Source organism: Streptomyces sp. NPDC002265, assembly GCF_040296125.1.
Taxonomy (GTDB): Bacteria; Actinomycetota; Actinomycetes; order Streptomycetales; family Streptomycetaceae; genus Streptomyces.
In genome coordinates, this window is sequence record NZ_JBEOWS010000011.1 from 1 (window position 1) to 57671 (window position 57671).

General features: G+C 69.9%; 48 protein-coding genes and 7 pseudogenes (1 of these 55 running past the window's edge). 31 read left to right on the top strand and 24 right to left on the bottom strand.

The genetic code is table 11. The annotated features are described in order from the left end of the window. Nucleotides 1-45: 45 nt before the first annotated feature. A complete protein-coding gene (locus tag ABT085_RS03520) occupies nucleotides 46-627 on the bottom strand; it encodes an IS607 family transposase (protein WP_351601374.1) in 582 nt (193 codons plus the stop codon). A 223-nt stretch (nucleotides 628-850) separates the two neighbouring features. Here ABT085_RS03520 and ABT085_RS03525 point away from each other — a divergent pair, with 223 nt between their 5' ends. The 4 genes and pseudogenes from ABT085_RS03525 (at nucleotide 851) to ABT085_RS03540 (ending at nucleotide 5311) form a co-directional block, all read left to right on the top strand. Next, on the top strand, nucleotides 851-3346 hold the full coding sequence (locus ABT085_RS03525) for a SpoIIE family protein phosphatase (protein ID WP_351601378.1): 2496 nt from the start codon (nucleotides 851-853) through the stop codon (nucleotides 3344-3346). A gap of 315 nt (nucleotides 3347-3661) precedes the next feature. Then, a pseudogene (locus ABT085_RS03530) lies at nucleotides 3662-3823 on the top strand (transketolase-like TK C-terminal-containing protein); the annotation flags it as partial. Nucleotides 3824-4045: 222 nt separating this feature from the next. Beyond that, the gene (locus ABT085_RS03535; RefSeq protein WP_351601381.1) at nucleotides 4046-4456 is read left to right on the top strand and encodes a cupin domain-containing protein; all 411 of its coding nucleotides are present in this window, start codon (nucleotides 4046-4048) and stop codon (nucleotides 4454-4456) included. A gap of 519 nt (nucleotides 4457-4975) precedes the next feature. Next, entirely contained in the window at nucleotides 4976-5311 is a 336-nt protein-coding gene (locus tag ABT085_RS03540; protein WP_351601384.1) for a hypothetical protein, read from the top strand. 531 nt (nucleotides 5312-5842) lie between these two features. Here ABT085_RS03540 and ABT085_RS03545 read toward each other — a convergent pair. The 10 genes and pseudogenes from ABT085_RS03545 to ABT085_RS46625 form a co-directional block, all read right to left on the bottom strand. Next, nucleotides 5843-6322 carry a lamin tail domain-containing protein gene (locus tag ABT085_RS03545; RefSeq protein WP_502982616.1) on the bottom strand — a complete coding sequence of 160 codons (480 nt, stop codon included), beginning with the start codon at nucleotides 6320-6322 and terminating at the stop codon, nucleotides 5843-5845. Between the two features lie 455 nt (nucleotides 6323-6777). Further along, complete coding sequence (locus ABT085_RS03550) at nucleotides 6778-7674, bottom strand: alpha/beta fold hydrolase (RefSeq protein ID WP_351601390.1); 897 nt, start codon at nucleotides 7672-7674, stop codon at nucleotides 6778-6780. 111 nt (nucleotides 7675-7785) lie between these two features. Continuing rightward, nucleotides 7786-8757, bottom strand: a complete 972-nt coding sequence (locus tag ABT085_RS03555) for an RNA polymerase sigma factor (protein WP_351601393.1) — start codon at nucleotides 8755-8757, stop codon at nucleotides 7786-7788. 51 nt (nucleotides 8758-8808) lie between these two features. Beyond that, the gene (locus ABT085_RS03560; RefSeq protein WP_351601396.1) at nucleotides 8809-9240 is read right to left on the bottom strand and encodes a hypothetical protein; all 432 of its coding nucleotides are present in this window, start codon (nucleotides 9238-9240) and stop codon (nucleotides 8809-8811) included. 784 nt (nucleotides 9241-10024) lie between these two features. Further along, nucleotides 10025-10234, bottom strand: coding sequence for a hypothetical protein (locus ABT085_RS03565; RefSeq protein ID WP_351601399.1), 210 nt, complete (start codon nucleotides 10232-10234; stop codon nucleotides 10025-10027). Between the two features lie 340 nt (nucleotides 10235-10574). Continuing rightward, a complete protein-coding gene (locus ABT085_RS03570) occupies nucleotides 10575-10757 on the bottom strand; it encodes a PGPGW domain-containing protein (RefSeq protein ID WP_351601402.1) in 183 nt (60 codons plus the stop codon). Between the two features lie 57 nt (nucleotides 10758-10814). Next, a pseudogene (locus ABT085_RS03575) lies at nucleotides 10815-11031 on the bottom strand (Na+/H+ antiporter NhaA); the annotation flags it as partial. 106 nt (nucleotides 11032-11137) lie between these two features. Further along, a pseudogene (locus tag ABT085_RS46620) lies at nucleotides 11138-11367 on the bottom strand (winged helix-turn-helix domain-containing protein); the annotation flags it as partial. A 22-nt stretch (nucleotides 11368-11389) separates the two neighbouring features. After that, the gene (locus ABT085_RS03580) at nucleotides 11390-12619 is read right to left on the bottom strand and encodes an IS110 family RNA-guided transposase (RefSeq protein WP_351601514.1); all 1230 of its coding nucleotides are present in this window, start codon (nucleotides 12617-12619) and stop codon (nucleotides 11390-11392) included. A 490-nt stretch (nucleotides 12620-13109) separates the two neighbouring features. Next, nucleotides 13110-13465: pseudogene (locus tag ABT085_RS46625) on the bottom strand (helix-turn-helix domain-containing protein); the annotation flags it as partial. A gap of 312 nt (nucleotides 13466-13777) precedes the next feature. Here ABT085_RS46625 and ABT085_RS03585 point away from each other — a divergent pair. Next, nucleotides 13778-14164 (top strand): hypothetical protein, encoded by a 387-nt coding sequence (locus ABT085_RS03585; RefSeq protein ID WP_351601405.1) that lies wholly within the window; start codon nucleotides 13778-13780, stop codon nucleotides 14162-14164. A gap of 1265 nt (nucleotides 14165-15429) precedes the next feature. Here the strand turns inward: ABT085_RS03585 and ABT085_RS03590 are convergent. After that, on the bottom strand, nucleotides 15430-16344 hold the full coding sequence (locus ABT085_RS03590; RefSeq protein ID WP_351601408.1) for a helix-turn-helix domain-containing protein: 915 nt from the start codon (nucleotides 16342-16344) through the stop codon (nucleotides 15430-15432). A 160-nt stretch (nucleotides 16345-16504) separates the two neighbouring features. Between ABT085_RS03590 and ABT085_RS03595 the strand changes: the two genes are divergently transcribed. Further along, on the top strand, nucleotides 16505-17434 hold the full coding sequence (locus ABT085_RS03595) for an alpha/beta hydrolase (protein ID WP_351601411.1): 930 nt from the start codon (nucleotides 16505-16507) through the stop codon (nucleotides 17432-17434). Nucleotides 17435-17635: 201 nt separating this feature from the next. Then, nucleotides 17636-17806 (top strand): hypothetical protein, encoded by a 171-nt coding sequence (locus tag ABT085_RS03600; RefSeq protein ID WP_351601414.1) that lies wholly within the window; start codon nucleotides 17636-17638, stop codon nucleotides 17804-17806. Between the two features lie 146 nt (nucleotides 17807-17952). Here the strand turns inward: ABT085_RS03600 and ABT085_RS03605 are convergent, their stop codons facing one another. Then, nucleotides 17953-18750: a maleylpyruvate isomerase family mycothiol-dependent enzyme gene (locus tag ABT085_RS03605; RefSeq protein ID WP_351601416.1), complete on the bottom strand. Its 798-nt coding sequence runs from the start codon at nucleotides 18748-18750 to the stop codon at nucleotides 17953-17955. A gap of 313 nt (nucleotides 18751-19063) precedes the next feature. On the opposite strand from ABT085_RS03605, the gene ABT085_RS03610 reads away from it, so the two are divergent. The 13 genes from ABT085_RS03610 to ABT085_RS03670 all read left to right on the top strand — a co-directional run bounded on the left by ABT085_RS03610 (nucleotide 19064) and on the right by ABT085_RS03670 (nucleotide 33925). Beyond that, on the top strand, nucleotides 19064-21175 hold the full coding sequence (locus ABT085_RS03610) for a DUF8189 domain-containing protein (RefSeq protein ID WP_351601419.1): 2112 nt from the start codon (nucleotides 19064-19066) through the stop codon (nucleotides 21173-21175). A 315-nt stretch (nucleotides 21176-21490) separates the two neighbouring features. Continuing rightward, entirely contained in the window at nucleotides 21491-22783 is a 1293-nt protein-coding gene (locus ABT085_RS03615) for an ABC transporter substrate-binding protein (protein ID WP_351601422.1), read from the top strand. A 2-nt stretch (nucleotides 22784-22785) separates the two neighbouring features. Next, entirely contained in the window at nucleotides 22786-23682 is an 897-nt protein-coding gene (locus ABT085_RS03620; protein ID WP_351601425.1) for a carbohydrate ABC transporter permease, read from the top strand. Beyond that, entirely contained in the window at nucleotides 23682-24596 is a 915-nt protein-coding gene (locus ABT085_RS03625) for a carbohydrate ABC transporter permease (protein WP_351601428.1), read from the top strand. Before ABT085_RS03620 ends, ABT085_RS03625 begins: the two co-directional genes overlap by 1 nt. After that, on the top strand, nucleotides 24593-26704 hold the full coding sequence (locus ABT085_RS03630; RefSeq protein WP_351601431.1) for an alpha-galactosidase: 2112 nt from the start codon (nucleotides 24593-24595) through the stop codon (nucleotides 26702-26704). The genes ABT085_RS03625 and ABT085_RS03630 overlap by 4 nt, the downstream gene beginning before the upstream one ends. A 56-nt stretch (nucleotides 26705-26760) precedes the next feature. Next, nucleotides 26761-27519, top strand: coding sequence for an SDR family NAD(P)-dependent oxidoreductase (locus ABT085_RS03635; protein WP_351601434.1), 759 nt, complete (start codon nucleotides 26761-26763; stop codon nucleotides 27517-27519). 51 nt (nucleotides 27520-27570) lie between these two features. Then, nucleotides 27571-28332, top strand: a complete 762-nt coding sequence (locus ABT085_RS03640; protein WP_351601437.1) for a FadR/GntR family transcriptional regulator — start codon at nucleotides 27571-27573, stop codon at nucleotides 28330-28332. Further along, entirely contained in the window at nucleotides 28329-29474 is a 1146-nt protein-coding gene (dgoD, locus tag ABT085_RS03645; protein ID WP_351601440.1) for a galactonate dehydratase, read from the top strand. The genes ABT085_RS03640 and dgoD overlap by 4 nt, the downstream gene beginning before the upstream one ends. After that, nucleotides 29468-30265 carry a hypothetical protein gene (locus ABT085_RS03650; protein WP_351601443.1) on the top strand — a complete coding sequence of 266 codons (798 nt, stop codon included), beginning with the start codon at nucleotides 29468-29470 and terminating at the stop codon, nucleotides 30263-30265. The genes dgoD and ABT085_RS03650 overlap by 7 nt, the downstream gene beginning before the upstream one ends. A 170-nt stretch (nucleotides 30266-30435) precedes the next feature. Further along, nucleotides 30436-31071, top strand: a complete 636-nt coding sequence (locus ABT085_RS03655; protein ID WP_351601445.1) for a bifunctional 4-hydroxy-2-oxoglutarate aldolase/2-dehydro-3-deoxy-phosphogluconate aldolase — start codon at nucleotides 30436-30438, stop codon at nucleotides 31069-31071. Then, nucleotides 31068-31973, top strand: a complete 906-nt coding sequence (locus tag ABT085_RS03660) for an SMP-30/gluconolactonase/LRE family protein (RefSeq protein ID WP_351601448.1) — start codon at nucleotides 31068-31070, stop codon at nucleotides 31971-31973. Before ABT085_RS03655 ends, ABT085_RS03660 begins: the two co-directional genes overlap by 4 nt. Before the next feature lie 10 nt (nucleotides 31974-31983). Continuing rightward, entirely contained in the window at nucleotides 31984-32961 is a 978-nt protein-coding gene (locus ABT085_RS03665; protein WP_351601451.1) for a sugar kinase, read from the top strand. A 190-nt stretch (nucleotides 32962-33151) separates the two neighbouring features. After that, the gene (locus tag ABT085_RS03670; RefSeq protein ID WP_351601454.1) at nucleotides 33152-33925 is read left to right on the top strand and encodes a glycosyltransferase family 2 protein; all 774 of its coding nucleotides are present in this window, start codon (nucleotides 33152-33154) and stop codon (nucleotides 33923-33925) included. 175 nt (nucleotides 33926-34100) lie between these two features. Here ABT085_RS03670 and ABT085_RS03675 read toward each other — a convergent pair whose 3' ends face one another. The 6 genes and pseudogenes from ABT085_RS03675 to ABT085_RS03700 all read right to left on the bottom strand — a co-directional run bounded on the left by ABT085_RS03675 (nucleotide 34101) and on the right by ABT085_RS03700 (nucleotide 40743). Next, nucleotides 34101-36386: an FUSC family protein gene (locus tag ABT085_RS03675; protein WP_351601457.1), complete on the bottom strand. Its 2286-nt coding sequence runs from the start codon at nucleotides 36384-36386 to the stop codon at nucleotides 34101-34103. Between the two features lie 189 nt (nucleotides 36387-36575). Next, nucleotides 36576-37361 (bottom strand): SDR family oxidoreductase, encoded by a 786-nt coding sequence (locus ABT085_RS03680; protein ID WP_351601460.1) that lies wholly within the window; start codon nucleotides 37359-37361, stop codon nucleotides 36576-36578. 258 nt (nucleotides 37362-37619) lie between these two features. Further along, nucleotides 37620-38420 carry a maleylpyruvate isomerase N-terminal domain-containing protein gene (locus tag ABT085_RS03685; protein WP_351601463.1) on the bottom strand — a complete coding sequence of 267 codons (801 nt, stop codon included), beginning with the start codon at nucleotides 38418-38420 and terminating at the stop codon, nucleotides 37620-37622. A gap of 28 nt (nucleotides 38421-38448) precedes the next feature. Next, a complete protein-coding gene (locus ABT085_RS03690; protein WP_351601466.1) occupies nucleotides 38449-39354 on the bottom strand; it encodes an NAD(P)-dependent oxidoreductase in 906 nt (301 codons plus the stop codon). 19 nt (nucleotides 39355-39373) lie between these two features. Further along, a pseudogene (locus tag ABT085_RS03695) lies at nucleotides 39374-39502 on the bottom strand (aldehyde dehydrogenase family protein); the annotation flags it as partial. A gap of 35 nt (nucleotides 39503-39537) precedes the next feature. Beyond that, on the bottom strand, nucleotides 39538-40743 hold the full coding sequence (locus ABT085_RS03700; RefSeq protein WP_351601469.1) for an RNA-guided endonuclease InsQ/TnpB family protein: 1206 nt from the start codon (nucleotides 40741-40743) through the stop codon (nucleotides 39538-39540). A gap of 544 nt (nucleotides 40744-41287) precedes the next feature. Between ABT085_RS03700 and ABT085_RS46630 the strand changes: the two are divergent. The 4 genes and pseudogenes from ABT085_RS46630 to ABT085_RS46645 all read left to right on the top strand — a co-directional run. Next, nucleotides 41288-41458 (top strand): annotated as a pseudogene (locus ABT085_RS46630) (glycoside hydrolase family 27 protein); the annotation flags it as partial. A 112-nt stretch (nucleotides 41459-41570) separates the two neighbouring features. Beyond that, nucleotides 41571-41891, top strand: coding sequence for a hypothetical protein (locus tag ABT085_RS46635; protein ID WP_502982617.1), 321 nt, complete (start codon nucleotides 41571-41573; stop codon nucleotides 41889-41891). Nucleotides 41892-41953: 62 nt separating this feature from the next. Continuing rightward, on the top strand, nucleotides 41954-42385 hold the full coding sequence (locus tag ABT085_RS46640) for an NEW3 domain-containing protein (protein ID WP_502982613.1): 432 nt from the start codon (nucleotides 41954-41956) through the stop codon (nucleotides 42383-42385). Between the two features lie 25 nt (nucleotides 42386-42410). Beyond that, nucleotides 42411-42815 (top strand): annotated as a pseudogene (locus ABT085_RS46645) (NPCBM/NEW2 domain-containing protein). A 98-nt stretch (nucleotides 42816-42913) separates the two neighbouring features. On the opposite strand, the gene ABT085_RS03710 reads toward ABT085_RS46645, so the two are convergent. Then, a complete protein-coding gene (locus tag ABT085_RS03710) occupies nucleotides 42914-43762 on the bottom strand; it encodes a helix-turn-helix transcriptional regulator (RefSeq protein WP_351601471.1) in 849 nt (282 codons plus the stop codon). A 100-nt stretch (nucleotides 43763-43862) separates the two neighbouring features. Between ABT085_RS03710 and ABT085_RS03715 the strand changes: the two genes are divergently transcribed. From ABT085_RS03715 to mug, 3 genes are all read left to right on the top strand, one after another. Further along, the gene (locus tag ABT085_RS03715) at nucleotides 43863-44627 is read left to right on the top strand and encodes an SDR family oxidoreductase (protein ID WP_351601474.1); all 765 of its coding nucleotides are present in this window, start codon (nucleotides 43863-43865) and stop codon (nucleotides 44625-44627) included. 599 nt (nucleotides 44628-45226) lie between these two features. Beyond that, nucleotides 45227-47938 (top strand): multifunctional oxoglutarate decarboxylase/oxoglutarate dehydrogenase thiamine pyrophosphate-binding subunit/dihydrolipoyllysine-residue succinyltransferase subunit, encoded by a 2712-nt coding sequence (locus ABT085_RS03720; RefSeq protein WP_351601517.1) that lies wholly within the window; start codon nucleotides 45227-45229, stop codon nucleotides 47936-47938. Further along, a complete protein-coding gene (gene mug / locus ABT085_RS03725) occupies nucleotides 47935-48561 on the top strand; it encodes a G/U mismatch-specific DNA glycosylase (RefSeq protein WP_502982614.1) in 627 nt (208 codons plus the stop codon). The genes ABT085_RS03720 and mug overlap by 4 nt, the downstream gene beginning before the upstream one ends. On the opposite strand, the gene ABT085_RS03730 is transcribed toward mug, so the two are convergent. Further along, nucleotides 48546-48938, bottom strand: a complete 393-nt coding sequence (locus ABT085_RS03730; protein ID WP_351601477.1) for a MarR family winged helix-turn-helix transcriptional regulator — start codon at nucleotides 48936-48938, stop codon at nucleotides 48546-48548. The two genes, mug and ABT085_RS03730, sit on opposite strands and share 16 nt — an antisense overlap. A gap of 217 nt (nucleotides 48939-49155) precedes the next feature. On the opposite strand from ABT085_RS03730, the gene ABT085_RS03735 reads away from it, so the two are divergent. Together ABT085_RS03735 and ABT085_RS03740 are read left to right on the top strand one after the other, a co-directional pair. Then, a complete protein-coding gene (locus ABT085_RS03735; RefSeq protein ID WP_351601480.1) occupies nucleotides 49156-50643 on the top strand; it encodes an SLAC1 family transporter in 1488 nt (495 codons plus the stop codon). A gap of 205 nt (nucleotides 50644-50848) precedes the next feature. Beyond that, nucleotides 50849-51952 (top strand): TDT family transporter, encoded by a 1104-nt coding sequence (locus ABT085_RS03740; protein WP_351601483.1) that lies wholly within the window; start codon nucleotides 50849-50851, stop codon nucleotides 51950-51952. 105 nt (nucleotides 51953-52057) lie between these two features. Here the strand turns inward: ABT085_RS03740 and ABT085_RS03745 are convergent, their stop codons facing one another. From ABT085_RS03745 to ABT085_RS03755, 3 genes are all read right to left on the bottom strand, one after another. Next, complete coding sequence (locus ABT085_RS03745) at nucleotides 52058-53077, bottom strand: GlxA family transcriptional regulator (protein WP_351601486.1); 1020 nt, start codon at nucleotides 53075-53077, stop codon at nucleotides 52058-52060. Nucleotides 53078-53333: 256 nt separating this feature from the next. Beyond that, on the bottom strand, nucleotides 53334-54305 hold the full coding sequence (locus tag ABT085_RS03750) for a hypothetical protein (protein WP_351601489.1): 972 nt from the start codon (nucleotides 54303-54305) through the stop codon (nucleotides 53334-53336). A 292-nt stretch (nucleotides 54306-54597) separates the two neighbouring features. Next, nucleotides 54598-54999: a hypothetical protein gene (locus ABT085_RS03755; RefSeq protein ID WP_351601491.1), complete on the bottom strand. Its 402-nt coding sequence runs from the start codon at nucleotides 54997-54999 to the stop codon at nucleotides 54598-54600. A gap of 175 nt (nucleotides 55000-55174) precedes the next feature. Here ABT085_RS03755 and ABT085_RS03760 point away from each other — a divergent pair, with 175 nt between their 5' ends. Continuing rightward, nucleotides 55175-55852: a response regulator gene (locus tag ABT085_RS03760; RefSeq protein WP_351601494.1), complete on the top strand. Its 678-nt coding sequence runs from the start codon at nucleotides 55175-55177 to the stop codon at nucleotides 55850-55852. Beyond that, nucleotides 55849-57671: the 5' portion of a sensor histidine kinase gene (locus ABT085_RS03765; protein WP_351601497.1), read on the top strand. The gene runs 73 nt beyond the window's last position; the window shows 1823 of its 1896 coding nt (coding positions 1-1823); the start codon lies at nucleotides 55849-55851; the stop codon falls past the right edge of the window. The genes ABT085_RS03760 and ABT085_RS03765 overlap by 4 nt, the downstream gene beginning before the upstream one ends.

Genomic DNA, 57671 nt, shown 5'->3' on the forward strand with positions numbered 1-57671 from the left:
ACCGGAACGCCTGCACCACGAACCCGGGCTGCGGCCGGAACTTCTTCACCCGGCAGCCTCGCCCTCGGCGATCGCCACCGCCACCGCGCGGGCGGCCCGGGCCTTCGCCCCCCGCCGCCCGTACAAACGGGCGCACATCGACGTCAGCACCTCGGTCATGTCCCGCACCAGGTCGTCGCTGGTCTCGGTGGGGTCCAGGACGACCAGGCGCCGCCCGGACGCCGACAGTGCGGCCTCCAGGTGCTCGACGCCGAACCGGGCCAGCCGGTCACGATGCTCCACCACAATCACAGCCGCCTGCGGATCGGACAGCAGCCGGTGCAACTTGCGCCGCCGCCCGTCCAGCCCCGACCCCACTTCGGCCACGACCTCGGCGACAGCCAGGCCCAGCCCGTTCGCGCCGGCCACCACCCGGGCCGTCTGCCGCTCCAGGTCAGGCTTCTGATCGGCCGAGGACACACGGCAGTACGCCACCACCCGGCCCGACGGCTCGACAGTGGCTTCATCGACCAACCACGTCCCCGACGGCGCCTGACGGACAGGAACGGGCATCTTCCCGTCCTTCACCCACCGCCAAGCGGTCTGGTAACTCACGCCCTGCTGACGCGCCCACTCCGACAGCTTCACAAGACCAAGATATCGAGATATGCGATTAGAGGTGACTACGAACGACTAGGAAACCTGCAACAGCTTTCAACCCCCACGCCGGCTCCAGCAGGGACAGATCCTCTTCCCAATATCCGTAATTTGTCACAAATAGGGACTTATTCGGTCGTTCATGGTAAGTGCGGCACATCTTCGCGCCCACCCTCCGCGCGGCCCATCCCACATGAGCAAGGACAACAGTTCGATGAACACGAACAGCCTTGAGACCGTGACCTTCGGTAAAGCATCGAGCGGGCTCGACATGCCCGACACGGCGCTCGCGATGCTCGACGAGCAAGGAACCGTCGTCGGATGGACGCAGGCCGCCGAACACTTCATCGGGCATTCGGCCGAATGCGTCGTAGGGCGTTCGGCTGCACTGGTGCTGCCGTTGTTCGGCGAGCGGCAAAGCACATCGGACTTCGTCAAGCACTGCCGCGCCCAGAACGGCTGGTCGGGGACCACAGCCGTACGTCATCGGGACGGACGCGTGATCGAGGCGTGCTTGCGGATCACGATGCTGCGCGGCCTGGCCGGAGCGGTGCGGTGGTTCGTCTCGATGGTCGACACCGGCACTCTCTCCGGGGACACGATGAGCAGCCTGGTGAGCGGACCACTCCTGGGCCGCGCACCGATCGGGGTCGCCGTGCGCGACCTGCAACTACGGTGCGTGTTCGTCAACGACGTGATGGCCGAGCACGACGGCATCCCCTGTGACAAGCGGCTCGGACGCCGTCTGACCGAGGTCGTTCCCGGTCCCCGGTCGGAGGCGGTCGAGGCCATGACGCAGCAGGTGCTGCAGAGCGGCACCACCAAGGTGCACGAATACCGGACGTGGATGCCGGAGGGCAAAGGCCGGGGGTACCCCCTCGCCGCGTCGTTCCACTGTCTCCAAGGGGCCGGCGGTGAATCGCTGGGGGTATGTCTCGTCAGTGCCAACCTCGCCAAGAGCCGTCTGGCCCGGGAGCGCCTCGCCGTGGTGGGCGAAGCCGAAGCGCGGCTCGGCGGGACGCTGGATGTCATGCAGATCAGCCAGGAACTGGCCGACCTCGCGGTACCGCTGCTCGCCGACTTCGTCGCCGTGGACCTAGAACAGTCGACGTCGTCCGGTGACCTCTCCGCGGTCCGCGCGGCTCCGGCGGGCGAACACCACCCGACTCTGCGCCGTGCGGGGCAGGCCTCGATCCACGCTGGAGTTCCGGAATCGCCATGGATGCGTGGGGGGCCGGTCGCCGTGCCGCAGGCCTCGCCGTTCTCCGCGGTCCGCAGCACGGGCAGGTCTCACCTGGAACCGAACCTCGACCGTGCACCGGGGACATGGCTGGATCAGGTTCCGGCGATCGGGGAGAAGATCCGCTCCTACGGCGTGCACTCGCTGATGGCCGTCCCGATCCGTGCGCAGAACGCCCTCCTGGGTGTGGTGCTGTTCCTGCGCACCGAGGACCCCACGCCGTTCCACGAGGGTGACCTGTTGCTGGCCGAAGAGCTGGTCAAACGCGCCGTGCGGGCGCTGGACAACGCACGCCGGTATGCACGCGAGCAGACTGCGGCCCTGACCCTGCAGCGCAACCTGCTCCCCCGCCGCTTGCGAGGTGGCACCGCCGTCGAGACGGCCTCGCGCTACCTGCCGGCCGACGTGGAACACGGCGTCGGCGGCGACTGGTTCGACGTGATCCCGCTGTCCGCAGCGCGCGTCGCCCTGGTCGTCGGCGACGTCGTCGGACACGGCCTCCACGCCGCGGCAACGATGGGCACGCTGCGCGCCGCCGTCCGCACCCTGGCCGATCTGGAACTGCCACCAGCCGAGTTGCTGTCCCGCCTCGACAACACGATCCAGCGACTGGTCGAGGAGGAGGACGCCGAGCCCGCGGACGGCACGACGGCCGTCGTGGGGGCCACCTGCCTGTATGCCGTCTACGACCCGGCCACCCGCGTATGCACCATGGCCCGCGCCGGGCATCCCCCACCCGCAATCATCGACCCACAGGGCCGGGTGGCCTTCCCTGATCTGCCTACCGGAGCCCCGCTCGGCCTCGGTCTCGGACTCGGGGACCCCTTTGAATCGATGGAACTTGAACTTCCCGAAGGAAGCCTCATCGCCTTCTACACCGACGGTCTGGTCGAATCCCGCGACCACGACATCGACGACGGGATGAACAGCCTGGGCGCTGCCCTCGCCGAGCCGGATCGGGCCCTGGAAGACCTCTGCGACCTCGCAACGGAGTCCTTCCTGGAGCAGACGTCCTGCGACGACGCCACCCTGCTCCTGGTTCGCACCTGCTCACTCGACACCGACCGGGCCGCCACCTGGACGCTGCCCAGTGACGAGTGCGCCTCACGCACAGCACGGCAGTTGGCGGCCAGTCAGCTCCACGCATGGGGTCTGGACGCCCTCGCGGACTCGACCAAGCTGATCGTCAGCGAGCTCGTCACCAACGCCGTACGCCATGGAACCGGCACGGTCACCCTGTGCTTGAAAGAGCACAATGCTCTGACCTGCGAAGTATCCGACACCAGCATCTGCGTCCCACAGCTGCGCAGCGCCGGCATCACAGACGAGAACGGCCGCGGCCTCTTCCTGGTCGCCCAGCTCTCCCACCGCTGGGGATCACGCCCGGCATCCAAAGGCAAAGTCGTCTGGGCCGAACAAGAACTGCCCGGCAGCTCCGGCACCCGATCACGCCCGCTTCAGGCCGCCTGAAGATCAAGAAGGGAATGGCCTTCAGCGCCACACACCTACGACTGCCACATGACCACACCACATTCGCAAGCGGCCCCCCCAAGTGAACACCGCTCAGGCCCATCCGAGCCCGGCGCACCATGGATCAAGCCGGGGCCACGTCACGGCGTGTCGTGGAAGGCGAAGGCCAGCCCGTCCTGCCCCGCGGCCACGACCCGGACGTCCTTGAATCTGTCCTGGGCCGATCGAGGCCGACCGGCCCGGGCCGCGCAGTCGAACACCCGCCGGTCATGACCTGCGCCTCACGCGGCGCTCATACGCCACACATGGCGAACCGAACCCGTGATCACCTTCTACATCTTCTACGCCACGTTCGGATTCCAGCGAATGCGTAACCAGTTCCGGGCCCTGACCGATCAGATGGGACCCGGATTCAGGATCGGCGCGACCGCCGGCCGCACCACCATCACCGGCGAAGGCCTGCAGCACGGGGACGGGGCACTCGCAGCTGCCGGCCGGGGCACCACCAATCAACCTGCCGGGCGGCCGGGCCCCGGACGCGCCCCAACCAGCCCGAACAGGCTGTAGGCCGAACGCTCTCGCCTCACGGAAGACCACTTCGCCGCCCGCAACCCCGGAGATTTCCCTGCCGCCCACGCGTGTCACAAACAAGCAAGCAGTCTGGTCCTTACTGTCGACATCCCCCTTTAGGAGGCACAGATGAGCAATGCGCACACGCACCTGCCCCCGGGCGTTGAGATAATCGCAACCCTGCCGGATGCCGCATCCCGCATCGCGGTCGGCACCGAGGCCAGGACCATCCTGGTCACCCTGCAGCCCGGTGACCCCGGCGCACCGCCGCACCGGCACCCGGGGCCACTCTTCGGCTACGTGACCCAGGGCGAGATCCTCTTCGAGCTGGAGGGACAGCCGCCCCGGGTTCTCAAGGCCGGTGACGCCGTGTTCGAGCCCGGCGGTGACGTGATCCACTACCAAGGCGCCAACAACCTCCCGGACGCGCAGTCGCAGCTGGTCGTGACCATGTTCGCGCCGGCCGGTAGCCCGGTTCTGACCGTGGTCGGCGCGGAGGAGCTGGCCGAAAGGCAACACCTCCGCGCGCCCCGGCCCTGATAGCCACTGGCTTTCCTGACTCCCACCCGAGCCCAACGCTGTCTGCTCACCAACGGGCAGGCTCCTGAGGTGTCGGGTTCGCGAGACGTACCCAGGCCGACCGCCGCTGCGACCGGCCTGGGCCCCACAACGGGGGGCGCCGAGCACGCGGTGGCTAGCCGTTCGACGGCGCCGGGGTTGGGGACGATCTAGACGACGTCGACCTGACGCCAGGACTCGCAGTAGCGGAAGCCGCCGTTGCACCATTCGGTGGGACACCCTCTCCATCGGCAGTACCTGCGCCGAAGCCGCTACGTGAAGAGTTGGGTGGGTGGGGCCCACAGGTCATCTGTGTGCAGAGGTCGGGCAGGGCATTACATCGTGCGGCGGTTCCGGTCGCACCCGCGCCCCGCCCGGCCGGCGCGGCCCGCTCTCCTACCGCTACGCCCGGCCCGGCGAACCGTAGACCCCGACGACACCACCTCTGAGATTCCTCAAGTCGCTTGGTCTGCACAGAACATGGCCGTCAGGATGATCCTCATGACAGGAATCACGGGACTGACCAGGAAGAACACCTTCGTGCTGACCATAAGGGACGCGGACGTGGTCGCGGCGGCCCTGCGCCAGGCACTCGCGCAGGCCTCACCGGAGGAACGCCCCGGCCTGGAACGCGCCGCCGCACTCGTGGATTCCACTGCCTCCGCCACCGAGAGCGGGCTACGCGCCCGCTGGGTCCACTCCCGGCTGGCCGCTGCCGGCTTCATCGGGGACATCACCTCCGTCGCCGCGGTGAAGGCACTACGGCAAGCGGTGCCGACCCTCAGCCTGCTCGCGGCGGTACAACTCCAAAGAGAGGCGGTGACACACCCCGAGTGACCGGGCAGTCATCCCGACGGACTCGGGCAGGCCGTCGGACTGCTCAGAAAGCCCGGTAGCAGCGCGTCCGGTCCGACGAGGCGCTCATCAAGCTCACCTGGCCCGTCGAGGCACCCCAGGTGTTGCGTGGCCAGGCTGCGCGCTCAGCTGGTCCTCCCGGCGGATCGTACAAAGTCCAGTTGGCGGCCAGCGGCTTCGACGTCACGACCGTACTCGCGACGCTCGCCGCTGCTGCCGCCCGGAGTGCACCTGCTGCACGTCGAAGGCGACCCTGCCGAGATCCGCCGGGTCCTCGTGGCTCGGCTCCCCGACCGCCCCACCCCGCGGTCACGGCCGTCGCCCGAGCCATCACTTCGCCCGGCTGACACCTGCGCCGGGCCGCCCGATGCGTGCCGTGGCCCGCAGTCGGCGCAGTCTGCGGATCGCGCGGCGCCGTCGGGCGTGCCGGGACACGCAAGCGGTGGTGCGCTCCTCACCGGGACGGAGCGCACCACCTGAAGGGGGCGCCGGGAAAGGGGGAACCGGGCCGTATCAGCGGCGGTGGTCGCCGCGGTTGTCGTACCAGCTGCCGTCGCGGTGGTGGCCGTACCCTCCGCCGTGACGGTGGTTGTGGCCCCAGGACTCGTCGTCGACGTACCGGCCCCGGTCGTTGTACAGGGTCGCGGTGTCCTCGTCGTTGTCCCAGATGTAGTTGTGCCGGTCCTGGTAGACGTCGGTGTCGGTGTCGCGGCCGACGCCGGTGTGGACACGGACCGTGTCCCGCCCGCCGAGCCGGAAGTCGTCGAAGGTGTAGGTGTGGCCGTCCTCGTCCGACAGCGTGTAGCCGTCGAGGTCGACCGCCCGGCGGCTGGTGTTGGTGATCTCCACCCACTCCCTGTTCAGCGAGCGGTTGGAACGGTCGTCACGGCCCGGCGCGTCGGCCTGCACGTCCGAAATCTCCAGCCGTGCTCGGTCACCGCGCCCCGACTGGTGGTTTTCGGCGGCCGACGCCGGCAGCGCCGCCGCCCCCATACAGGCGGCCGCCACGGCTGTTACAGCACTGAGACGGCGGGCGGTTGCGGAAAGGGAAGCAGACACAAGGTCCTCTTTCGCGAAGGCGTACAGCACACTCGAAGGCGCCACGGCCGGAAAGCCGCAGGCCACTCGAGGTGTGTGGTGTGGGTGTGCGACCGGCCGGCCGCACACCCACACCCTGCAAGCGGACCCAAAAAGTCACGAGGGTTGTCCAGCGCGTGTTACAACTTGCCGACATTTACGTGACTGTCGGATGCATCACCCATCCATCCCAGAAGGGCGCGCGGTTGACGCTCCGAATCTCCAACTTCCTTCCCATACCGGGCAGATGGAGCTATCGCCGCGGACCGCAGCAACCCGCCCCTGCCATGGGGTCACCCGAAAGTGGGTAACAGCCGTCACCCTGGTTTGCCGAGCAGGCGCCTGCTGCATCACGGACCTCGGTACGGGTGTCAGGCACGGTCCGCGGTCACGAACGCGGCGACCGCGTCGGCGAACCGCTCGGGCTCTTCCAGATGACCGAAGTGGCCGCTGCGCTCCAGGACCACCAGTCGTGAGCCGGGGATCAGCTTGTGCAGCTCCTCGGCCCACCGCACTCCGCACACGACGTCGTACCGTCCGGCCACCACCAGTGCGGGCACGGTGAGCGCGGGCAGCGCCTCGCGGTCGTCGACCGGGTCGGCTGCGCCGTGCTCGTCCAGCCCGGAGACATAGCTCGCCCGCAGGGAATGCCCGAGCGGCGCCCACCGCTCAGGCTCTGCCCAGTAACCGGCGATGTAGGCCGGCAGCACCCCTCGGGCAGCGGCCAGCATCGCCTCGTCGTCGGCGATGGCCGGGATGGCCGCGAACGCCTCCAGCACGGCCGGCAGCTCCGGGTGACCGGCGTGCCGGGTCGCGAACTGCTGCACCGAACGCATCATTTCGGCGCCGAACTCCTCTCCGGTGATTGGCGCGCTGTCGTACAGCACGATGCCCGCGAGCCGGTCGGGGCGGTGCAGCGCGTGGTACTGGGCGACGAAGCCGCCGTGGGAATGCCCCAGCAGATGCACACGCGGTACCGCGAGGTGATCGATGACCGCGGCGAGGTGACCGCTGTACAGGGCTCGTGTGTAACCGTGAGGGTGACCGGGCAGCCGCCCGGAACCACCGGTGCCGGCAGGCTCCACGTACACCATCGTCAGCCGCTTCTCCAGCTCCGGCGCACGCAGGTACTCCCAGGCGATGCCGGGCCCGCCGGGGTGCGCCACGCACACCGGCCCGGCGCCATGGACGTGGTAACGCAGGACCACGCCCTCCGCGTCGACGGTGTGGACTCCGGGGGTCAGAGGGTGGGCGACAGATGTGACCATCACAGCTCCCGATCTCGCGAGTGGTTCGATGAACACCGGCAAGATGCGGGAGCAGGCGAGGAGTTCGATCTCGCCGGAGTGATGAGGGTCACGCCCTTCGGGATCCGCGCGTCAGACGATCCCGCGCTCGGGCAGTACGGAGTCCCTCAGCGCAATGGGGTGGAACAGCCGCAGCTGGGCGACCCGGCCGCCGCTGAGACTCATGATCCATGCCACGGCGGGCGGGCAGTGCCCGGGATCGTCGGCCGGGCTGACGAGGTCCATCTCCCACACGGCCAGCGTTCGGCCCGCGGCCACGTTCACCGGCCGCTGACGCACTCCGGCGGCCAGATCCCCGTCCATACCACGGGCCAGCAGATCTGCCCCGCCGATCCGCGCGGCTCCGCTCATCAAGGCGACCTCGGGTGACCACCGCTCGGTCAGGACCCTGCCGAAGTGGCCGGCCTCCGCGGCGGCCAGCGTGTCCCGTGCCTCGTCCCAACTCGCCGCGGTGCGCACCCGGGCATCGCTGTGCGCCGCGTCCGCGGTCGCGGCCAGAGCTCCGGCGAGTCTGGCCCGGGCCTGGTTCAGCCGGCTGCGGACCGTGCCCACGGGCACCCCCAGAACCTGGGCGATCCGCTCGTACGCGGTCACGCCCTCGGTGAAGTGCCGCAGCACCAGGGGGATCCGAAGCGTGACGGGCAGTTCCTCGACGGCCTCCCACACCCAGTCCCGCAGCGCATGGTGCTCCAGCGTCTCCTCGGGTCCGGCGTCCGGATCGGGCACGGACAGCCCGTCGAACGGCTCGCCGGGCCGGGAACGACGAAGCAGCATCCGGCAGTTGTTGCGCACGATCATCCGCAGCCACGCACCGACCGCGCCCGGATCACGCACGTCCCCGATCCGGGCCAGGGCGACGAGCACGGCGTCCTGGACGACGTCGTCCGCGTCCGGGCCGGGACCCAGGATGCTCAGCGCCACGGCCCGCATGCCCGCCCGGTGCCGCTCCAGCAGCAGCCCCAGCGCCGCCACGTCACCGGCCTGCGCCGCTCTGGTGAGCCTGATGTCCTCGGCGCTCGCGTCCGCTGCCGCCCGCCCGGCCATGGCACGACCTCCCCCTGGCAGACCTGCTCGGACAACCGTACCGGGCTGCGCTCACCGCGGCGGCCCGGGAAAGAGCACCCGGAGTGTGCGCAGCTTTCTGTCGCGGCGGACCGTGATCCGGGCCAGGGTCGCCGGCCAGGGACTGACGGCATCCGCGGGATCGATGACGTCCAGCTCCCACACGGTGATGTCCCGGCCGGCCACGACATGGGGCAGGTGCTGGCACACCCCGGCCTCCCAGTCGCGGCGCATGGCCGGGAAGGGGTGCACGCGCTCCCCGGGTGGGCCGAGGAGTTCGGTCCTCCTGGGCCACAACTCGGCTACTTCACCTGGCAGATGCCCCTGCGCGCCACCCTGCAACGTCGCCGCCGCCTGCTGCATGCCGTCCTCGGCACGGGCGGAGGCGTCGACGTGCGCCTGTGCGGCGGTCGCGAGCAGTACCTGAGCGAGCTCTCCTCTGGCCGGGTTGATCCGACTGCGCACCGTCCCCGACGGGAATCCCGCACGCGGCGGCGCTCTCCTGGTGCGACGTGATGCCGCTGAAGTCGCAGCATAGGCCGTAGCAGCCCGGCCAGTTCATCCACCGTGCCTCGGATCCAGCCCCGCATGGCGTGCCGCTCGCGGACTCGTTCAGGGTGGGTCGGTTCGTGATCACACAGACGCACACGGTCGAGGCCGTCCGGCCCGGGCAACTCCCGTCTGGCGGACAGCCGCATCCCGGCCGTGTTGCGCACGATCGCCTTCAACCGCGACGCCACGGCCGCGGGATCTCTCGCATCGCCGATCAGTGGTCAAGGACTACATCGCGCAACAGAAGCGGCCGGACTGAACGCGGCCGGCCCTGGGGGCGGCAGACAGTGCGGACCCGTGCTCACAGCGCAGGTCAGAGCAATCGTGAGAGGCGATTCACCCTCAGCCTGAAGGCCGGGGAACTCTCGCAGGATCAGAGGTAGGAGGTCGAAGTTGGCCCGACCGCCCGGTCCTACAGCCGGACTCTGCGCAGGGTCGTCGGCAGCCTCCGTGCCGACATCGACGAAGCCAGCAACAGGGCTGGCTCGGCGAGACCGCAGGCCAAAAGGTGAGCCTCGCCGCGGCGAACGAGAAGCTCACGGCGATGAGCCGTCTCACCGAACGGCATGGCGTGGCCCACCTAGGCATGCCCGGCCTCCGGTCCGCTTCGGGTCGGCAAGGCTGACTGCCCGACGCCTCTGCTTCGCAAGCCGGAGCCCACGTGGACAGATCCGCCTTGAGGGTGAGCGCTTCATCCTCAAGGCCTGCGCCGACGGGCTCTCAGGCATCGGCGCAGCCCTTCGCCGGCCTCGCCCACGGCGACGAGCAGCGCGGCGGAGGCCGCGCACGCCGCGAGAGAGGTGGATCGGTCCAGGGCCTTGCCCAGGAGCCACAGAGCAAGGGCAAGCAACACCCACCAGGCGGTGACCGACCAGACGAAGCGCCACCGGCGGCGCGTGTCGGTCACGACGCCGCCTTCGAGGCTCCAGAACTCACGCCAACCGCCGGAGCACATCCGGCAATTGCTACGACGCCAGCGACAACCGTGACTGCCCGGGTGATCGCGGGTGGAGCGTCGGCACGGCGCGGGATCGTGTCGAGCGGGGCTGCGGCCCACAGGGAGAGCAGGGCCCAGCCGCGTGGACGTGCAGGCGCCAGGCGGGCGTGCAGGCGATGCGGAATCCGGCCGGTCAGCAGGGCCGGCCCGGCCGGGAGCAGAGTAAGGGAAAGGGAAAGAACGGCGAGGCCGGCCAAGTGCCAGGTCACGGGTGCAGGGACTCCTGTCGTCGGGGCGGGGCGTGGTGGGGTCAGCCGTGGCGGCCGACGGCAGCCACGACTAGGCCGGTTGCCAGCACGGCAAGGCCAGTGACCAGAACGGGCAGGCCGGGGCCGGGCAGGACATACATGGCGGTCCCGGCTGCTGTGAGTACCGCGCCGACGGCTGCGAGCGCGGTTCCGACGCGCCGTTCGGGCATGGGGCTCCTCATCATGGCTTGGAACCATCACTCCGGCGGCCAACAGGGCAACGGCCACACCGGCCGGGACCGCAGGTCCAGACCGAGCGCGGGTATGCCGAAGTGGAAGTCGCGTTTGGAGTCGTACGTGCTGCTGAAAGGGGTGTTCGCCCACACCAGTGCCACCACCGCCGCTGCCGGCAGCACCAGCCCACCGACCGTCTCCGTGCGCAGGACCCGGGCCACCCGCACGCTCCGGCCAGGGCAGTGGGGCGAGGAAGACCGAACGCTCACGCAGGGCAGCAGGCATGGCACACCTCCGGGGCATCGACGTGTGGGCACACGGGCCCATTGACGCCGACCAGACTTCCCGGCACACCCCGCATCTCTTGACGCGTTCTTTACACACTATCAACCCCGGCCCTGCCACGACCAGGTGCGTCCTTCGGGCGGCCTGCAGCTGAAGCCCGCCTCGTCCTCGAAGCAGATGTAGTTCCTGCAGGCTGCCCGGGCTCTTTCGCCTCCGCCCAGGTCGCCTCCTCCAGCCGGTCGCGGCTCGTTCGTCGCGCTCGGCCACGCTGGGTGCGGGCATCTGCGGGGTGAAACCGAGCCGTCGCATCAGCCTCGTTGCGCCCAAGGTGCTGTAGACACCTCAGGTGTTTAGCGTGTCAAGCGGCTTCGGCTCGTTCGACGGGAAAGGCGGTCTGTTCGTCGAACAGTTCGGTGTGCTGGAGGCAGTGGTAGAGCTGGCCGATCATGCGGTTGAACAGGTGGCGCTGAGCGCCGGCGTGCCAGTCGCCACAGTCGTCGCGGCGGCGGCGGTAGTGGGCTTTGGCGCCAGGTGAGGCGTTGGGGGCGGAGAAGGCCCACAGGTAGCCAGCCGCGTTGAGCCGGTCGTTCTTGACCCAGCGGCGGGTGATGGACGACTTCTTGCCAGAGGCGCGGGTGATGGGCGAGGAGCCAGCGTATGCCTTCAGTCCGCGGGCGTCGGTGAAACGGGTGCGGTCGTCCCCGACCTCGGCGAGCACCCGGGCGCCGAGCTGGACGCCGAGGCCGGGGAAGGACAGGTAGATGTCAGCGTCCGGGTGCTGAGGGAACACCTCCTCCACCGCCTTCGCGAGCCGGTCGGCGGCGGTGCAGGCGGCCTCCAGCTGGATCAGCAGGGCCAGCATCTGCTCGCCGAGGGCGTCCTCCACAAGCGGAGGCTGGTGGGCCCACTCGGCGCGGAGGACCTCGTGCAACCGGTCGGCGTCCGCCTCGATGCCGCGCTGGCGTCCGGCGCGCTTGAGGGCGGCTTGGAGCTGTGTGCGGGTCAGACGGGCCGCGCGGGTTGGGGTTGGAGCGGCCTTGAGCAGGGCGAGGGCCTCGGGGCGGCACAGGCCGTTCTTCCATGGCTCGACCGCGGCCAGGGCGGCGGGGTAGTACTCGCGCAGCAGCGAGCGGAGCTGATTGGCGATGGTCTGACGGTTCCAGGTGGCGTCCTGCTGTGCCCGGGCCAGGACGGCGATGGCGCGGGCGAGGTCGGTGTCGTCGGGCAGGACACGGTGGGCATGCATGTCCGTGCGCAGGATGTTCGCCAGCACGAGGGCGTCGCCGGGGTCGGACTTCTTGCGCGAGACGGAGTGGCGGTCGCGGTAGCGAGCGGCAGCCATCGGGTTGATCGTGTAGACCTTCCGCCGACCGGTGCGCAGGACGGCGACCAGCAGGCCCCGGGAGGTCTCGATCGCGACCGGGATGGGGTTGTCCTCGGTGTCGCCGTGCTCGGCGAGCAGGTCCAGCAGGATCTTGTACCCGGCCGCGTCGTCGGTGATGTGCCGTTTGGCGACCAGCATTCCGGTGTCGTCGACCAGCGCCACGTCGTGTGTCTTCTCTGCCCAGTCGATGCCGCAGTAGATCAAAGTCCCTCCCGGTACTGCCTGTACGTTTGTGCTGGTCACGAGCTCGTGCGGAACCACGCAGCGACCTAATCCCAGGACTCGGCCCTCGGGGCCGGTCAGCCACCTCAGCAGCTGTTCGTGGCACCAGCGCACCCCACGGGCCTCGGTCTCTGCGGGGAGCTCCAAGATCGGCTCGGGCGTACCAAGAGGTCACCGCGCGATGGGCTCGCACCACCAACACCAACGAGAGGCAAGGCCGATGGTGTTGACGGTGGTGGTAGTCGCGAGGGCAACCAGACGTCGCACGGTCTACAGCTAGGCGTCGAGGCCCGGAGACGTGTAGGCGTCCGCCCGCCGCCCATGCGGCCACCACCACCATCAGAGCCGGGACCGCCCACCGATACACGGACAGGGTTCGGGAGCCTGGATCAAGCCAGACGCCACGGTCCCGCCATTCTCGAACGGCTTGTCCGCGTTCCCAATCTGGCAGACCGTTCTTATCCACGGATTAGGAGACGTGGAATTTCCTGCCCCTCAGTGTGGCCACCCGTGGGGCCGTTCACACCTGAGTCCTCGGTCCAGCGATGCGCGGCCAGCCCCTGCTCGAGATACCCGGCGAGCTTCTCCAGACAGCGCGGCGGCAGACGGCACCGGCCCCGCTCGGCCCTTGCGAGACCAGCGCGTCAGTATCGCCTTGTCGCCACAACTGCTGTCACTGGTAAACCGACTTCACACTCACACGCAGCTGCTGGGCCTCACCTCGGGCGGTTTGACCTGCCGAGCGAACAGCTCCGCCGCCTGCATCCGCACCGCTTCCCGCCCCCGCCTTGCTGCAGGCGTCAGCCCGCCCCCATCCGCATTTCTCACACACCACGGATTACCGGCAATGCGGCACCCGCATCGGAATGTTCAGCAAGGATCACCTCAACGAGCCGAGATCAGTAAAGATCAAGCTCAGGTTCCCAGAATGGGGACCTGCGGGACAGGCCCCATACTCCGGCTTCACACATCCAGCTCGAACCCCGATCTTCCAACCATCGGTCTCGCTGGTCCGTCCGGGGGGCAGACTGCCCCGAACGGGGGCGTCATCGATGGTGCAGCATTGCGATCATGAAATCGCCGTGAGCCACTCGTTTCATGATCAGACACACGATACGCACCCTCTGCGTAGCCTCCCTCGTGGCCGCTCCCCTCGCCCTGACCGCAACGCCTGCGCAAGCCATGACGTCATGCACGGTCAACGGCCGCCCCGTATCCGGTACGACCGTCAGCGGTACTGCCGGCTCCGACTACATCAGCTGCGGCGCCCTCGCCCTGGGGGACAGCGTCAACGGCTTGGGCGGCAGCGACTACATCGTCATCAACGGCATCGTTGCCGGCACCATCGACGGCGGCGCCGGTGGCGACTCCATCACGGCCAACGCCGGTACTGCGGTGACCGGCAGGATTCTCGGCGGAGCCGACAGCGACTTCATCTCCGTCGGCCCGAACGCCGGCACTGTCGACGGCGGACTCGGGTCGGACTACTGCCGAGTCACTTCCGGTAACCCTCCCATCAACTGCTGACCAGCCGGGGGCTCGTTAAGCCAGCAGCTGCGATGCTCAGAACGAAACAGGCCGCGGAGCCCGACGGTTTTTGGCCGTCATCCGAGTTCTGCTCCTCCTGTGCCACCGCAGCCGCACGCGTTGCTTCAGCGGCGGCGTACTTGCGAGCGACATCGGCACGGTCCCCCACACATCCAGGTCCCCGCCCCTCATTTTCTCTTGCTCACGATGGTCTCTTCCCAGCGTTCGCCGGTGGGCGTCGCCCCGCACCGCGTGCACACCGGCGGCCGCGAATCCCACGCGTGGTTCGTAACCTCCGCACGTACCGCCGCCGAATGGCTTCGACCACGCACGAAGCTTTCCGTACCGCTTCACCTGCGGTGCAAGCCTCCGAACGGGTGTGTTAGCTTGAGGCCGCTTCCTTCCCTTTCTCTCGCTGACACGTGGGAAAGCAAGGAACCGGGCCCCCGCTTCGGCGGGGGCCTTGTCACAGGCCGAATGCAACGAGCCACCAGCCCTCTGCGGTCACCTACGCGGGTGCACAGCCTGTGGCGGCCGCCCGTCACCCGAAAAGGCGTCACAGACGGCGCAGCCTGAACGGTGGCGGCCAAGAACCGGCGGCGAGCCGTACCGGCCGCCGCACGGGCTGCCCGAATACGCCCGCGGGCACCAGGGACGGCACTGGACGCAGCCCTCCCTGAGCAGCCTGTCGGGCGAGCCGCCCGCTGAGAGCCGTTGCCGGACCGACACCACAACCGCGTTGCACCGAGTGACAACGTGCGAACCCGGACGCGTGCAACGCCCCGAACTGCACGGACGCGCCCGCAGCCCCCCAGAAGCTCCAGATCGTCCAGGCCGTGACCGGTGAATCGTCATTCGATCTTGTAACCGGGCCGCCTTCCTTGATCGTTTGGGCGGCGTGGGACGTGGCGGTCTAGCACCCGATGGCCGGCACCCTCGTCCTGGACCGGGACACGCTGACCAGCTCCACGGCCCCCGACCAGCACATCGTCGTCTGGACCGCGCAACCGAGAAGCCCTTCGGAAGACGGACTCCATCGCCTCCGCCGCCAGACGGCGCACACGGTCGCGCCGAGACCAGCCCCGTCCCCTCGTCCCCCGGTACGTCTTTCGTGACGCCCTCTGCCGGGCCGCCCGGGGCGGCGGTCCGCGGCGCTCGTCTGCTGCGGTGCGCTTCCGTACTTCTCGGCTGTCGGCGACGTCATGCCAAGGCATCGAGCCCTTGGGGCAGGTCGTCGGACACCAACCAACACCAAGGCGGATGGGCTACTTCGGCGCATGCGGTTCCGCGGTCCCGGCGCCGGACGGCACCTGTGCGCCCTGTTCGGTCGCGGCCCAGCTGGAGAGCAGCATGAGCGCTTCGTGTGAGGGCGAGCCGGATTCGGCGGTGTAGCCGATGACCGTGAGGCCTGCGGTGCTGGTGACGTCGAGGGCTTCGAAGCGCAGGGTCATGTCACCCACCGCATGGTGATGGAAGTCCTTGCTGCCGCTGCGGTGGGCGCGTACGTCATGGGCGGCCCACCGGGTCCGGAACTCGGTGCTGCGAGTGGCCAGCTCTCCGATCAGACCGGTGACGGCCTTGGAGTAGGGCGACCGGGTGGCTTCGACCCGCAGCAGTGCCACGGCGTCGTCGGCCGCCTTCTGCCAGGCGGGGAAGACCTCGTCGGCGCGGGCGTTCAGGAAGATGAAGCGGGCGAGGTTCGGCGGCTCGGCCTGGTGCTCGAATACGGCGCCGTAGAGCGCTCGGCCCAGCGGGTTGGCCGCGACGATGTCGAGGTGGGCGTTCTGCACGATGGTCGGCGCGCAGACCATGGTGTCGATGAGTGCCTGGACGCTCTGCGGGACCTGCGGGCGGGGGCTGCGTGCCCGCGTCTGCACTTTGCCCGCCCTGGCGGTGGCGGCCCTGGCCAGGTCGAACAGGTGGGCCGTCTCGACCTCGTCGAGCCGCAGGGCCGTGGTGATGGCGTGCAGAACCTCGTCGGACACCCCGGCCACCTGACCGCGCTCGATCTGGATGTAGTACTCGACGCTCACACCGGCCAGCAACGCGACCTCCTCGCGGCGCAGGCCGGGCACCCGGCGGCGCCCCGCGGTGGGAAGGCCCACCTGGTCGGGGGTGATCTTCGCACGGCGGGTCGTCAGGAAGTCTTTGATGTCCTTGGCGGTCTCCACAGTGTCCATGCTTCGAGGCTAAACGCCTCGCGGACCGCCAAGGAGAGGCTGCCAGTACCCCCGATAAGCGGCATCTCCCACAGGCTCGCGAACGCCCGCAGTCTGAATGTCGTCGCCCGAACCGACCGGTCGAGCGCATCAAGGCACGAGACAGCACATGGAGCATCCAGTGGAAGCCATCACCTTCCCCAACGGCCCGATCACCATGGCCGGCCACCTCTACCTGCCCGCCGGCTTCGACCCCGAGGGCAGCTACGCCGCCGTCGTCACCGTCCACCCCGGTGGTGGTGTGAAGGAGCAGGCGTCCGGACTGTACGCGAGCAAGCTCGCCGAGCAGGGCTTCGTGGCCCTTGCCTTCGACGCCTCCTTCCAGGGCGACAGCGGCGGCGAGCCGCACCACCTGGAGGACCCCTACGCCCGCGTCGACGACGTACGGGCCGCCGTCGACCACCTCCAGTCGCTCCCCTACGTCGACCCCGAGCGCATCGGCGCGCTCGGCATCTGCGCCGGAGGCGGCTACGCCGTCAACGCCGCAATGACCGACTACCGCATCAAGGCGGTCACCACGGCCAGCGGCCTGAACATCGGCACCTCCTTCCGCCGGAACTGGTACGGCACCGACTCCGACGCGGCCGCCGTGCCCACCCTCCAGGCCGTCGCCCAGCAGCGCACCGCCGAAGCACAGGGCGCCGAGGTCGCCTACCTCCCCTACGTTCCCGCCGAGCCCGACGAGACCACCCCGCGCGACCTGGTCGAGGCACACGACTACTACCTCACCCCGCGCGCCCAGCACCCCAACGCCAAGAACAAGTTCCTCTTCACCAAGAGCGTCTCGCGGATCTTCACCTTCGACGCCTTCCACATGGTCGAGGACCTGCTCACCCAGCCCATCCTCATCGTCGCCGGCAGCGAAGCCGGATCCCTGTGGATGTCCACCGAACTGCACGGCCGTGTCCGCAGCCCCAAGAAGCTCGTGGTCGTCGATGGCGGCACACACATGGACTTCTACGACGTGCCGAAGTACGTCGACCGCGCCATCGAAGAGGCCGTGCCGTTCTTCCGCCAGAACCTCTCCGGCCAGACCGCCGACGAGAACTGAGACCCCCCTTTCGGGCGCCGGCCGAGGCTCCCCTCGCCCGGCCGGCGCCCACGGCACCGCAGCCGCTCCAGGAGCGGCACCACCCCCACGCAACGAAAGCAGCAAGTCATGGGGACCGACGTACGCTTCCCCAGCAGCGGTATGACCCTTGCAGAACACCTGTGCACCTCGTCGTGCCGGGTGCCGGCCGCAGGGGTGAGCTTGTCCAGTCGTTCGAGCTGCTCCGCGGACAGCTCGATCCGCTCGGCGTTCCTCAGCATCGCCAGCAGCAACAGCGTCACCGCCCCCATCGGCTCGCCGACCAACAGCTGCCACTCGATCGACAGCCCAGCCACGTGCACCGCGACGAACGCCGCCACCAGGCACAGGTAGAGAATCGCGAACTGCGGCGAGCTGGTGAAGCCGGAACGGGGTCCGGCGCTGACCGCTGCGGTTCGTGCTTGTCGGTGTCAGACGCTGGTGTCAGACGTCGCATGCAGTCTTGACCAGACCTACTTCGCCGCTCTACGGCACCCGTCCTACGCCTCCGGTTCCCACTCGCGGAGCAGGTCGAACAAACCTGCGTCTCCCTCGAACTGCAGGGAGTCCGCCGGGATACGGTCGTACACGAAGAGAACCAGCTCATTGGCCGTGCCGCGAACGGAGACGCCGACCGCGTTCGGGCCCTCGTCGGCAGCGGCGACAGACGTCGTACTGGGCGCGGAGATACGGGTGGAGCGGGCGCCGTCGCCGTCGAGCGTGAGGCGCCAGGAGTGGCCCTCGGTGGCGTGGAATTCGAAGGCAGTGGGCTTGTGCGGCCAGGCACTCGTCGTTGCGACGCAGGTGTACAGAAACTCCTCGACACCGTCGAGTGCCACCTCGTCCGGCAGCGGCTCCGGGGCACCCAGAGTGACCTGGGCGTCGTAGGTGTGCACCGCCATCTGCTGGAGCTGGTGCCGGGCGACGGCGCCACAGGTCTGCGGCGACTGGGACGCTCCCCACCACGTCCAGCAACCGCGATCCGGGCCGGCTTCCCGCAGTGCGTCCAGCAGTTGCTCCGCGGACTCCGTCAACCAGGCCAGCAGGGCCTCGCGTTCCCGAGGCGCAGCCGGGGCGCCCTCCGCTGCGGACTTGGCCGGAGCAGGCCCTGCGGCGACGGTGGCGGCCCAGTCGCGGCGCCCCTCGCCGATGTGCTGCGCAAGATCGAAGAGCGTCCACTCGGGGCAGGTCGGCACCTGTACGTCGAGGCTGGGCGCGGAGGCGATCGCGGCGCGGAAGGCGCTCAACCGTTCGTCGATCAGTCGCAGCAGAACGGGGAACGCAAGTGTCGTTGTCACATGGACTCTCTATCACCGTGTTCCGACGATCGGACAGTGATTTTCACAGCCGAGGCGGCGAGCGCACGGCACGGACAGAGGCACCCCCGCCCTGAACTCTACCCACTTCACATGCCCCGGCCAGCCCTCCCAGGGGCGGCTACGTCACTTCGAGATCCCGTTTTTAAGTTAATTAGCAATTAATATTGACAGGCTTCAGGGGTCTCGGCAGGGTTTCCGCCGTGGCACCGACCCCCGGCGTGACAGCCGGAGCGGGGGGTGCCTCGTGTCCCCCAACTCTCGGGAGAATCAAGTGACTTCGCATCGTGCAGAGATGGCGCGTGTGCGGCGGACCGCGGCGGTGTTCGGCGCAGCGGTACTGGTCGGGTCGGCTGTTCCGACGGCGCACGCCGCGGACGACCAGGGTGCGCCGCAGTACTACGACAGCGGCCTCGCCCCCACGCCGTACATGGGATGGAACACCTACTACGGGCTCGGCGCCCCGACGGAGGATCAGGTCAGGAAGGTCGCCGACTACCTCGTCAGCAGCGGACTGCGCGACAGCGGTTACAACATCGTCTGGCTGGACGGTGGTTGGCAGGCCGACCAGCCGCGCGACCCGGAGACGGGCCGACTCGTGGCCAGCCCCACGCGTTTCCCCTCCGGCATCCCCGCACTCGTGACGTACCTTCACAAGCGCGGCCTCAAGGCCGGCATCTACACCGACGCGGGCGAGTACGACGGCGGCAAGTGGTGCGGGCTCGGCAGCCGCGGCCACTACACCGAGGACGCGCGCCAGTTCGCCGAGTGGAAGGTGGACGCCATCAAGGCGGACTTCCTGTGCGGCATCGGCGCCGGACTCGATCCGGGCCCGGCCTTCAAGGAGTTCAGCGACGCCGTCGCCAAGTCCGGCCGGAAGATGCTGCTCAACGTGTGCAACCCGCTCACCGACGACTGGGGCATGTCGCACTCCCCCGCGCAGGACGCGCACAACACCTTCGCCTACGGGCCGACGACCGCCGACTCCTGGCGCACCGGCACCGACATCGCCTGGGGCACCCCGACAGCCGGGGAGTGGCCGAACATCCTGCGCAACATGGACGCCAACGCCTGGCACCCCGAGGCGCAGGGCCCCGGGCGCTGGAACGACCCGGACTACCTCATCCCGATGCGCAAGCTCGCCGAAGGCGGCTACGAACTCGACCAGGAGGAGTCCACCACCCAGTTCGTGATGTGGGCCGAGATGGCCTCGCCGCTGATGCTCGGCAGCGACCCGCGGACCCTGTCGCAGTCCATGCTCGACACCCTGCGCAATCCCGAGATCATCGCCGTCGACCAGGACCCGCTGGGCATCCAGGGCGCCCGCGTGGCCACCGACTCCGTCGGCGACGTCTACAGCAAGGTGCTCCAAGGCGCGGGCAGGCGGGCGGTCGTGCTGCTCAACCGTTCCGACCAGGCGCAGGACCGCACGGTGAGGTTCGCGGACGCCGGCCTGACGGGCGAGGTCGGCGTCCGCGATCTGCGGGCCCGCACCTCGCGTGGCACCTTCACCGGTTCGTACACCGTGCGCGTCCCCGCACACGGCACCGCCTTCCTCAAGCTGACCGGCACCGACCAGGCCCCCGGCGCGCAGCTGCCCGGCCGCGCCTCGGCGAGCCCCGCCCTGGTGCGCGACGGCGACACCATGACCGTCTTCACCCGCGGCACCGACGGGTCCCTGAGGGCGCAGACCGCCCGTGGCGGTGACTGGTCCAAGGCTCGCAGCAGCGATCTGGGCGGGCCGACGCGCGGCCGGATTCTCGGCCAGCCCGCCGCGTACGCCTCCGCCGGCGGCCGGATAGACGTCTTCGTGCGCGGCACGGACGACACCGCCTACCGGCGCGTGTACGCGAACGGGCGCTGGGGTCGCTGGCAGAGCCTGGGCGGCACCCTGACGGACGCGCCGACCGTGGCCTTCGCCGGCCCGGACGACTGGACGCTCGTCGCCCGCGGCGCGGACGGCAGGCTGTGGTCGCGCGGCTCTGCCTCCGGCTGGACCTCGCAGGGCGCCCCGCAGGACAAGGCGTTCTACGGCCGTCCCTCGGGCGTCGTGGACGACGCGGGCCGTGTGCACGTGGCCGTGCGCACCTCCGACGACGCGGTCTGGGAGCGGACGCGTGACGCCTCCGGCGACTGGTCGGACTGGACGGCCCTGGGCGGCACGGTGAGCGGCAGCCCGACGCTGGTGGCGTCCGGCGGCGCGGTGCACCTGTACGCACGTGCCGGTGACTACACGCTCTGGACGCGCAGCTGGACGGCATCCGGGGGCTGGGCCGGCTGGAGCAAGGTGGATGCCTTCGTCAGCGGCGCGTTCGACGGGGCGCTCGGTGCCGTGGCCGGGCCGGACGGGGGCGTGCTGGCCGCCTTCCGCGGAGTGGACGGGCGCGTCCACCAGACCGGGCTCTGAGCTCCGCGTTCGACCCACTCACCCCTGTTTCATCAAGTTACATCAGGTCCATGCGGTTTCAGCCGGTTCATTCCAGTTCCGCCTGCGCCGTTCCGTAGCACAGCACCATCGCATCACCGCCCGATCCGGCTTCACCCCGCAGCAACGGGTGTGTCCCCGGGGCTTGTCCGCCCCGGGACACACCCTCCACAGAATAAATTACTAATTAATCTTGACGGCCTTGAGACCCCTGAGCCAAGCTGTGCCTGCCGCGCCCGGAGCCGGGCCGTCAGGGGGCCTCAAGCTCCGTTCCATGGGCACCAAGGGAGTGCACAGATGACCGCCTTCAACGCCACCCGCCGCAGATTCCTCATAGGAACAGGCGCAGTCGGCGCCGGCGCACTGCTCAGCAGCTGCGTCACCTCGAGCCCGTCCGCCTCCGGAGGTAAGTCCGGCGGCCCCGTGACCCTGCAGTCCAACCTCTCCTCGCCGCAGGCGAAGACCGCGATGCAGCAGATCGTCGCCGCCTTCGACAAGCGCGGCGACGCCAAGGCACAGCTGAACACCGTCGCCTCGGAGACCTTCCGCACGCAGCTGCCGACCTACCTCACGTCGGCCAACCCGCCGGACGTCTACACCTGGTACCCCGGTTCCGTCGCCGAGTCGTACGCCAAGAAGGACCTCCTCCTCGACCTCGACGACATCTGGACCAAGCCCGAGCTCTCCGGCTACTCCGACGCGCTGAAGAACCTCTGCACCTCGGCCTCCAGCGGCAAGAAGGTCTTCGTGCCCACCAGCTACTACTGGTGGGGCATGTTCTACCGCAAGTCCAACTTCGCGAAGTGGGGCGTGCAGGAGCCCAAGACCTGGGACGAGTTCCTCGACCTGTGCGACAAGCTCAAGAGCAAGGGCGTCGCCCCGATCGGCCTCGGCGCCGGCGGCGACACCCCGTGGGTCGCCTCCGCATGGTTCGACTACCTCGACATCCGCGTCAACGGCGCCACGTTCCACCGCGAACTCCTGGCCGGTAAGCACCGTTTCGACGGCCCCGAGGTCCGCAAGGTCTTCGACAAGTGGGACGAGGTCCGCCCGTACTTCGACCCGAACGGCACGGCGATCCCCTTCCAGGACGCCACCACCGCCCTGCTCCAGGGCCGGACCGGCATGATGCTCATCGGCACCTTCTTCGCCGACGCCGCGCCCAAGGACGCCCTGGGCGACCTGGACTTCTTCCAGTTCCCCATCATCGACCCGAGCGTGCCGGTCGCCGAAGAGGCGCCCACCGACGGCTACTTCGCCAGCGCCCGCACCGGACGTGCCGACGACGTCAAGGAGCTGATGCGCTACCTCGCCACCGCCGAGGCGCAGGAGCTCTACCTCAAGAGCTCGTCCGGCACTTCGCTGCCGACCCACCCGGACGCCAAGGACGCGGGCACCCCGCTCGTCCTCAAGGGCCGCAAGCTCATCGAGAGCGCCGCCGAGCTCACCCAGTTCTTCAACCGGGACTCCAGCGACGCGCTCCAGCCGACCGCGGACACGGCCCTGGTGCACTACCTGGCCAAGCCCAAGGAGATCGATTCCATCCTCACCACCTGGCAGCGCAGCGCACAGAAGATCTGGAGCCAGTGACGATGGCGCTGATCGGCTCCGCACGACGGTCCAGGGCCACCCGGGTGCCCCCGGTGGTCCTGGCCTTCGTCCTCGTCCCGCTGCTCGCCGAGGGGTTCTGGGTCTTCTGGCCGGCCCTGCAGGGCTTCTATCTCTCCCTCACCTCCTGGGACGGCCTGGCGGCCCCGAAGTTCGTCGGCCTGGGCAACTACAGCGAGATGGTGCACGACGCGGTCTTCCGCACCGCCGCGATCAACATGGTGCTGTGGCTGCTGCTCTTCGGCGGGCTCTCCGCGGCCCTCGGGCTCGGTACCGCGATGCTGTTGCAGAAGGAGCGGCGCGGCATCGGGCTCTACCGGGCGGCGCTCTTCCTGCCGGTGGTCTTCTCGCTGGTCGCGACCGCGCTGGTGTGGCAGGCCATGTACCAGCCGGACGGCCTGATCAACAACGTGCTGGGGGCCGTCGGTCTCGGCGGCTGGAAGCACGCCTGGCTCGCCGACCAGGACACCGCCTTCTACGCGGTGATCGTGCCCGCGCTGTGGCGCCAGGTCGGCTATGTGATGGTGCTGTACCTGGCCGGCCTCAAGGGCGTCGACCCCGTCCTGTACGAGGCCGCCAAGGTCGACGGCGCCACCCGCTGGCAGCAGTTCCGGCACATCACCCTGCCGCAGCTGCGCAGCGTCAACGCGGTCGTCCTGTCGGTGATCGTCATCGACTCGCTGCGCTCGTTCGACGTCGTATGGGCGCTCACCCGCGGCGGCCCCTACCATTCCTCCGAACTGCTGAGCACCTACATGTACTCCACCGCGTTCCAGTCCCTGCGTCTGGGATACGGCTCCGCACTCGCCGTCGTCATCTTCGTCCTGGCCTTCGGCGTCATCGTGAGCTACCTCGTGCGCGCCTTCCGGGAGGCCGACTGATGACCGCCACCCACACGGCCGCACACGCCGAGGACACCGAGGTCCCCACCGCATCCGCCAAGACCGCGACGACCCGCCGCCCCGTCCTGGACGGCCGCAGGCTGCGCACGGCCGGCTTCCACCTCTCCGCGGGAGCGCTGTCCGCGCTGTGGCTGCTGCCGATCGTCCTCGTGCTCGTCACCAGTACCCGCACGTTCGACGACATCGCCGCGCACGGAGTGGGCAGTCGGCCGCACTCGTTCACCCTCGACGGCTTCCGCCAGGCGTGGGTGGACGGCGGCCAGCAGCGCGCGCTCATCAACAGCATGCTGGTCACCCTGCCCACCGTGGCACTCTCCCTCGGCCTGGCCTCCATGGCGGCGTTCGCGCTCAGCCGCTACGACCTGCCCTTCCGGCGCGTCCTGCTGCTGCTCATGCTCGGCGGCAACCTGCTGCCTCCGCAGATCCTGCTGATCCCGGTCTCCAAACTGAGCGAAGTACTGGGCATCTACGACCAGTTGTACGCCCTGATCGGCGTGCAGGTCGGCTTCGGCGTCGGCTTCTACGTCTTCGTCCTGCACGGCTTCATGCGGGCGATCCCCGGTGAGATCCAGCAGGCCGCCGTCATCGACGGTGCGAGCCCGTGGCAGATCTACTGGCGGATCATCCTGCCCCTGGCCCGCCCCGCACTGGCGGCGCTGACCGCCCTGTCGTTCACCTGGATCTTCAACGACCTGCTGTGGGCCATCACGGTGCTGCGCACCGACAGCCAGATGCCCGTCACCGCCTCACTGATCGGGCTGCAGGGCCAGTACGTGTCCATGTGGAACGTCATCGCGGCCGGTTCGGTGATCGCCGCCGCCCCGACCGTGGCCGTCTTCCTCCGCTTCCAGCGCCACTTCGTGGCCGGACTGAACCTCGGAGCCGTGAAGTGACCGCCCCCGACCGGTGGCTGCTGTGCACCGACACCACCACCTACGCCGTCACCCTCGGCGGCGACGGACGCTGGGCCGAACTCGCCGCGTGGGGGCCGCACGGCGCCGAGGACGGACCGTCGCCCATGGACTGGTCCCGTCGCACCCACTTCATCACCCCAGCCGACGCCGCCCCGGCCGAGTACATCCCCTACGGGCTGCGGCCGTTCACCGGCGCCGACCTGATCGCCTCCCGCCCCGGCGGCGACCGCGGCAGCTGGTGGCGCTTCGACGGCGCCACGCAGCACGGCGACCGTGCGCTGCGGCTGGAGTTCGCCGACGACCTCCTCGGACTGCGCACCACGCTGTGCTACGAGACGGTGCCCGGCACCGATGTCGTCCTGCGCTGGACGGAGCTCGCCTGCACCGGCGAGGACGAGGTGCGGCTGGAGCGCTTCGACTCGGCGGCCGTCAACGTGCCCGTCCAGGGCGGCGCGCGGCTGACGTACCTGGCCGGGCAGTGGTCGCAGGAGTTCCAGCTCAAGAACGTGGAACTGCAGCGCGGGCGCTTCGAGATGGAGAGCACCCAGGGCTCGGCGGGCCACGCCTACCACCCGTGGCTCGCCGTCCAGGACGCCGCCTTCCCCGCCGAGGGAGCCACCCCCACGTACGGCATCGCGCTGGAGTGGTCCGGCAACTGGCGGATCACCGCCGACGCCGAGCCCGGCGGCGCGGTGCGGGTGCGCGCCGGCCGGGTGCCCCACGAGGGCGCCGTCCGCCTCGCTCCCGGCACCACCTTGGTCACGCCCCGCCTGGCCTGCGCCTTCAGCCCGGACGGCCTCGACGGCCTGGCCCGGGTCTGGCACCGCTACGAGCGGCACCTGACCGGCGAGCGCATCGACCGTCCCCGCAAGGTCCTGTACAACTCGTGGGAGGCCACCGGCTTCGACGTCGACGCCGCGGGCCAGCTCGAACTCGCCACGGTCGCCGCCGAGCTGGGCGCCGAACTCTTCGTCGTCGACGACGGCTGGTTCACCGGCCGCCCCGACGACACCGGCGGCCTCGGCGACTGGTACCCCGACCCGGCCGAGTTCCCCGGCGGATTCGACCGGTTCGTCGAGGACGTACGCGCCCTCGGCATGGACTTCGGCCTGTGGGTCGAGCCCGAGGGCATCAGTCCCCGCTCGAAGCTGTACGCCGAGCACCCCGAGTGGGTGTACCGCATCGACGGCCGCCCGGTGACACTCGTACGCAACCAGCTCCTGCTCGACCTCGGCCGTGCGGACGTCCAGGAATTCGTCATCGACACCCTGGACCGGCTGCTCGGCTCCCATGCCATCGGCTATCTCAAGTGGGACATGAACCGGCCTCCCACCGAACGCGGCCGCCCGGGCCATCCGGACGGCCCCGACCCGGAGCGGCAGGACCTCGACGCCGCGCACGTCGCCGGCTACCTCCGCGTCCTGGACCATCTGCGCAGCGCCCACCCGCATGTCACGGTCGAGGGCTGCGCCGGCGGCGGCGCCCGCGTCGAGCACGCCACCATCGCCCGCACCGATGTGGTGTGGCCCAGCGACAACACCGCGCCCATGGACCGGCTGCGCATCCAGTACGGCTACCTCCACGCGCACGCCCCGCACACCATGAGCTCCTGGGTCACCGACGCCCCCGGCGTCTTCGATGCCAGGCCGCGCTCGCTCGCCTTCCGCTTCGTCAACTCCATGGCGGGCGTGCTCGGCATCGGCGCGGACATCCGTCACTGGACGCCGCAGCAGCGTGCCGAGGCCGCACGGTGGATCGCCCGGTACAAGGAGATCCGGAACGTCGTCCACCACGGCGAGGTCCATCTGCTGGGCAGCCCCGCAGACCCGACATGCGGTGTCCAGTTCGAGGAACCAGGCGGCGCCCGTGTGGTGGTGACGGCCTGGAACACCGGACCGCTGGACGGCGCGCCCCTGGTGCCCGGACGTCCCGCCCGGCTGCGCCTGCGCGGCCTCACCCCGACGTCCGTCTACACCGACACCGCCACCGGAACCCGCTACAGCGGCGCCCATCTGCTGCACTCGGGCCTGCCGTACGCCTGGACCGCTGAACACGACGCGGAACTGACCGTCCTGACCCGTCAGTGACGACAGCGGACGAATCCGCGCCCCGCCGGCCCCTCGAACAGGAGAAGATCCACCCCATGAACCCAGCCGCCCGTTTCACCCATCGTGTCGCCGTCGTCACGGGCGCCGCGTCAGGCATCGGAGCGGCCTGCGCGGCCCGCCTGAGCGCGGAGGGCGCGGCCGTCGTCCTCGTCGACATCGCCGCCGAGCGCGGCGAGGAGACCGCCGAGCGGCTGCGCAAGGACGGGGCCAGGGCCGTGTTCGTGGCCGCCGACGTCGCCAGCGAGGAGGACTGGCAACGGGTCGTCACCGCCGCGCACGGCTTCGGGCCCGTGGGCGTCCTGGTGAGCAACGCGTACACGGTGGCCGTCGCGCCGGCCCACGAGACCACGCTCGCCTCCTGGGAGCGGCAGCTCTCGGTCAACCTCACCGGTGCCTTCCTCGGGGTGAAGGCGGCACTGCCCGACCTGCGCGCGCACGGCGGGTCCGTGGTGCTCGTCTCCTCCGTGCACGCGCACCGGGGCATCCCCGGCCACCCCGCGTACGCGGCGAGCAAGGGCGCCCTGCTCTCCCTGTGCGGTCAACTCGCCGTCGAGTACGGCCCGGACGTCCGCGTCAACGCGGTACTGCCGGGGCCGATCCTGACCGCCGCGTGGGACCGGGTCCCGCAGGCCGACCGCGAACTCAGCGTCGCCGAGACCGCGGCCCGCCGTTTCGGCACCCCCGAGGAAGTCGCCGCCGCCGTCGCCTTCCTCGCCGCCGACGAAGCCTCGTACATCACCGGATCGAGTCTGCTCGTGGACGGCGGCTGGAGCGTCACCAAGTCCTCGGCCTGACGCCACACCGACCGCTCCAGCCACCGACCGAACAGCATGAAAGGCATACCTATGAGGCCCTACGCACGCCGCGGGGTGCACGGCCAGACCGTGGAGGCCCTCGCCCACCGGGTGCTCAGCGGCGCCATCCCCGAGGGAGCGACGCTCGACATGGCGGCCCTGCAGAGCGAACTGGACGTCAGCCTGACCGCCCTGCGCGAGGCCCTGAAGGTGCTCGCCGCCAAGGGCATGGTCGACGCCCGGCAGAAGCGCGGCACCTTCGTCAGGCCCCGCTCGGACTGGAACCTGCTCGACGCCGACATGCTGCGCTGGCAGTTCTCCGAGAGCAGCGCCACCGGCGCGGACACCGCGCTGCTGCGCAATCTCGGCGAGGTCCGCGGCATCATCGAGCCCGCGGCCGTACGCCTCGCGGCGGACCGTCGCACCGACGCCGACCTGGAGGCGCTGGAGGCGGCCCTGACCGCCATGGGACAGCAGGGAGGCGCGAGCGACGCCGTCGAGGCCGACCTCGCCTTCCACCGGGCGCTGCTCGCGGCCACCCACAACGAACTGCTGGAACGCATGGAGATGGTCATCGAGTCGGGCCTCGCCCAGCGGGACCAGCTCGTGCACAGCGCCCCGCACAGCGAGGACCCGGTCCCCAGCCACCGAGCCGTCCTCGACGCGGTGCGCGACCGGGACCCGGACGCCGCGGAACGCGCCATGCGCGCCCTGCTCGATCAGGCGTCGCGCGATCTCGACCGGGTCAGCGGTCCGCAGGCGCCGCAGGGCGCGGACGGTTCATCGGAGCAGAAGGACGGCCAGGCACAGTGAAGATCGCGCGCGTCGAGACCTTTCTCATCCCGCCCCGCTGGCTGTTCTGCCGCATCGAGACCGACGAGGGTGTCGTCGGCTGGGGCGAGCCGGTGGTGGAGGGCAGGGCCGAGGTGGTCCGGTCGGCCGTCGAGGTGCTGTCGGAGTACCTGGTGGGCCAGGACCCGCTGCGGATCCAGGACCACTGGCAGGTGCTGAGCAAGGGCGGCTTCTACCGGGGCGGGCCGGTCCTGTCCAGCGCCGTCGCCGGCATCGACCAGGCCCTGTGGGACATCGCCGGCCAGTCCCTCGGCGTACCCGTGCACACCCTGCTCGGCGGCCCGGTCCGCGACACGGTACGGGTGTACGCCTGGGTCGGCGGCGACGAACCGGACCGGCTCAAGGAGGAGGTCGCCGCCCAGGTGGAGGCCGGCTTCACCGCGGTCAAGATGAACGCCGCCGGGCGCACCCCGCCGATCGGCAGCCCCGCCGAGACGGCCGCCGTCGTGGAGCGCGTGGCGGCCGCCCGCGAGGTTCTGGGCCCGCACCGGGACGTCGCCGTCGACTTCCACGGACGCTTCAGCGCCGCCAACGCGCGGCGCGTGCTGCACGAGATAGCCCCTCTGCACCCGCTGTTCGTCGAGGAACCCGTCCTGCCCGAGCAGGGACACCTGCTGCCGGGCCTGGTCGCCGCCTCACCGGTGCCACTCGCCACCGGTGAACGGCTCTACGGGCGCGCCGAGTTCCTCCCGGCGCTGACGGCCGGCATCGCCGTCGCCCAGCCGGACCTCTCGCATGCCGGCGGGATATCCGAGGTCACCAGGATCGCCTCGCTCGCCGAGACCTTCGGGGCCCACCTGGCGCCGCACTGCCCGCTCGGACCGATCGCGCTGGCCGCGAGCCTGCAGGTCGCCTTCGCCACGCCGAACTTCCTGATCCAGGAACAGAGTCGGGGCATCCACTACAACAAGGACGCCGACCTGCTGTCCTACCTGGTCGACACCGAGCCCTTCCGCTTCGTCGACGGCCAGGCGCACCGCACCGAACTGCCCGGACTCGGGATCGCCGTCGACGAGGACGCGGTACGCAATGCCGACCGGTCCGGCCACGCCTGGCGCAACCCCGTCTGGCGGCACGCCGACGGCTCCTTCGCCGAATGGTGAGCGTCATCCCGCTGCCCGTGCGTGTCGCCGCCGACGCGGACCACGGCGGACGCTGGACATCGCTGACCGCGGGCGACCGCGAGTGGCTGTGGCATCGCGACGAACCTCGCCGCCCCTTGGTCCGGCCCGGTGATTCCTTCGCCGACGCCGGAGGGCTGGAGGAGTGCGTGCCCACCGTGCGCGGGCTGCCCGACCACGGGGACGCCTGGTCGCGGTCCTGGCGGCGGGCCGGGGACGAGGACACCGTGGAGTGCCCCGACTTCCGGCTCACCCGGCGTATCGGCGAACAAGGGAACGCGGTCGTCGCCGACTACACGCTCGCCGCCGAGCCCGGCTACCGCTTCGTATGGGCCGCCCACGCCCTGCTGGACCTCTCGGCGGCCGCCCTGATCGGCGTCGCCGGGCCGGCCCTCGCACGGCTCTACCCGGACGAGGGCGACCGATGGGTCGCCGGCGCCTGGCCCTCCGTCGGCGGCGTGCCGCTGGACCGGCTCGGCCCGGACGACGGCAGCGCCGTCGGAGCGGTCGTTCTGACCTCCCGGGTGTCCGTGCACGACGGTACCGACACCCTGCACCTGTCCGTCGAGGCCGACGGGCAGCCGGTCGCGGTGGCTCTCTGGCGCAACCTCGGCGGCTTCCCCCAGGACGCGCCGTACCGCTCGATCGGCGTCGAGCCGATGCTCGGGCGCGTCTTCGACCGCGCCGCGGCGGGCGAGGGCGACACCGCCGTCGTACCGGCGAGCGGCGAGGTCGCCTGGCGGCTGACCGTCACCGCGGACCGCCGCCTCTGAACACCCGTCACCTACCCGGCCGCTTCTCAACTCCCGTCAGCAGCCCGGCCGTTTCTCAACTCCCGTCACCAGCCCGGCCGGCTCACAACATCCTCACCAGACCCGTCGTCTCCGAACATCCGTCACCAGACCCGCCGCCTCTCAACACCCGTCACCAGAAAGGATTCCGGATGAACCTGCTCGCCGCGCTGCGCGCCCACCGGTTGCTCGCCATCGTCCGCGGCAGCGACCCGGACGCCGCACTCGACACCGTGCTCGCCCTCGCCGAGGAGGGGGTCGCCCTCATCGAGGTCTCGCTCTCCGGGCGTGACGCGCTCGACGTCATCGCCCGGGCCCGTGCCGCGCTGGGCGCCGACGCGCTGCTCGGCGCCGGAACCGTGCTCACCTCCGACGACGCCCGCGCCGCCCATAAGGCCGGCGCCGCGTTCCTGGTCACCCCGGCGGTCAGCGAAGGCATCGCCACCGGCCGGGAACTCGGACTCCCCGTCCTCGCGGGCGTGATGACCCCCACCGACATCCTCCAGGCCCAACGGCTCGGCGCCGACGCCCTGAAGCTCTTCCCGGCCGGCAGCGCCGGGGGGCCCGGCTACCTGCGAGACCTGCGCGGTCCCTTCCCGGACCTGCCCTTCGTACCGGTCGGAGGAGTGGACGCCGCGGCGGCCGCCGACTACCTGCGCGCCGGAGCCACAGCCGTAGGCGTCGGCTCTCCCCTGATCGGCGACGCCGCGGCGGGCGGCGACCTCACCGCCCTGCGCGAGCGCGCACGTGCCTTCCTGGACGTCGTCCGCACGGAGGAACGCCCGTGACCACTCCCCCGGTCCTGGGAAGCGACCGTCTGGAGCTGGGCGAGGGCATCCGCTGGACGGACGGCCGCACCGTGCTCACCGACATCCTCACCGGCAGGCTGCTCGCCCTGCCCGACAAGCCCGACGAATCGCTCGAGCAGATCACGCAACTGCCCTGCCCGCTGGGCGCCGTGGCACCGGTGGAAGGGCGTCCCGGCCACTGGATCGCCGCGGCGGGCACCGGCATCTGCCACATCGACCCCGCGGGCCGCGTCGACTGGATCGGGCGCCCCGAGGACGGCGCACGCGTGCCGATGCGGATGAACGACGGCGTCGCCGACCCGCACGGCCGCTTCTGGGCCGGCAGCATGGCGTACGAGGCCACCGACAAAGCGGGCTCCCTGTACCGCCTGGACCGCGACGGCCACGTCACCCGCGTCCTTCAGGACATCACGATTCCCAACGGCCCTGCCTTCAACGCCGACGGAACCGTCATGTACCTCGCCGACAGCGCCCGGGGTGTGATCCGCCGCTACCCGGTCGACCCGGTGACCGGCGACCCGGGCACACCCGAACTCTTCGTCGCCCTCACATCCGGCAGCCCCGACGGCATGACCACCGACATCGAGGGCTGCCTTTGGACCGCGGTCTGGGGCGCCGGTCAGGTCCACCGCTACCGGCCCGACGGCAGCATCGACCGGGTCGTCGAACTGCCCGCCGGGCAGCCCGCGGGACTCTGTCTCGGCGGTCCGGACGGCCGTACGCTCCTCGTCACCAGCGCGCGCATCGGCCTGCCCGATCCGGGACCGCTCGACGGTGCCGTCCTCGCGGTCCGGGTCGACGTGCCCGGCACCCCGGCCGCCCCGTACCGCCCGGCGATCTCCTCCGTCTCGGCCCCACCGGACCGTGCCGACACCCCCTAGGAACCCCACCATGTACACCGAACGGCCACTGCGGGACGGCCCTGTGACCTGCGTCGGCGAGACCATGGCCGCCCTCGCCCCCGACCCCCTGGGGCCGTTGGACGGCGCCGACCTGCTGCGCGTCGACATCGCGGGCGCCGAGTCGAACGTCGCCCTCTACCTCGCCGACCACGGCATTCCCGCCCGCTGGGTGTCCGCCGTGGGCGACGACCCCTTCGGCCGTCGCGTCCGCGCCCGGATCGCCGCGGGCGGGGTCGACGTGAGCGGCGTCCGCACCGACCCGGAACGCCCCACGGGACTGCTGTTCAAGGACCCGGGCGCGCACGGCACCCGCGTCCACTACCGCCGGGCCGGCTCCGCCGCCTCGGCCCTCACCCCTGACGTCCTCGACGACCCGGCGTTCACGGACGCCGCGCTGGTCCACCTCAGCGGAATCACCCCCGCCCTGTCGCCCGGCTGCCGGGCCCTCGTCGAACGCACGCTGCGCCCGGACCGCCCGTGGCCCGTCAGCTTCGACGTCAACCACCGCCCCGCCCTGTGGTCCGGCCGCTCCGCGGCCGACGAGCTGCGCCCGCTCGCGGACCTGGCCGACATCGTCCTCGTCGGCCTCGACGAGGCGCAGGCCCTGTGGGGGGACCGCATCACCGATGCCGAGGGGGTTCGTGACCTGCTGTCCGGCCCGGACGTCCTCGTGGTCAAGGACGGGGACCGCGCGGCCACCGCATTCGTCCGCGACGCCGTCCACCGTGTGCCCGCCCTGAAGGTACGGGTCGCCGAACCCGTGGGCGCGGGCGACGCGTTCGCCGCCGGATTCCTCGCCGGCCTGCTGCGGCAGCTGCCCGTGGACCGCGCTTTGCGGCTCGGCCATCTGACCGCGGCCTCGGCGCTGCGGGTCGCCGCCGACCACGGCCCGCTGCCCGACCCCGCACTCCTCGCAGCTCTCCTGGACGCCGACGAGGAGACCTGGCGCTCCGCCGTGATCGACTGATTCCTGCTGGGGGGGCGCCCTCCGGGACACCTCATCCCGTAGGGGGCCGCCCATCGGAACCCCGAGCCGTCTCGCCTGCCGTTCTGCGGCAGTCGTGGCCCTGACCAGCGACAACGACATGCGTGGCAGCTCACACTCGATTGCGGTGCTTGAATGGACCGTCGATCCTGGTCAGGCAAGGAGAAGTGCTGTGCCCCTGGTGTCTGTCGTGATGCCCGTGTACAACTCGGCGGCCACCCTCGGCGCAGCCGTCCGATCGGTGCTCACACAGACCCACAGCGACGTGGAGCTGCTGGTCACCGACGACCAGTCCTCCGACGGCTCCATGGACCTGCTCCGTGAGTTCGCCGAGCAGGACGAGCGCGTCCTGCCGAAGTCGGCACCCGAGCAGGGCGGTGCGGGCCGGGCCCGCAATCTCGCGATCGAGCGGGCCCGCGGGGACTACATCGCCTTCCTCGACAGCGACGACATGTGGCTCCCGGAGAAGACCGAGAAGCAGCTCGCCTTCGCCGCGGAAGGCGATGCGCCTTTGACGTTCACCTCGTACTTCAAGATGGACGCCGACCACGACGGCGAGAGCACCGACTGGGTTCCCAACGGGCGGGTCATCCGTGCGCGGGAGCACGTGGACTACCGCGCGATGCTGGTCCAGGACCACATCGGTGCTCTCACCGCCATGTACGACCGCAATGTCCTGGGCACGAGGCTGATGCCGGAGATGCGCAAGCGCCAGGACTACGCCCTCTGGCTGTCGATCATGCGGGACGGCGCCGACGCCCGGGGCCTGGCCGAGCCGCTTGCGGTGTACAGGGCCCACCAGGCGGGATCACTGTCCTCCAACAAGCTCTCGCTCGTGCAGTACAACTGGGCCCTGTACCGAGAGCACGAGCAGTTGTCGGTCCCTCGGGCGACGCGGGCCCTGGCCGGCGCTGTGCGGCAGTCGCTGCGCAACTCGCGCATCTAGATCCGGACAGGGGTCACGGAGCCCGGTGCGCCAACGTTTCCGCGGGTGCCCGACCGGCGGCCAGGACGTGGGTGCGGTCGGTGCGCCAACTGCATCGGCCTGCGAAGCCTTCTCGAGCATGTGCGCTGATCACGCTGGAGCACCGGGAAAACCCAAGATCCCCGACAGAGGCGAGCTAGGCCGCCGTCTCCCTCGCCGCCACCTCCACCGGTCCAAGAACACGCGTCTGCAGACGACGCAGCGCATCCAGATGATCCGCCGTCCACACCTCCCGTACTGCCACCGGAACCACACCCTCGGCGGAAGCACCCATCACGTCCCTGCTCAACGCACCCCACAGTTCCGCACTTGCCACCGCACCCGCCACCACACCGACCGGAACACCACCCGAGCCCGCCAGCGCACGGCCCGAGGTCTCGAACCACGCGAGGACCGCGTCGCTGTCGTCCAGGATCCCCGAGCGTGCCGTGCTGGCCGTCCCCGCGCCGCGGTCTGCACCGGCCCAGAGATCGACGACCGCATCACCGGTGAGCCGGAGGGCGGTGACCGTGTTGACCAGGCAGACCACGTCCGACAGTGGTAGCCGTTTGGTCCCGCGCTCGGCCAGGTACCCCCGGAAGGCATCGTCCAGGATCCGCGCGGCAGCGGTGGCCTCTCGCCGCTCCTCGGCGGCCTCCGGAGAAGGCACACGGGACCGGTCCGGCCGGGTCAGTCCGTCCTCGACCGCGGCACCCACATACCTGGCGCCGGCACCGAAAGCGTCGCACAAAGCCCGCCCCAGGGCCGCAGCCGCTCCACGGGGCCAGAACACAAGCCCCACGATCAGGCTCACCGCACAGCCGAGCGCCATGTCCTCGACGCGTACCAGCCCGACCCGCCAGCCGACCGGCTGGACGATGGTGAAGAGGATGAGCAGGACGATGGTGAACCCGGCCTGCCCCGCGGTGAACGAGGCCACCGAGGGTTCGAGTCCCACCAGAATGATCGCCGGTGGCAGCAGCAGCCACAGCACGACGGGGTAGGGACTGAGCGCGACGATGACCACCGTACCGACGACGAAGCCCACCACAGCGCCGAACAACGCACGGCCGATGGTCTGCCCTGTGTTCACCGCATTGGTCCGCAGCACGGCCAGCGTGCCGAACACGACCCAGAAAGCGTGCTCCACTCCGGTCACCTGCGCCAGCACCACACCGATCGCCAAGGCGACGGCTCCGCGCACACTGTTGTGCAGCCACACCGAGTGACGGTTCAGATGCTCCCCCAGACGCTGTCGAGCCGAGCCCATGCCGGTCTGGTCTCCCGCGGGACGATGGCCCCACAGCCGCTGCCACCAGGTGCGATGACGCGCGCTGACCGCAAGCTCGACATCCGCGGCGATGACCGCGCAGACGAAGCTCATCCGCTGGGCGCGGAAGGCCGGCAGCAGCGAGCCGACGAGCGCGGTGAGCGGCTCACCCTCAGCAGCGGCCTGCCTCACGGGAAAGGAGTCGGTCACCGCCGACTCCAGCCTGGCCCGCGCGGTCTCAAGGCGGGCGCTCTCCTCGGCCAGGACGCCCGTCCGGGCCCGCTCCGGACCTGAGCCGCCCTGTCCGCGCGCGGCCGGGAGGGACGAAGCGAGCAGAGCGGCGGACGCATGTTCCAGCAGCACCGCCGCGGCCCGCTGCACCTCACACACCGCCTCCCCGACAGCCATGTGCCGCGGGGGCGGTGGAGACCGCTCCAGCAACTTGCCCAGCCAAGCGACCCGGTCGACGAGTCGGACCATGGCTCGAGCAGTGGTGGACAGGCCCGTAGGGCGGTGCGGAGCGACGAGGAAGACCTCCATGACCGCGGCGACGGCGTCGGTCGTCTCCTGTGCGACACACTCCGGCACCGGCGGAGTCCGCGAGGACGGCCTCCCTGCGCAGTCCGCCTCGGCCCGCAACTGCCGCGACGCCAAGGAGAACACCCGCGCCGTCACGGCACGCAGCGGCTCCCACGGCGGCCGAGGCCACATATAGGCAACCGCCACAACCGCGGCCGCTCCCCCCATACCCCACCCGGCAATCCGCTCCGGGATCGAGCTGACCGGTCCGACCAGCGTCGCCGGGAGTACGAAACTGATCAAAAGCGAAGTGGAGGCACCGGCCAGGACCGAGCTGAGAACCGCGCAGAACAAGATGGCGAAGACGATCACCAGGGTCACGACGCCCGCCACCCAGACCACCTGGGCGGCGAGACTGCCCAGGCCCACCAGAACGATCGACGCCACCACGAGAGCGCTCTGCTCTGCCACTCGTTCACGCATCGGGCCGCTGAAATCGACGAACATCATCAGCACGAAAGGCGCGAAGGCAGAAAACACCGCCACGGTCTGGCTGCCGATCACAAAAAGCGACAGCGCGAGAAGTGAAGGCGAGATGATGGCAGCCCGCAGCCCGCGCCGCAGTGCCGACAGCCCCGGGTCGTGCCCCCGCACCCATCGCGTTGCCTTGACCGGCCACGAGCCGGCTGAGCGGCTCCCGCGGACGTCGCTGTCAGCGCCCCTGGCCTTGGCACCGGGCATTCTCATGGGTGGAGACCTTCTCAGGTACGGCCCGACACCACGCGCCTGGGCACGGTGTGACAAGCACGCCACCGGCCTTCGGCTCCATGGCATGCCTTCAGTTCAACTCGGTTGTGCGGTGGGCATGATGGTGACCTGCTGGAGATTGACGTGCGAAGGGAGAGCGGTGAGGAATCCGACCACATCGGCGATGTCCTCGGGGGCGAGCCATGCCATGCCGCTCTCCTTGGAGGAGGCGAGCCACTGCAGGGCACCCTCATCGGTCACGTGGCTCTGCAACTCGGTGCCGACTATCCCAGGTTCAATGGCGGACACGCGTACGTTCTTGGGTCCGAGCTCGACACGCAGATGCCGGGAGAGGTGAGTGACGAAAGCCTTGGTGCCGGAGTACACCGCGAAGTTCGGGAAAATATTCTGTGCGGCGATCGAGGACATGTTGACGAGATCGGCAACGCCGCGGTCTTCGGCTGCCCTGACGAGTTGAGGTGTGAAGGCAGCGATCACGTTCATGAGCCCGGTGATATTGAGGTCGATCTGTTGCTGCCACTGGTCGGTCGCACGCTCCTCGACGGGAGCGGGGAGCATGACACCCGCATTGTTGACGAGCAGGTCGGCGTCGCCGAAGTCGTCGGCTACACGGTCCGCGGCTGCCTGCACGGCGGCGGTGTCGGTCACATCCACGGTGAGTGCCAGAGCATCCCCGCCGCTCTTCTCGATGCGGTCGACCAGACTGTCGAGCCGCTCGGCACGCCGTGCGAGGACTGCGACACGAGCACCCTGCGCTGCCAGTTGTTCGGCTGTGGCCTCGCCGATCCCACTGGAGGCTCCCGTGATGACCGCGACACGGCCATTCAGCGACTCGGCCGAGATGCCGGGTTGTGCAGACATGGGACCCCTTCCGAACAGCGGGAAGACTGAGCAGCATGTCGGGATGTACGGCTTCCGGCACAGGGCACTTTCCGGTGCTTCCATTCCCTCCGGAGCGGGCGCTGCGATGTCGACAACACCTCCTCAAAACTACTCCAGAACCGGCTTCCGCACCTGCGGACGGGTGCCGGGCGCAGAGCGAGCCGTAGTTCACATCACGCCGACGCGAGGCGGAAGGCGAGGACAGCCTTGACCATGCCGGCGTTCCAGATGGCTGCCTCAGATGATGTTCAAGCGATCCAGGAACTGCTCCGCGGTGGCTGGGGCGCCGGTGATCTCGCAGCTCTCGCGCCAGGATGTGCGGGTCGTGCCCCACGAGACGAAGTTGCTCGCCGTGCTGCGGACGCGGGTGGTGGCGCCCGTGTCTCCGGGCACGACGCTCAGGTGCTCGTGCGGACCCTGGGCGGGAAGCACGGTGACGGTCGTGCCGCCCGGGCCTGTCAGGTCGAGCACGAGAGGTTCGTCCACAGTGGCGTCGAGTTCGCGGCCCTGCATCTGCGGCAGTCCGGCCAGCATAAACTCGACCGCCGGGGCGATGAGCGCGTCGTCCGGTGGCGGGAGCACCAACGGCAGGGGGCCGCCCGGTGCGAGGAGGTCGTAGCGCAGGTGGCACAGCACGTTGAACGCCATGGTGTCGGCCAGCAGATGCCGGGGGTAGGTGCCGAGGCCGGGGACGACCACCGGCTCGTCCGCCTGTGGCACCTGCTGTCCCTGTTCCAGGATCTCCAGTTGCAGGGGGGTGAAGCGCCGCCACTCGTCGAGTACTTCGTCATGGCTCCAGCCGCGTCGCTCGCCGACCCGCAGATCGTGGTAGCGCTCGCGGTTCTTCGGCCACGAGGGGTCGGGAGCGGGGGGCTCGACCGCCTCGTGCGCCAGCGCCCCCAGGTGTGCGATCACATCGATGACGCGCCAGCCGGGGCAGGCGGATGGCAGCTCCCACGCGGACTCGTCCACCTGCGGCACGATGTCCGCGAGTTGCACGGTGCTCACCCGCGCGGATTCCAGACCGGCCCACGTCATGGTCGCCTCCTGTCCCAGGGCGTCGAACTCAGTGGGCTGTCCGCCGCGACTGCCTGTATGTGGCGGCGACATCCGCACGTCCCATCCCCCGGTCCACAGCAACGCCGAGCTGTTCCCGCACGACCTCGGCGATGCCGAGACGCAACCCGGCGACCCGGGCCGTGTCGGTGATGAGCATGGCGTCCTTGGCCGCGGCCTCCAGGGGGAACGACGGGGTGTCCAGGTCGTCTTCGATCATCTTCGGGCCCTTGGTCTGAACGTACCGGCTGTTCAGCGCGCTGCCGTCAATGGCCTCGATGACCTTGTGGGGGTCGATGCCGAGCGCCCGGGCGAGCGTGAGGGACTCGGCGACGCCCTCGACGGTCGCCAGGACCCAGGCGTTGTAGGCGAGCTTCAGGCCGCTGGCCTGGCCGACCTCGTCCAGCCACACCGTGCGGGACCCGACCGCCTCGAACACCGGACGAACGCGCTCCCGAGCGCTCTCGTCGTCGGTGGCGGCCAGCATGCCAAGAGTTCCGGCCACGGCCGGCTCCTTGGTGCCGAGCAACGGCGCGTCGACGTAGATGACACCGAGGCGCCTCGCCTGGTCCGCGAGCCGGTGGGTGCCCTCGGGTGACACGGTGCACGACTGCACCCACACCGTGCGGGGGTCCAGGCCGTCGCGGGCCTGGTCCATCACTTCGGCGACCACTTGCTCGTTGGCCAGCAGGGTCAGGACGACGTCCGCCCCGCGGCAGGCGTCGGCCGGGCTGTCACAGACCACCGCTCCCGTGTCGGCCAGTTCCTCCGCCGGGGCACGGTTGCGGTTCCACACGCGCAGCGCCAGACCCGCCGCCGCGATGTTCCTGGCCATGGCCGCGCCCATGGTGCCGATCCCCAGCACCGCCACCACGGGTCGGCCATGTCCGGAGGACGCCGGATTCGAACTGTTCATCGTCGCGCCCTCCGTCCCGTCACTCGCCGACCCAGACGGTCTTGGCGTTCATGAACTCGCGCATGCCGAGGTCCGCCAGCTCACGGCCGTACCCGCTGCGCTTCACGCCGCCGAAGGGGATCTCCGGATAGCTGGTGGTGTTTCCGTTGTTGACTTCCTCCCCCTCCTGAAGGAGGGGGATTCCTACAGCTCGCGCCGTAGGGGTTTCTGCTTCATCGCCGACTGCCCGCCCGGAGTACTCCGTTGAGGTCTTACACCGGCTCCACAGACAGACGCCGTCAGCCCGACGGCCAGAATGTTCTTCGCCGCGTTCACGTCCCGATCGTGGGTCGCCCCGCAGTCACACGTCCACACGCGGACGCCAAGCGGCATCCTGTCCTGCAGGGTGCCGCACGCGGAGCACAGCTTGGAGGACGGGAACCAGCGATCGATCGCGATCACTTCGCGGCCGTACCACCGGCCCTTGTACTCCAGCATGCCCCGAAACTCCGACCACGCCGCATCACTGATCGCGCGGGCCAAGTGGCCGTTCTTCACCATGTTCCGCACCACGAGGTCCTCGATCACGATCGTTTGATTTTCACGAACGAGCCGAGTGGTGAGCTTGTGCAGATGATCACGCCTGCGGTCGGTGATCCGGGCGTAGACCTTGGCGACCTTCCCACGCGCCTTGCGGCGGTTGGCGCCGCCACCCCCGGCCTTGCGGGCAAGCCGGCGCTGGGCCTGGGCGAGACGGCCGCGGTCACGGCGCTCGTGCCGAGGGTTGAAAACCTTCTCGCCGGTCGAAAGAGTCAGCAGGTGGTCGAGCCCGATGTCGATGCCGACGGCCGCTTCGGTGGCAGGCAGCGGTTGCACGGACGGGTCCTCGCACAGCAGGGACACGTACCAGCGTCCGGCCGCGTCCTGCGACACGGTCACCGTGGACGGCAACACGCCCTCAGGCAGCGGACGCGACCACACGATATCGAGCGGCTGCGCCATCTTCGCCAGGGTCAGCCGGCCGTCCCGGAACCGGAACGCGCTGGCGGTGTACTCCGCCGACTTCCGAGACTTCTTGCGCGACTTGAAGCGCGGATACCTGGCGCGTTTGCCGAAGAAGTTCGTGAACGCCGTCTGCAGGTGCCGAAGGGCCTGCTGGAGTGGCACCGAGGAAACGTCGTTGAGATAGGCGAGTTCCTCGGTCTTCTTCCAGGCCGTCAGCATCGCCGACGTCTGGTTGTAGTTCACCCGCTCCTGTCGCATCCACGCTTCGGTGCGTGCCGCAAGAGCGAGGTTGTAGACCTTCCGCACGCAGCCGAACGTACGCGACAGCTCGGCTGCCTGCGCATCGGTCGGATAGAAGCGGTACTTGAACGCCCGCTTCACGTGGGTGGCCTCTTCACGGCTCATATAATACTTCGTCAGCTTGTGAAAGGATGCCGGTAGCTGGGGTGGACGCCGTTCCGCCCTGGCGGCGAACCGACTTTCCCTGCCCCGCTACGCGGGAGCTTCGATTCCCCCCTGCCTGAAGGCCGGGGTATCCACCATGGAAGGCCCCGATGAAGGCCATGCCTGCTGCACGTCCCTCACGAACAGCTCGCGTTCGGCCTCGTCCTCGCTCCACAGGTTCGATCCCAGTCCGTAGGGATGGCCATTCCATAAACACCCAAAGGTGCTGAAGTCATGCGCTTCATGAATCGGTCACGAGTTGCAGCCCATGGGGAAACTACTCGCGATTGAACCATAGGTTCAGATCACGCGGAGCCCGGCACCGTGTATCCGAGCGGGCCAGGCCAAAGGCAGCTCTCGACCGGTGCCGGTGTTCGAATTGCTCGGGCTGGGTACCGTGCGCGGGCACATCGACGTCGCCTGCGCCCTGACCAGCGCATGCCTCGATTCGTTGCCTGCGCGGTCCTGATCGACCACCGATCACCGATCGTCAAGCCGCGCGAGCATGATCAAGGGCATCACGGACATTCTCGCCGAGAAGGGACTTGAAGCCGCAGGGTACGAGTACGTCAACCTCGACGACTGCTGGGCACTGCCCGAACGGGACTCGGTCGGCAAGCTGGTACCCGATCCGGTCCGGTTCCCGCACGGCATCAAGGCTGTCGCCGACTACGTGCACGCCAAAGGGCTGAAGTTCGGCATCTACACCAGCGCAGGCGCTACACCGATATGCGCGACGCACTGGGAGAGGCGACCGCCGTCACAGGGCGCGCCCCATTGTCTACAGCATCTGCGAGTGGGGCGAGAACAAACCCTGGGAATGGGCGGGGGATGTCGGTCAACTCTGGCGCACCACGCCCGACATCAGCGACAACTGGGCCTCCATGGTGTCGCTGGCGAAGCAGAATCTGCCCCTCGCTCCGTATGAGGGACCCGGCCACTGGAACGACCCCGACATGCTGGAAGTCGGAAACGGCGGTATGACGGACACCGAACCGCACTCACTTCTCGCTGTGGTCGGTCATGTGCCGCGCCCCTGCTCATCGGCACCGATCTGCGCACCGCCACCCCGGACGCACTCGAGATCCTCGAGACCCGCGAGGTCATAGCCGTCGACCAGGACCCGCTCGGCAGACAGGGGACCGTCGTCTCTTCCGAGAGCGGCCGCTGGGTGATCTCGATCGTAGCCACCGTACCCGCCCACGGCACCGTCCTGTGCCGGGTCTCCGCGGACGGCCGCTGGGCCAACCTGCCTGCCGCCACGGAACTCGGCATCGGCGATCTTCCGATCCTGGAGGCCGACCGCGCCAGCACCCTCACCACCACCGTCACCAACCTGGGGCGCACACCGGCCTTCAGGACCGATGTCAAGGTAACCGCGCCCGCTGGCTGGCTGGTCGAGGCTGTGGGCAGGCCCACCGAGCCCATACTGCTTCCGGGTTGGACGCGGCCGCTGACTGGCGCGTCACCGCACCATCGGGTGCCCCTGTCGTGCGTACGACCTCGTATTCGCTGCCGACTACCGCTCACCGACCGGCACTCGGGCCGGCAACCGGACGGCCCTCACGGACTACGTCGCCCACCCGCCGCCGGCGGCGGGTGACCCGTTCGCCGGTGACCTGCCCTGGATGAGCGCGCAGAACGGCTGGGGACCCGCCGAACGCGACGCCAGCAACGGAGAGGACCAGGCGGGTGACGGCCATCCGATGACGGTGCGCGGCACCGTGTTCGCCGAGGGAATCGGAACGCACGCGGCAGGCGTCTTCGAGATCTACACGGGCGGCCGATGCACCTCGTTCTCGGCGCGGGTCGGAGTGGACGACGAGAAGAACGGCGGGGGGACGGTCACATTCGATGTCTGAGCCGACGGTGAACGCGTGCTTACGACCGAACGATTGACCAATGCCGACGGGCCCGAGCCGATATCGGTCGGCATTGCGGGAGCGCGGACAGTCCAGCTCGTCACCACCGACGGCGGGGACGGCATCACCAACGATCACGCCGACTGGGCGGAGGCCGCGTTCAGGTGCTGAGACGGCGGCACGACCGGGAAAGTCCCGGCCCGAGTCCGGCCGACCGAGTCTGAGGAGAGCGCGCCGCACACGGGTGATCGCAGGAAGACAACGACTGCTCACACCTCCGCCTCCGTGAAGCGGTTCAGGCCGAGGGCAGCGAGCAGGCTCAGCTTCTCGTAGTCCTCGGTGCGTGGTGTGGCGGTGAGGACGAGGAGAGTCTGGGACTGGTCCTCGGTGAACAGCGCCTGGCAGTCCAGCTCGATCGGACCGACTTCGGGATGCAGGAGTGTCTTGTGGTCCTCGAAGCGCTGCGCGACCTCGTGCCGGTCCCACAGTTCGGCGAACTCCGCGTTCGCCTTCTGGAGGGTGCGTACGAGGTCGCCGGCGCGCGAGCCCGGTCCGCGCAGCCCGTGGGCGGCCCGCAGATTGGCGACCTGGGCACGGCTCTGCCGATCGTGGTCGGCCTCGGGGTAGATCGAGCGCTCCGCCGGATCGGTGAACCAACGGTAGATCGCGCTGCGGGCGAACCCGGTGTGCCGTGAGGCGTCCCCGAACAAGGCGATGGCCATCGGGTTCTGCACCAGTGTTTCACCGAGGTCGGTCAGAATCATCGCGGGCGTGTCGTCGAGCCGGTCCAGCACCCGCAGCAGCGCGGGGGCGACATGCGTGTGGGCCGACAGCGTCGTCGGCGCGTGGTGCCCGGCGATCCGGTACAGGTAGGTCCGCTCGTCACTGGTCAGCCGCAGGGCGCGGGCGAGCGAGGCCAGCATCTGAGCGCTGGGCTGCGGACCACGCCGCTGTTCCAGCCGGGTGTAGTAGTCGGTCGACATCAAGGCGAGGGAGGCCACCTCCTCGCGCCGCAAGCCCGGGGTCCGCCGGCGCGGGCCGGGAGGAAGTGCCACATCCTCCGGCTGAAGCGCCTCACGGCGGCGGCGCAGGAAGTCGGCCAGGGCTACTCGGTCCATGGAACGATTGTCGTCCGTCCCCCGCGGACGAACCAGGGATCGCCGGTCCCCCGATAAGTGGTCCCTGCACACGCGGCCGCGGGCCGGTGAGGATCGGGGCATGAACATCTCCGGAAACACCGTCTTCATCCCCGGCGCCACCAGCGGCATCGGCCTCGCTCTCGCCCTCGCGCTGAAGGCGAGGGGCAACACCGTCATCATCGGCGGCCGACGCACCGAACTCCTCGAACGGATCGCGGCCGAGCACCCCGGCATCGGCACCGTCCACATCGACACCGCGGACGCGGCGAGCATCAGCACCGCCGCACGGCAGGTGCTGGCCGCGTACCCGGACCTCGACGTCCTGGTGACGATGGCCGGAGTCATGCACCCCGAGGACTGGCGCAAGCCCGAAGGGTTCCTCGCCACCGCCGAGTCCACCGTGACGACGAATCTGCTTGGTCCGATCCGGCTCATCGCCGCGTTCGTCGAGCACCTCCAGACCCGGCCGGACGCCACGATCATGACCGTCTCCTCGGGCCTGGCATTCACCCCGCTGAGGATCACACCGAGCTACAACGCGACGAAGGCCGCCATCCACATGCTCAGCGAGTCCATCCGGTTGCAGCTCACCGGTACCTCGGTGAAGGTCGTGGAACTCGAACCGCCGGCCGTGCGCACAGCGCTGATGCCCGGCCACGAGGAGAACGCACACGCCATGCCGCTGGACGAGTTCGTCACCGAGGTGATGGACCTGATCGAATCCCAGCCGGAGGCCAGGGAGATCCAGGTCGAGCGTGTGAAGTTCCTGCGCTACGGAGAGGCCCGCGGCGATTACGACCAGGTCGTGGAGACCCTCAACGCGCCGCTGCCGGCGCACCCGTAAGCGGTTTCGTCCGCGGCCGCGAGCGTACTGACGCGGTGGTCCCCCGGAACTCTCCGGCAGGGGCTGTCAGGCGGCACGTGGCGTGGCGAGCGTGGTGGCGGCGACGGCTCCGGCGACGAGGGCGGTGACGTGGGCCTTCTTCACGGCGGGATTCCACGTCATGTGCGGGCCCCGCTCAGAGCCGAAGCTGCTGGTTCGGGCGGGAGATCCGATAGTGCGCGATGGACCAGCTGGTTGCGCCTCTCAGTGGTGACGCAGCCGGTCGCGGCACCGGTTCCGAAGGGGAGGCGCACGATGAGCCCGCCGATGACGGGGAGGTTCCTGCGGCCGGTCGAGACCGGCACCGCCTGCCCCAACCGGCCGCGTTCCGGAGGCCGGCCGCTTCGGAACCGGCCCCCATGGCAAACAGGTCCCGCCTGGAGTCATGTCCGGATGTGAGGCCGCCATGGCACAACCGCACGCTGCGCCCTCCAGGACACAGGCATAACGTGGCTGGAGTGAAACGGCGCCCGGCCGTGCCGTCGGCGTCGGGCATCGGCTTGCGATGAGGAAAGAAGGCGATCCACACAGTGGCATCGCGATCCCGCACCGGACAACCGGTGATCAACGACTTCGATTTCGGCCCGAACGCATGGTTCGTGGACGAACAGCACGAGCGTTATCTGCAGGACCCGGACTCCGTCGCCCCGGCATGGCACAACCTCTTCTCCTCCGCATCGGGAGTGAGTGCGGCATACCGTGACGAGAGCGCCACCACAGGTGACGACATCGAGCAGGCCGCGATCAAGGCGGTCCGCGTAGCGGCGCTCATCCACGCGTATCGCGTCCGCGGGCACCTGATGGCCGACACGGATCCCCTGGCGACGGAGCAGCCGCTCACCCCGCCCGAACTCGACATCGCCGCGTTCGGACTCGTCGAGGAGGACCTGCCCCGGACATTCGTCGTCGACGATTTCGCCGGGCAGGTCACCATGAAGCTCGACGACGTCGTGCACGTCCTGCGGGAGTCCTACTGCCGCACCATCGGCGTTCAGTACATGCACATCCAGAGCTCCGACGAACGTTGCTGGGTCCAGGAGCGGATCGAAGCGCCCCTGGCACGACCGGACCGCGCCGAACAGTTGCAGATCCTGTACCGGCTGGGCGCCGCGGAGGCATTCGAGAGATTCCTGCACACCAAGTACGTGGGTCAGAAGCGCTATTCGCTCGAGGGAGCCGAATCGGCGATCGTCCTGCTGGACGCCCTGCTGCACCGCTGCATCCGTCACGGGGTGCGAGAAGCCGTCATCGGCATGGCCCACCGCGGCCGGCTGAACGTCCTGGCCAACATCGTCGGCAAGTCGTACGCCGAGATCTTCCAGGAGTTCGAGGACACGATGGACGTCCAGTCGGTCCAAGGCTCCGGAGACGTGAAGTACCACCTCGGCGCCGAAGGAACCTACCGGGCCCTCAACGGCGACACCATCGCGGTCTCCGTCGTGGCGAACCCCTCCCATCTGGAGATCGTCGGGCCGGTGACCCAGGGTGTGGTCCGCGCCAAGCAGGAGACGGCCGCGGACGGTGACGAGACCCTCGCCGTGCTGCCCGTCCTGATCCATGGCGACGCCGCGTTCGCCGGTCAGGGTGTGGTGAGCGAGACCCTCAACATGTCACTGCTGCCCGGCTACCACACAGGCGGAACGGTTCACCTCGTCATCAACAACCAGCTCGGCTTCACGACGACTCCCGCCCACGGCCGCTCCAGCGTCTACGCCACCGATGTGGCACGAAGCGTCGAGGCGCCCATCCTCCACGTGAACGGTGACGATCCCGAGGCTGTCGTGCGCGCCGCACGGCTGGCGTTCGACTACCGCCAGACCTTCCACAAGGACGTCGTCATCGACCTCGTGTGCTATCGGCGCCACGGGCACAGCGAGGTGGACGACCCGTCCATCACCCAGCCTGCGATGTACGACCGCATCGATGCCGTGCCCTCCGTGCGCATGCTCTACGCGGATGCGCTGCTCCGCCGGGGCGAGGTGAGCACACGGCAGGTGGAGGGCGCACTGCAGGACTTCCGGGGACGCCTCGAACGTGCCTTCGCCGAGACCCGCACCCCGCCCGGCCCATCCGCCGCGCAGACAGCCGGTGACGCCGGTGGAGCGGGTTCGTACGAAGTCGCCACCGCGATCTCCGAGGCCGCGGCGCGCCGCGTGATGGCCTCCCAGACCGACCTGCCCTACGGCTTCACCGTGCACCCCCGTGTGCTGCCGCAGCTGAACGGACGGGTCGCGGCGCTCGACAGCGACACGATCGACTGGGCCGCCGCGGAGACCCTCGCCTTCGGCTCCCTGCTCCTCGACGGGGTTCCGGTCCGTCTGACCGGCCAGGACACCCGCCGCGGCGCGTTCGGGCAACGGCATGCCGTGCTCACCGACCGGCACACCGGCGAGGAGCACACACCGCTGAACACGCTCGGCACACAGGCGCGCTTCGCGCCCAACGACTCCTCTCTGTCCGAGTTGGCGGCGCTCGGCTTCGAGTACGGCTACGCCCTCGAACGACCGGACGCGCTGGTGCTCTGGGAGGCGCAGTTCGGCGACTTCGCGGACGAGGCCCAGACCGTCATCGACGAGTACATCGCATCGTCGGAGCAGAAGTGGGGGCAGCGCTGCGGAGTGACGCTGCTGCTGCCGCACGGGCTCGAGGGCCAGGGTCCGGACCATTCCTCGGCCAGGATCGAACGGTTCCTCCAACTCTGCGCGCAGGGGAACATGAGTGTCGCCATGCCTTCCGTGCCCGGCAACTACTTCCATCTGCTCAGGCGTCAGGCCCTCGGTGCACGGGAGAACAAGAGGCCCCTGGTCGTCTTCACCCCGAAGTCGATGCTGCGCCTGAAGTCGGCCACGTCCACGCTGGCGGACCTCACGACGTCCGGCTTCCGTGCGATCCTGCCGCAGGAGACGGCTGATGCCGGCCGGATCAAGCGCGTCCTGGTGTGTTCGGGCAAGATCTTCTACGGCCTCGACGCCTACCGGCGCGCCGAGGACGCGGCCGACACGGCCATCATCCGCGTGGAGCTCCTCCATCCGTTCCCGGAGAGGGAACTGGGCGCGGAGCTCGCTCGTTTCCCCGCCGACGCCGAAGTGCGGTGGGTGCAGGAGGAGGCGGAGAACCAGGGGCCCTGGATGTTCGTGGCTCCTCACCTGCAGCGCCTGACGGGCCGTCCCGTCACCTGCGTCAGCCGCCCGCCGGCATCGGCGCCGGCGGTGGGTTCCGCCCGCCGGCACGCCGACGAGCAGAAGTCGCTGGTGGCAGCCGCCTTCCGATGAACCGCCGTCCGACGGGAGCGGCTTGTGTACCGAGGCATCGCGGAGCGACCATCGACAGCGATACGTACCCGACCCTGGACGATGTCGTCGCCGAGCACCTGGACGTCGTCTTCGTGGGGATCAATCCAGGTCTGGCATCGGCGGTTCGGGGCCACAGCTTCTCGACGCCGGGCAACAGGATGTGGCCCGCCCTCCACCGCTCGGGTTTCACGCCGCACCGGTTCCGGCCCGAGCAGGAACGCGACCTGCTCGGCCTGGGCCTGGGTATCACGAGCATCGTCCGTCGGCCCACGGCTCGGGCATCGGAGCTCACGGCCGCCGAGTATGTCCAGGGGGGTGTGGACCTGGTGCGGCGTATGGCAGCCCTGCGTCCGAAATGGCTCGCCTTCCTGGGCGTCACCGGGTACCGCGCCGCGTTCGGGGCGGCAGACGCGGGCGTGGGCCGACAGTCGGCGGTCATCGGCGGAGCACGCGTATGGGTCCTGCCGAATCCCAGCGGCCTCAACGCGCACTATCCGCCCGCGGCACTCGCGGTCGAGTTCGCCAGGCTACGGGTCGCCACCGGTCTGCCCGATCGTTCGGGCCTGATCGGCGACGGCCCGTTCGGTCAGCCGGCCGGTTGACGGTCGGCATGGCCGCGCAGCCACGTGCGCGCTGTTCCCTCCGCCTCGGCAAGCCGGGCGCGTCCCACGCCGGTCAGGGTGACCTCGACCGTCCTGCGGTCTCCCGCACGGCGATCGCGTTCGATCAGTCCGGCCGCCTGCAGCCCCTTGAGCACGAAGGTCATACGGGTACCCGATTCCTTGAGGGACGCCGTCAGCTCAGCCACGGGCACAGCCCGCCCCTCGGCCGCGCCGACGACGCCGAGAACCAGGTACTCGTGCAGCGACATACCGTGCAGCATCCGGAGCTCTCCATGCAGCAGCGCGAGGCTCGGCAGGAAGGTCGGGGACTGTCGCGTGGTGTCCGACGGATCAAGGGTGCTCATGACGGTCTGCAACCAGGTCCGGTACGACTCCGATGGCGCGCCTGACGGACACGACGGCCTCGGATCAGGACATGGAGGCACCTGGCTCGCCAACTCGACGTGACACAGCTCGCTCAGCGCACCGCTTTCACGGTGGCCGTCCGGGCCCGCACAGTCGCATCGCCAGAACATGACGAAATGCGCATCCCGGTAAAATGCTCGTACGGCGAAAGCGGCCGAAGGGTGCGTCATGGGCAGGCAGATCACCTACCGCAGAATGACCGAGCCGACCTCCGACCAGGACGGTGATGGAGGCCGGCGCGTCCTGGTCGACCGGCTCTGGCCGGAGGGTCTTCGGCGGCAGGCTGCTCCGACCGACGAGTGGTTGTCGGACATCGCACCGTCCCGTGAACTGCAGGACTGGTACGGCCGACACCTACTGCAGTTCGACGAGTTCCGTCGCCGTTATCTCACCGAACTGACCGACCAGGGACATCAGCACGCGGCCGCCCGGCTGCGGGGGATGGCAGAGCGCGGCAATCTCACCCTGCTGACCGCCGCCCGGGACATGGATCACAGCCATGCCGCCGTCCTCGCGGAATGGCTCACCGACGACCAGGACCGTGTGCAGCGCCCGGACACCCGTCCTCCCGGCCCGGAGGCCACGGACCACACACCGTCACCGTCCGGATACCGCGCGATCCTCTCCGCGGTGGTGACCAACTTCAACCCCGCGTCGCTCTCGTTCGTCATGGGCACCGGAATCGTCTCCACCGGTCTCTACGTCAACGGCGCCGGCACGGCCTCCGCGGTACTGCTGTGGGCGGCTCTGGCAGGCTTCGCGGCCCTGGTGCCCGCCTGCGGCTGGTGGATGCTGCGCCGACGCCGACGCTTCGTGGCGGCCTTCGTCGGGCCGCGGTCCTTCGTACTGCTCACCCTCGCCATCTCCTCCAACGTGCTGGCGGCGCGTCTCGTGCTCGACGGTCACACTTCGGTGGCCGCGGCGTTCCTGGCGTTCGGGACGCTGGGATGGCTGGTGCTGGACTACGCCGTGCCACTCGCGCTCATCACCACCGTGAAGCGGGCCCCCTCGCTGGACCAGGCCAACGGCACCTGGTTCCTGTGGGCGGTGGGCTCCGAATCGGTGGCGGTCGCGGCAGCCGCCCTGGCCCGGACCACGCACGGCCAGGCCCTGGCCGTACTGGCCGTGGTGTGCTGGGGCATCGGCCTGCTTCAGTACCTGCTGACGGCCCCGATAGTCCTGACCAGGCTGCTCGCGCGTCCCGTCCAGCCGGATGGTCTCCTGACATCCGTCTGGATCTTCATGGGGGCGGCGGCGATCGCCGTACTCGCCACCGTCCGGATCATGGCGCTTCCACCGGGTGACACGCTGCTGTCGCGTCCGCTGCTGGTCGGGGTGGCCGTCGTGCTGTGGGCCTTCTCCAGCTGGCTGATCCCGCTCCTGCTCGCCCTCGGGGTCTGGCGGCACGTGCTGCGCCGCATCCCGCTGCGTTACGAGGTCGGCTGGTGGAACCTCGTCTTCCCCATCGGTATGTACGCGGTCACCACCCACGAGTTGGGGCGCGCGGCCGGAACCTCGTGGATGACCGGTACGGGGCGTTGGGAGATCTGGCTGGCCGCAGTCGTGTGGGCCATGGTGGTCGCCGCGATGGCGGCCGCACGGTTCCCCCGCGCGACGAGTGGCCGGAAGTCCGGTACCGCTCGAGCACTGCCGTAGGTGTGCCGGTGATCCGGCCGTGCGCCCTCGGCGCGAAACCACCGGCTCCCGTCACGGTGCCCCGCGAAGGCGGTCGGTCGCACTGGTGGAACACACCTGTCCTCACCGGCCCGCACAGCCTACGGCGCCTCGATGTGCGCCAGCAGCCCCTCACATGAGGACATGGTCAACAAGCCTTCCCCTGACCGAGCCTAGGCTCCGAATCATGGATCTCTCGCTGCCGACCCGCCCTTCGCGGCTCACCGCAACCACGACGACACGTCCGCGCCTCGGCCCCACCTGGTTCGCGGCGGTGATGGGCACAGGCATCGTGGCCGACGCAGCGACATTCCTCCCATGGACCTTTCCCGGGCAACGGACGGCCGCCACGGTGGTCTGGGCGGGCGCCGGGGTCCTGCTGGTCGTGCTGGCCGCGTACTACCTGCGGCAGAAGGCGATCCGTTCCCACGCCGCCGACCCGGCGCTGGCCCAGTTCCTCGGCGCTCCGCCGATGGCGCTGCTCACCGTGGGCGCCGGCGCGCTGCTGCTCGGCAAGGACCTGATCGGGCTCGACGCGGCAGTGGCCGTGGACTGGGTCCTGTGGCTCACGGGTACCGCACTCGGCCTGGCCACCGCCTGCACGGTGCCACACCTCATGGTCACGCGGCACCGTTTCGCCCCGGAGGCTGCGTTCGGCGGCTGGCTGATGCCGGTGGTGCCGCCGATGGTCTCCGCCGCGACGGGTGCGCTGCTGGTGCCCCATGCACCGGCCGGCCAGCTGCGGCTCAGCCTCCTGCTGGGCTGCTACGCGATGCTGGGCCTCGGCCTGGTCGCGACGCTGCTGATACTGACCATGATCTACGGCCGTCTGGTGCACCACGAGGCACCCACCGGGGCCGCGGTGCCCACCGTATGGATCGGCCTGGGCGCGCTGGGGCAGTCCGTGACGGCCCTCGGCGCGCTGGCATCGGCGGCACCGAGTGCGCTGCCCGGGCCCTACGCGCGTGGTGCGGAGGTGTTCGCGCTGGTGGGCGGCATCATGGTGTGGGGCTTCGCCATGCTGTGGCTGACCCTCGCCACGGGGCTGACGATACGGACGGTCCGGGCCGGTCTGCCGTTCGCGCCCACGTGGTGGTCCTTCATCTTCCCGATGGGTGCCGGCGTCACGGCCACCGGGACACTGGCCTCCCGCACGGGCTCGGCGCCGCTCGACTGGGTGACCGCCGTGCTGTACGCGGTTCTTGTCCTGGCCTGGCTGGTGGTGGCGGGCCGGTCCCTGCGGCACGCCATACAGCACCTGCGGCGCTACGCCCGCCGGATCGTCGTCTGAACCCCGGGAAGTGATCGACCGGAGTCGGTCTCGGCGTAGTGGGGCTCGCGGCCGGCGGCGGTGCCGCTCGGGGCGACGCAGCAGGCGGGCGTCCGCATCGTCCGACTACCCCGAAGCCCCCGCCGATTCCGGGGCCTGGTGTCGCACGCCCGTCGTCCGGAAGCTGGTGCGAAAAGCGCCGGGCGTGACGCCCAGGTGTCGTACGAACGCTCTGCGCAGCGACTCGGGAGAGCCGAACCCTGTGCGTCGCGCCACCACCTGCATGGAGTCGTCCCCTGTCTCCAGCAGTACTTGGGCGGCCTCGACCCGCACCTGTTCCACGTATCTGGCCGGCGTCGTCTCCGTTTCCTCGTGGAAGAGCCGGGTCAGGTGGCGGGCGCTGACTCCGGCCCGTCGCGCCATCGCGGCGAGGCTGTGGTTGGCTCCCGGATCCTCGGCCACGGCGTCCAGGACCCGGCGGAGCAACTCCTGCCGGGAGTGGGGTATTTGAGAGCGCACACTGAACTGCGACTGGCCGCCCGGTCGTTGCATGAAGACGACCATGTCCTTCGCCACCGCCCGAGCGACCGCAGCACCGTAGTGCTCCTCCACCAGCGCCAAGGAGAGATCGATACCGGAGCTCACGCCCGCCGAAGTCATCATCGTGCCGTCCCGCACGAAGATGGCGTCCGGCTCGACCCGCACGGACGGGAAACGCAGCGCCAACCGGCGCGTGAAGCGCCAATGAGTGGTGGCACGACGGCCGTCCAGAAGCCCGGCCGCGGCCAGCAGGAACGCTCCCGAGCACACAGAGGCCGTACAGGCCGCCGTCCCGCTCAGTCGGCGGACGGCATCCATCAGTACGTCGTCCTTGATCAGCGTCTCCCACTCCGGACCCCCCGGAATGATCAGTACGTCGGACGGCTCACGGACCTCGTGGGCGGCGCGGTCGGCACCGATGCGGGTCCCGGCCGAGGTGATCACGGCCGCCCCGTCCTCGGAGACGATCTGCACCCGATACCGGCCCCCGAACTCGTTGGCCGAGGCGAACACCTCGACGGGGCCCGTGACATCGAGCAGTCGCACGCCGGGGAACACGAGGACCGTGACGCTCAGCGTTTTCGTTGCAGGACGGTTGCCGTTCATCGGGCGCCTCCGGGCCGTACGGACGGGCGTCTCGGACTGTCCGGCCGCTGGGAGGCCCGCGGTGCCCAGCGCCTCACTCGGCCCATGCTCCGTCCCCGCAGTCGGCCGGCGCCACGACTTGTCCCCTCCCTGCTGAGAGGCACAGCCTCCGAGCGCCGCTCGGGAGAGCACTCTCGCGTTCTCCGCCCTGTCGGCCGCCGTACCCGAGCGCACCACGCCCTGGATTCGAGGTCCGGATCCGCACACCGGCACGTGATCAGCACCCGACAGGAAAGTCGACGCTCTTGCCGCCGTATCGGATGGCCAGCTCGAATCCTCCACCGGAACCGGTGTACATGCCGTGGATCCCTATGGTCTGGCTTTCCCCGGCTGCCACCGACCCCGACGGGGGATCCACGGTCACGCCGGACAGCGAGTCGGCGCCGGTGGCGTCCGCCGTGTCGGTCAGGGCCGCGGTCCACTCGACCGGGCCGTCGGACGCGAGGACCGTGACCGAGCCGTCGAGGGCGGTGCAGTCGGCGGGGGCGATGCCGGTGGAGCCGGCGGCGGAGAGGGTCGGCTCCTCCGTGGGAGTCACCGGCGGTGTCACCTGGTCGGTCCGGGCGGTCAGGGCCACTTGGGAGGCCGGGTCCGGAGTGTTCTGGTGGATGACGAACCGCGCGGCGTAGTCGGCCAGTCCGTCAGTCCGCACGGCCCAGACCCGCAGCCTGCAGTCCTGTCCCGGCGGTATGACCTTGTTCTCACAGTCGTCGCTCCGGTGCCAGGCGGCGGCGCCGTCACCCTCGAACGCCATGGAGGTGAGCCGCAGATCTGCGCTGCCCGTGCTCCTGATGGTGACCTCCTGTCGGCACTCCTTGCCGACGCAGGACAGTTCGAGCGAGGCCGGGGACACCTCGGCGCCCGCGTTCTTGTCGATCTTTTCCGGGCCCGTGTTGGAGATGGGAAGGGACGGGAGGTCCCAGTCGTCGCGGTACTTGTCGTACACGGACCGGACCGTGGTGCCTCCACCCCCGTCGGAGGGTCCGTGGGCCAGCGCCGAGAGGGGTTGGCCCAGGGTGGCCTCCAGCGTCGTGATCGACGCGAAGGGGAGGGCGAGCGCCACCACGGCCAGAACGGCCTTGGCCGATCGGGCGGCCAGAGCGGTCAGCGCCATCACCACACTGGTGCCGGTGATGCCGGCGAACGCGGCGAGGTCACCGAAGTGCGCCAGAACCGCAGAAATGATCAAACCGACGACGGCCTCTACGAGTTGAGTTCGAATGATGCGCCCCATGACTGCCTTTCTGCACATGTGCGATGAGGAAATCCCGAGCAGGCCGGTGCCTGCGGAACGGTTGCGTGGGGAGTTGCCGCTGGGTGGGCGGTCCTCCGGACTCGTCGCGCATCCCCGGCGACGGACAGCGCGCGGGCGGCGGTGAGCCGGCGGGATCCGGCCGCGACGACGCACGAGCCGGTGCGGTGAGCGAAACGCGGGCGCGTGCGACACCGCCGCGGCCCGGATCCGTGGAGGTGCTACGCCCTCACGTGAGCGCCGATTCCGGAGCCGTACGGGACAGGACCAGGCCGGTCGTGACGACGGTGACCAGGATGAAGACGGCGACGACCGCCACGACCCACGCCGGGACACCGGTGACGAACAGTGCCGGGAGCGCGGTGATCGCCGACAGGATGCGGCACCCCGCGACGACGCGGGAGCCGGTGCGGTTGCCGGTACGCCAGGTGTAGACGACGGCGACGAGGGTGATCAGTCCAAGAACGACGTCGGCGACGATGATGCTCGTCGGCGGCCCTGCCTCGCCGCTGCCCGGCGCCAGGACGTCGCTCACGGAGCTCGTGTCCATCAGCCCGAGTACGGCGGCGAGCCCGAGGCCCACCTGGTTCTTACGGCTGAGCGCGGGCCGCACCGCTTCCTTCCGGCTCATGTCGGTTCCCCCGTCCGAGTGTTGGGGCCGTTCACGCGACGGCCGATGAACCGACTGTCGCGGCACGGCCCCTTGGCGCGCATCGTCAGAAGCTCCCGCCCACCCGGGAGGATTTCCCCGCCATCAGGGACCGTGAACTCTCCCGGCCGGGAAGTCCGTCGGCCATCATCGGGACATGACCTCCCCCGCCGGCCCGATCCGGGTCCTCATCGCCGACGACCACCCCGTCGTACGACGCGGTATGAGCGCGCTGCTCGCCTCGCTGGACGGCGTGGAGGTGGTGGCGGAGGCGGCGAACGGTGCAGAGGCTTTACGTGAGGCCCAGTTGAGCCGGCCCGACGTCGTCGTGATGGACATCCAGATGCCCGCGCTGGACGGCGTCGAGGCGACCCGGCGGATGACCGCACTGCTACCGGACGTGGCGGTGCTGGTGGTCACCATGTTCGAGGACGACGAGACGGTGATGTCCGCGATGCGCGCCGGTGCCCACGGCTACATCCTCAAGGGCGCCCAGCAGGAGGAGATCCTGGCCACGCTGCGCGCGGTCGCGGCGGGGCAGTACGTGATCACGCCCGGGGTCGCGACACGCCTCCTCGACCGCCTCTCCCCCGCGCCTGCGCGGGCCGTCCCGTTCCCCGAACTGACCGACCGTGAGCGGGAGGTGCTCGACCGCCTGGCCCGGGGATACTCCAACGCCCGGGTGGCGGCCGACTTGTCGCTGGCCGAGAAGACCGTGTCGAACCGGCTGTCCGCGATCTTCCTCAAGCTGGGCGTGAGCGGACGGACCGAGGCGGTGGTCATGGCCCGCGAACACGGGCTGGGCGGCGGTGCGCCGGAGGCGGCAGGACCGTGAGCGTACGGGTTCTGAGCGTCTGCGCCCCGCTCGCGCTTCTCTCGGCGGCCGACCTGGCCTCCCTCGGCCTCGCCCCGCCCTCGCCCGCCTCTGAGCAGTGGGTGATCTGGGCGGTGATCGTCGGCACGTTTCTGGGGATCTGCTGCGGGACGGTCATCGCCCGACGCCCCGGCGTGGCGGCGCTTCCGTTCCTCGGCGCGTCCGCGGCCGGCCTGCTGGCCGCCCCGCTCGCACTCGCCGCGGGTGCCCACGCACTCGCCGTGGCCCTCACCGTCCTGGCCACGACCGTGAGCCTGCCCCTGGCCGCCCTGCGCGTCGTACCCGAACGACCGCCGTCCCGACTGCTGCTCGGCGTCGACGCGGCCGTCGTCGTCACCGGCACCGGATGCGCGGTGGCCGCGACGACCGATGTGAAGACCGCCCAGGTCACGGCGATCATCGCTGCCGGCACCGTCATGCTCGCCGGAACATGGGTGCTCTTCGAGCTCACGGCCGGGGACGACCGACGCCGCGTGCTGTGGCTGGTGCTGGGTGCCGCCACCACGACGCTGGCCGGCATGTTCCAGTTCGCCGCCGAGAACTCCCTGCCCGTGGGCCCCGTACCCTCGGCGTTGATCACTAGCGCGGTGTCACTGCTGCTCCCCCTCACCATCACCGTCGCGCTCGTGGCGCCGCGCAGGGCCGACGTACGCGTCGTCATCCGCGGGGCGACCGTTCTCATCGTGATGCTGGCCCTGAGCGCGGCCGTGTACGAGGGGGTCGCGGCGGTCTGGCAGATGGTGGTCGGAGCCCGGCCCGGCAAGGGGGTGCCGGCCCTGCTGGCAGCCGCGATAGCCGCCGGGTACCAGCCCGTGAAGCGGCAGGTCGAGGCCGGCATGGACGAGATGCTGTTCGGCAGGTCGGCCGACCCGGTCGAGACGCTGACCCGGCTCGGTACGGATCTCACGGCAGGCGCCCCGCCCCCGAGATGGTTGCAAACCCTGCGCTCCACCCTGGGTGTGCCCGGCATCGCACTGCGCCAGGAAGGAACCACCGTCGGCCTGGCGGGCACCATGGACGACGGCCACACCACCCACATCGCCCTGAGCGCGGGGGCCGACCACGTGGGCGACCTCGTCGTGTGCCTCCCGCCCGGTCACCTGCGGCTGCCCCAGGCCGCCACGGCGGTGCTCGAACTCGTGGCGGTACCACTCGCCCAGGCCCTGCACGCCGCACGGCTGAGCGAGCAACTGCGTGTCTCCCGCGGCCGGGTGGTGACCGCGCTCGAAGAGGAACGCCGCCGGATGCGCCGGGATCTGCACGACGGTCTCGGCCCGGCCCTGACCGGCATCGCCTACACCGCGGACGCGGCCGCCAACCTCATGACCGCCGACCCGGAGCGTGCCGTCCGGACGATGCGTGGACTGCGCGCCGACATAGGCGACGCCATCACCGAGATCCGCCGGATCGTCTACGGCCTGCGACCTCGGGCCCTCGACGAACTCGGCCTCGTCGACGCAGTACGCCAGCGCATCGCCCCGCTGTGTGCCGCGGACGACCGGGCTCTGACGGTCACGATCGACGCTCCCCCACGGCTGCCGCCGCTCCCGGCGGCCGTCGAAGTGGCCGCGTACCGGGTGGCGGTGGAAGCCATCACCAACATCGCCCGGCATTCCGACGGCACCGTCGCCCACCTGTCCGTGCGGCTCACGGACCCCGCGCTGCTGCGCGTGACCGTCCGCGACAGCGGCCGGTGCACCGTGCCGTGGACACCCGGTGTGGGCATCCAGTCCATGCACGAACGCGTCGAAGAGATCGGTGGCGCACTCACCATCGAGAC

What these genes read in the sequence shown, in the direction of transcription:
- ABT085_RS03535 (WP_351601381.1), top strand. Translation starts at nt 4,046, where the DNA reads ATGAGCAATGCGCACACGCACCTGCCCCCGGGCGTTGAGATAATCGCA.
- ABT085_RS03680 (WP_351601460.1), bottom strand. Translation starts at nt 37,361, where the DNA reads ATGTCTGCACAACCCGGCATCTCGGCCGAGTCGCTGAATGGCCGTGTC.
- ABT085_RS03570 (WP_351601402.1), bottom strand. Translation starts at nt 10,757, where the DNA reads ATGATGAGGAGCCCCATGCCCGAACGGCGCGTCGGAACCGCGCTCGCA.
- ABT085_RS03655 (WP_351601445.1), top strand. Translation starts at nt 30,436, where the DNA reads ATGAACCTGCTCGCCGCGCTGCGCGCCCACCGGTTGCTCGCCATCGTC.
- ABT085_RS03525 (WP_351601378.1), top strand. Translation starts at nt 851, where the DNA reads ATGAACACGAACAGCCTTGAGACCGTGACCTTCGGTAAAGCATCGAGC.
- ABT085_RS03745 (WP_351601486.1), bottom strand. Translation starts at nt 53,077, where the DNA reads ATGAACGGCAACCGTCCTGCAACGAAAACGCTGAGCGTCACGGTCCTC.
- ABT085_RS03640 (WP_351601437.1), top strand. Translation starts at nt 27,571, where the DNA reads ATGAGGCCCTACGCACGCCGCGGGGTGCACGGCCAGACCGTGGAGGCC.
- ABT085_RS03615 (WP_351601422.1), top strand. Translation starts at nt 21,491, where the DNA reads ATGACCGCCTTCAACGCCACCCGCCGCAGATTCCTCATAGGAACAGGC.
- ABT085_RS03550 (WP_351601390.1), bottom strand. Translation starts at nt 7,674, where the DNA reads ATGGTCACATCTGTCGCCCACCCTCTGACCCCCGGAGTCCACACCGTC.
- ABT085_RS03610 (WP_351601419.1), top strand. Translation starts at nt 19,064, where the DNA reads ATGGCGCGTGTGCGGCGGACCGCGGCGGTGTTCGGCGCAGCGGTACTG.
- ABT085_RS03650 (WP_351601443.1), top strand. Translation starts at nt 29,468, where the DNA reads ATGGTGAGCGTCATCCCGCTGCCCGTGCGTGTCGCCGCCGACGCGGAC.
- ABT085_RS03625 (WP_351601428.1), top strand. Translation starts at nt 23,682, where the DNA reads ATGACCGCCACCCACACGGCCGCACACGCCGAGGACACCGAGGTCCCC.
- mug (WP_502982614.1), top strand. Translation starts at nt 47,935, where the DNA reads ATGAACCGCCGTCCGACGGGAGCGGCTTGTGTACCGAGGCATCGCGGA.
- ABT085_RS03710 (WP_351601471.1), bottom strand. Translation starts at nt 43,762, where the DNA reads ATGGACCGAGTAGCCCTGGCCGACTTCCTGCGCCGCCGCCGTGAGGCG.
- ABT085_RS03715 (WP_351601474.1), top strand. Translation starts at nt 43,863, where the DNA reads ATGAACATCTCCGGAAACACCGTCTTCATCCCCGGCGCCACCAGCGGC.
- ABT085_RS03740 (WP_351601483.1), top strand. Translation starts at nt 50,849, where the DNA reads ATGGATCTCTCGCTGCCGACCCGCCCTTCGCGGCTCACCGCAACCACG.
- ABT085_RS03755 (WP_351601491.1), bottom strand. Translation starts at nt 54,999, where the DNA reads ATGAGCCGGAAGGAAGCGGTGCGGCCCGCGCTCAGCCGTAAGAACCAG.
- ABT085_RS03690 (WP_351601466.1), bottom strand. Translation starts at nt 39,354, where the DNA reads ATGAACAGTTCGAATCCGGCGTCCTCCGGACATGGCCGACCCGTGGTG.
- ABT085_RS03540 (WP_351601384.1), top strand. Translation starts at nt 4,976, where the DNA reads ATGACAGGAATCACGGGACTGACCAGGAAGAACACCTTCGTGCTGACC.
- ABT085_RS03545 (WP_502982616.1), bottom strand. Translation starts at nt 6,322, where the DNA reads ATGGGGGCGGCGGCGCTGCCGGCGTCGGCCGCCGAAAACCACCAGTCG.
- ABT085_RS03620 (WP_351601425.1), top strand. Translation starts at nt 22,786, where the DNA reads ATGGCGCTGATCGGCTCCGCACGACGGTCCAGGGCCACCCGGGTGCCC.
- ABT085_RS03760 (WP_351601494.1), top strand. Translation starts at nt 55,175, where the DNA reads ATGACCTCCCCCGCCGGCCCGATCCGGGTCCTCATCGCCGACGACCAC.
- ABT085_RS03735 (WP_351601480.1), top strand. Translation starts at nt 49,156, where the DNA reads ATGGGCAGGCAGATCACCTACCGCAGAATGACCGAGCCGACCTCCGAC.
- ABT085_RS03700 (WP_351601469.1), bottom strand. Translation starts at nt 40,743, where the DNA reads ATGAGCCGTGAAGAGGCCACCCACGTGAAGCGGGCGTTCAAGTACCGC.
- ABT085_RS03590 (WP_351601408.1), bottom strand. Translation starts at nt 16,344, where the DNA reads ATGGACACTGTGGAGACCGCCAAGGACATCAAAGACTTCCTGACGACC.
- ABT085_RS03635 (WP_351601434.1), top strand. Translation starts at nt 26,761, where the DNA reads ATGAACCCAGCCGCCCGTTTCACCCATCGTGTCGCCGTCGTCACGGGC.
- ABT085_RS03685 (WP_351601463.1), bottom strand. Translation starts at nt 38,420, where the DNA reads ATGACGTGGGCCGGTCTGGAATCCGCGCGGGTGAGCACCGTGCAACTC.
- ABT085_RS03555 (WP_351601393.1), bottom strand. Translation starts at nt 8,757, where the DNA reads ATGGCCGGGCGGGCGGCAGCGGACGCGAGCGCCGAGGACATCAGGCTC.
- ABT085_RS03665 (WP_351601451.1), top strand. Translation starts at nt 31,984, where the DNA reads ATGTACACCGAACGGCCACTGCGGGACGGCCCTGTGACCTGCGTCGGC.